The sequence below is a fragment of the Leptospira adleri genome, from assembly GCF_002811985.1.
Lineage (GTDB): Bacteria > Spirochaetota > Leptospiria > Leptospirales > Leptospiraceae > Leptospira > Leptospira adleri.
In genome coordinates this window covers 1-57,671 of sequence record NZ_NPDU01000015.1, presented here as the reverse complement: position 1 = coordinate 57,671, position 57,671 = coordinate 1, and the positions used below count along the sequence as shown (strand labels likewise).

Below are 57,671 nucleotides of genomic sequence, written 5' to 3'. Positions count from 1 at the left end.
CGCTTCCGATCGAATCTTAGTCGTCGAACTCGTTGTCCCCGGAATTCTGGCCGGATTTTTGTTCGTCAAAAAGGAAACGTCCGATCGAGGGTGGAAACGTTTCTTTCCGGAAAGTTCCCGGATTCTTCTCGTTGCTGGAATCGCGGGTTTGATCCTTCACGCGATTCTAAGATCGTTTTTGCATATCGAAAAATCCGGAAAAATTTCTGCGTTAGTCGCATTTGCTCAGTTTCAAAAGGACGGTATCCGTTTTTTTGCGGAAGCTCGAAACTGGATCGGGACCGGATTCAGAGACGGTTTCCCGGCTCCCGCGATCTTATTTCTTTTTCTTTTGATCGCTCTTCTTTTTAGCCTCGTAAGAATCCGCAAAAGCAAAACTACTTCGTTTTTATTCTTCTTTTTCGCGATTCTTACGACCGCTCCGATCGCAAGCGGATCCTATATCGACGAATACAGCCTGCGTTATGCGGCACCTGCTTTGATTCTCGCGCCGTTCTTTTTGATCTCAATCGCGGGTTTTCCGAAAAGAAATCTGACGCTCGCGATCTTTCTTCTATTTCTTTTACTCTGGAAAATCGCCGATAAATCCCCCGAAGGACTCGAAAACCGGCTGATCCGGCTCGCCCAGTGGGTACCACAGGAATCGATTTGTCTGGATGAAATCGCCGAAAAAGAGCCTATCGGCCTTGCGATCGCCGATTTTTGGACGTCCAAAAAAATTCTCGTCTTTTCGAAGAAAAAAATTCCCGCCCTCCACGTCGCCTACGGAACATTAGAAGGTTCTCATACGATTTCCAACCGTGATTGGTATCTAAAAGACTACGATGGAACCGTTGCGGTATTTAAGAAGGGGTTGGAGGCACCTCGGATCTTGGAAGTGTACGGAACTCCTTACTCAAAAGAAAACTGCGGAGAGGTTTCCGTCTTTCTCTACAGGGACCTTGGAAAAATCCGAGACGCGCTTAGACGTCCGTTTCAAAAAACGAAATAAAGAAACGGCTTTGTTTCCACGGTGAGAACAACGCCGATCACAAAACCGAACGCACTCAAAAAAGCGAAAAGAGACCAGTGAAGATTCTCCCGAAATCTGGAGAACGCGCCGGAAGATTCTTCCTTTTTTCCGATCCAAGTCGCAAAAGCCAAAACGAAGAATACGCTCAAAAATTGAGACTGCATCGTGTAGGTCGGTTCGATTCCGTTCGAGAAGCTGAAGAGTTTTTTCAAAATTCCGAGCGAAGTTTCCAGACTGCGGGAACGGAAAAAAATCCAGATCAGGCAAACCGAAAGAATTACAAAAATCTGATATACCAAGCCTGCAACCTTTCGAGCGAAGGAAGAATCCGTCCAAGGAAAATGCAGACGATCCCGCACAAATCGTTCCAGAACCAAAAACGCTCCGTGGAGAAAACCCCAGATCACAAAATTCCAACTCGGCCCGTGCCAAAGACCGCCGAGGATCATCGTGATCCAAAGATTCCGATACGTAAACAAACCGCCGATTCGATTTCCGCCGAGAGGAATGTAGAGATATTCCCGCAGCCAACCCGAAAGAGAAATATGCCAACGCCTCCAAAAATCCGAAAAACTCTTCGCGGTATAAGGAAGGCGAAAGTTATCCGGCAAACGAACTCCCAACAGAAGCGCCGAACCGATCGCTATGTCCGAATAACCCGAGAAATCGCAATAGATCTGCACGGAATAGGAAAGAACTCCCATCCAAACAAAAAGACTCGAAACATCGTCCGGATATTGATAAGCGAAATCGGAAATCACGGAAATCCGATCCGCGATCACCGCCTTTTTTACAAACCCTACAAGGATCAGCCAAATTCCTTCCCGAAGAGGAATTTTATCCCAACTAAAAAGGGAGCGAAGAGCCGGCAAAAGAATTCTCGCGGAAACGATCGGACCCGCGACCAACTGCGGGAAAAAGGAAAGAAAGAGGGCGTAGTGAAGAAAATTTTTCTCCGAAGGAATTTCTTTTCGATAAACGTCGATCGAATAACTCAAGGACTGAAACGTATAAAACGAAATCCCGACCGGCAAAACTACTCGTAACACGGGTTCGGAAACTTCCCAACCCAAAGATAAAAGAAGAATCCGGAACGAATCCGTAAAGAAGTGAAAGTATTTAAAAAACCCAAGAACCGATAAATTCCCGAGGAGAGAGATGCCGAGAAGAATCTTCCGATTTCTAAGATTTTCCTGCGAATCCAAGGCAAGGCCCACGGAATAATCGAGAATCGTCGTAAAAAGGATTAGAAAACCGAAACGATAGTCCCAAGAAAGATAAAAAAGATAACTCATAAAGAGCAAAAAAAAGAGAACTAAAGAGTTTCGCTTCGGATAAAGCGCGGCCAGAATCCAACGGACACACCAAACGATTGCAAAAAAAAGAAAGTACTGTGGAGTCGTAAAATTCATTGAAAGAGATTGTGCGTCCGAATCCAGGATTCGTATAAAACGGAAATCCTCCAGTCGTTTTTCAATTCAACGCGGGTTCCGGGGAGAAAAGAATCTGAAAGATCTATCAAACGAAATCATCCAATCGATTCAAAAGGCAATTTCGGAAATTCCGGAATCGATGTCCGAAGACCTTCGATTCGAAGTGGAGATGTTTTTATCCAAAGTAAAACTTTTAGGATGGAAAGAATCCAACGCGCAGACCGACATGGATCGTCTTGAAATCCGGCAAAATTTATTTTTCATCCTCAGAGAAGACATGGTGTATTCTCTTCAAAAAATTCTTTCAGGATCTTACTTTGTAAACGATTCCTTTCCCGATCTCAGCCCGATCCACAGGGAAATTCTCGCGATTCTTAAGGAATTGGGCAATTTTCATCATCCTCATCCGGGACGCGACTATTCCAGGATTTCACTTTTGGAATCTTGGTTCCAAGGTCTTTCCAAAACATGGACGTTCAATCTGCAAAGGGTGGTCGATACGTTTCAGATCTATCGCTGGAAACTGTATTCTTTCGCCCAGGAAAGGCCGTTTACGTATCAAAATCCGGGACAGGTCATTCAAAGAATTTTGTCTCCTGAAAGCTCGGGCTTAAACTTCGCTCAGATTTACGAAGCGGAGGTTCTATTGCGGAAGAATTTTCAGTTTTTTCTTCTGCGAAAAATCGGAGCCGAAAACCGACTCAAATATCTGATTTCCGCGGAAATTCTCGGAGTAGAATCCGACTCGCTCATACAAACGCTGCACAACGTGATATCAAGCCGTTTTGAGCAACTGCTCGATATCCGGCAGTTAGAACACGAACACACACTCAAGGAAAAGCTCGACCTCGAAAAAGAATTCCGACAAGCCGAAAAGATACAGAAAAAATCACTCCGCGCCGACCTCCCAGGTCCGGATGAAAAAGTAAGAATCGAAATTCTCTACAAACCGGTCCTCCCTGTCGGCGGGGACTTTTACACCGTCCGCCGGATTTCCGGCACCGAATACGGAATTTTTATCGCCGATATTTCAGGCCACGGAATCGGAGCGGCACTTTTTTTTAACACTCTCAAGTCCAGTTTCGAAAAGAATTCCGCTTATTGGGAAAGACCCGGAAAACTTCTGAGAAAGGTCAACGACGAAGTCTATGGGAAACTCAACGATAACTTCATCACCGGAATCTATATTTATCTCAATGTGAAGAAAAAAATCCTCAAATACGCCAATGCTGGTCATAATAAAGGGATTATTTTTAATCATAAAGAGGATCGAAACAAGTTACGATTCCTTTCTCCAGGAGGAAAGGTTCTCGGCATCTTCCCAAAAATGGACTACAAAGAGCGGGAATTTAAACTCAAGGAAGAAGATAGAATTGCAATTTTTACAGACGGAATCCCGGAAACCCACGGCCCAAACCAAATCATGCTCGGAGATCGCGAGTTTTACCGCTGGCTAATCGCAAAAAAAAGGAAGAAAGAGAAAACCACCCTCAGGCGGTTATCGAAAGGATCGAAAGAGACTTAAACTCTTTCCGCGGAGACCCAAGAGCGGAAGATGATATTTGCTTAATTTTAATCGATATCTTATAGTGCTGATTATTTTTAATCTATTTTAATAATAGAATAACCATCTATTATTTAATTAAACTGTCCATTTATTTTTAACGCCACAATTTGGGCAGTTTGCAGTAATTTCCGCCTTTACTCGACGCCCTTTTGGAGTTTCGATTTTTCCGATCGCCACGAACTCAAAATCAACGCCTTCTGGGACATAATGTCCCGCCCCGTACCTTGCAGAGCCTTCAATCATGTAGGAGCAGGCATGACAACGGACCCTTAATTTAATCACTTCGGCCATAAAGTCTTTCTATTTTCAAGAAAACCCTCTTGAACGTAAAACACTTTTCCTGACACCCTTGCATTAGCAGGAATTTTTCCTACACATGACAGAATGGCTCCTTTTATAAGCATTTTTGCTCGAGGATTCAATACAATAGAAGCTCTCAGTTTTCTTTGCATGGGATCCCCCGGTCGCTTTTTATGCCAAGGTTCACCCGCGAACTGCCCGCAACTGGGCACACGGCCCTTTTATGCAAAGGCGATTTGCTTCTGCCAAATACTGCCTGCGATTGCGGAGCGACATTTTTGCCACCAACGGCGCAGCAGGGAATCACTTTGCTGGATTCCGGGACCGAATCCGCCTCCCTTCATCGCAATATCTACTTTCATCTATTTAAGATTAGCGCCTCTTGCAATGCCCAAAAATAAGCAATTGTCTTTATGTGACATAGTTAGCCTCGGCATGCCTTCTTTGCCCTCGAGTTCTTGATTCTTTATTCGCCGTTTATCGGGCTTTTTAAGATTCTCTTTCAAAATGACCAAATTTCAGCACGTCGGATGTCCGGCACTTCTACAATCGCCCTAGTTTGGGCGACGTTCTATCAAAATCGGCCCTCGGCGCAGAATTTGGTCCGAAAATGCCGAAGCGCCGGCATTTAAAAATTGAGATTTCCGCCCTGTGCGCAGCACAGGGAAATTTTATCGTTTTGCGGCTTTTTTGGGAGTTGCTTTTTTTGCAGGAGATTTTACGGACTCGCTGGACAATCCGTTCTGCTTTTCGGAAGATTTTGAATGGGCCGGGGTGTCAAAATTCGTGTCGATCCCCTGTTTTCGATTTCTCTTTACCATATATACAAAATGTCTTATGTACTGACCATAGGGTTCCGGTAAGGTTTTCGGGTCGAAATCGGTTGGATTGTCCAAAAGAGACTTTACTACGACTTGGCTTAGGTCTTCCTTGCTGGTCATCATAATCGTCTCAAGACGTTTGCAGATTTCGTAATCGTTCACTTCGAGAGACATCTTTTTCATTGCGTTGAGCAATTTCTGAAAAGAAGACCGTTTCACTTTGGAAGCCATAGACAAAGATTTTCAACCTCGGGCTGAAAAACAAACAAATTTAGATTTTATCCGACCGGAGAATCCAAGACCGGTTTTTCGAGAAAAACAACGATCGATTTCCAATCATTCTTATTCTTATTCTTATTCTTATGAGAAGATTCAGAGCGACCGTCCCATTGGATTTGCAGAGAGATATCTTTTCTTGATTTGAAAAGTAGGAACTCCCACGAAATTTCTCCTGAAACGAGAAGCCTTTGTTCTTCATCAGTTACAGGATAAGAATTCGAATTCTTTCCAGCTTTCCAAAAGGAGAACCCGGTAATAGGCAAATCCCCTATTCTTCTTCGTCCTTTGACAATCTCCGCGGAAGGAGCGATATCCGCTCGAGAATCCGACACGATTCTATTTTCGAAATTCGCAAGATACGAATTCGGTTTTCCAATCGAATCCTCGGATTGAAAATCCACAAAACCACCCGACCTCCAATCGAATCCTAAGATCGTTTCCGCGAGAAAATCCGCTTCTGAAGAACAAAAATTCTTATCCGCTCTGAAATAGACAAAAAGAGGACAGTTGAGATCCGACAAAGGAGAAACCCCGATTTGTTCCCAAGGCTTATTTTGGAAATTCGGAGAAGAAGAATTTTTGATAATTCCCTGAAACCGAGCGAGATTGGAATCAGAAGTTTCGCTCGAAATCGAAAGTGAAAAAATAGAATTCAGTTTAGAATCGGCCGGAAGAGAAATGGAAAAACAATTTTTCCCAACGAAACTTTCGGCTCTTAGATGAGATTCCGAAGAGATAGACGGAACTGAATTTTGGATTTTACTTTGTGAAGGATTTTCTTTTTGAGAAAGGCGGAGCCGACTTTGTTTTGAAAAAGGAAAATCGTCCTCGTCCAGTTGAAAGGTCCCGGCCAACGGAACTGACAAAACACGATCCACTTCCAACTGATGAACTCCGGCCTCGGAGACTTTAGCGATCTCATTTTCTTCGGCGGACAGAGCTCCCGCTGCACCGAGCGAGACCGACCCGATAAGCAAGATTTGTGCCAGAATTTTTAATTGAGATCGAAAAAACATAGCAATTTTCTTTAATTTGCCTGTTTTTCAGGAAAAAGGAAGCCTTTTTTCACCTTTTTCAGAGTTTTTTTAAGATTTTTTGTTCAGGCGCTCTTTCGAAAAAACCGCTTCACCCTGAGTTTCCATTCCCAGAGAATGATCCCTTTTTCTTCCTCTTCTGCTCGGTCTTGTTCTTTTTCCAAAAGTGCATAACACATACTCGCAATCTCGGGACCGAAATTTTTCTCAAGCTCGATCTCAAACTCGCGGACCTTCATCTCTAAAATCAATTCCGCCAAACGAAAACCTTCGTCCAGACTTTGCAATTTCAGTTTCACTTGTTTGAGTTCTTCTTTTTCAAACTCGTTGCGAATCATGACCGAAAAAAAAGTGCGGATAAACGAGACTTCTTCCGGCTTTAATTGAAAATCCAAAAGAAGCTGCTTCACCTTTTCCAGATCCATCCTTCTCAAATGAATCCGAGCCAAAAAAACCGGGTTCCCGGAATGAATATTGAGATTTCCGGAATCCATGATGTCCGCGGCGCGCACCCGGTTGAAATCGACGATTCCGGATTCTTTTCCTTTTGCAACTTCCGCGGGGGCCGCTTCCGCCGCTTTGTGAAGTGCAACTTTTTTGCGAACGATCAACATATTGAGAGCCGGAAATCGGATCTTCAACGTAATCAGATCTTGTCTGGGATAAGATTCGTCCAAAACGAGGTGGTGCATTTCCACGCCTTCGTCCCGGGATCGAATTAGATCTTCGTTATTTTGGAAATGATAAACCACAACCGGAAGGACGTCGCAGTCGCTTCCCGAATTTAAAAAAATGGTTCGAACCTCGTTTCCGGAATTCGCGTGCTGATAAGGAATTACGAGCTTCCCCTGCTTCACGTTTACAAAACTCAATTCTCCCAAACGAAAGTGAGCCAGATTGAATTCCGACCCTAGAAAAACCACGCGGGGAACAGCGACCACAATCGAACTGTTTTTGGCTCCTCGAGGAACTTCCGGACCTTTTTGGGTAAAAACCACGTAGGTCATTTTCGCCAAACGGACTTTGACTAAAAATCCACCCGGGGTTTTCCGCTCTTCGTATAAAGAATCAAGATCCACTTTTTAACCTATCTCCAACTGTTTCAGTTTGTATTGTAAGGAACCTCTGGAAATCCCAAGGGCCTTAGCCATCCGAATCTGATTCCCGCCGAATAATTTATGTGCGAGAAGAATCTTTTGCCTTTCTACGGCCTCGACCGCCCGGCGGAGATCCAAATCCTCCGAATCCGGAATTGTCAAAATTCTATCCTTACGCTCTCTTTTTTCCAGAATTCCGATCTCGGAACCAGAGGAGCTTAAAATAGATTCTTCCAAAAGATTGCGCAAGCCGGAAAGATTCTTACTGAAATCCATCCTCAGAATTTTCCCAAGATTCTCCTCCGAAAGACGAAGGTCCTCTCGACCCAAAGATTCTTTGAGTTCCTCTAAGAGAAACCGAACCAGAGATTCTTTTTGCGAAGAATTTAGATCCGCAAATTCGGGAACTGAAATCGTCCTTTGCAGAAGAAATTCTCGAAATGGTCTGAAAATTTCGTTGGGTTCCGACCCGCTCGTCTCCGTAAAAATGAGACGAAACGGACTCGATTCTCCAGAAAGAATTTTGAAGAAGAATTTCTGTTGGACCGAAGTAAATTTCTGCGCGCCTTCGATCAAAATCGTACCGGAATTTGTCATCCGAGACCATTCTTCAAAAGACTTTTCGAGCTTGGAAATTTGCTCGGGTAAAAAACCCAAAACCAGAATTCCTTTTTCCGGGCTCAAGGTTCGATGAATCCACTTTCCAAGGGTCTTTTTTCCGACCCCGGAAGACCCCAAAATTCGAACCCAAGAACTCCTCTTCAGCCAATCCGGAATGGTCGTGACGGCGCAAATTTCCGCCAAAAATTCTCCAAGATTTTCTTTTCTAGAAAATTCAGGACGAGGAACGGAAGAAGACGAAACTTTCAGAACCGAAAGATCCGAGAGAGAATTTTCAGAAATTTTTCGCGCGACCAAACCCCAAAGAGCCAGAAGCGCGTCCGAGGGTTTTTCCAGAAACTCGGCCAGAAAAAAGCCGTCCAAAAAAGAATCCCCTCGAATTCCCACGACCAAACAACCGGCCGCCCGAGAATCAAAGAGTTCGTGATCCTTGGAGGAAAACCAAAGAGGGAAATTTTCTCGGTTTAAGATCTCCAAATTCCCAGTAGAACGAGATAAAAAAGAATAAAAAAAACCTTCATCGTCATAACCTACGGCGGAAACTTCTTCCAAAGTTTTACCTTGATCAAAGCTAAAAGTAAGAACTCCGCAAAGCGCGCCGGAAAGCCGAATCCAATCTTCAAATGCCTTTGAGAATTCTTCTTTTTTATGCAAAGAGGGAGAATTCTCAGAAAACAAAAGATTAGAAAGGGAAGGATGCACAAAGGGAATATGTTTAAAATTAAGCATCCTGTCAACTAAGTACAGAAGCAATGTCGGACGTCCGACAAAGGCGATCCGATATCGCTTTTTCCAGGAAAAAAGACCTAATTTAAGATAAATGATTGAAGATAAAAAACCTTAGCTCCATCTGGAATCGGAGCTGTAAGAGAAGATTGATTTCCTCATTTTCAAGAAAACTCGACTTCAAAAAAAGGCAACCTCCAAGAACCGGTTGTGTAAAAAAGAGCACTGGATCCGAAATCGGACCCCACTTTTTTAAATCACGAAAACGCAGAAATTTTCAAAAATCAAAATTCTTATCATCCAAAATCCGGTCTTGATAAGGATTCGATGTCGGATGTCCGACAATAGAATATAAGGTAGAATCATGATAGTAGTATCCATTGCAAACCAGAAAGGCGGAGAAGGAAAAACGACCACTTCCCTCAATTTGGCCATGGGGCTCGCGAGAAGAGGAAAAAAAACTTTGCTCGTCGACATCGATCCTCAGGCAAACTCGACTGGCATTTTTATCAACCCGGAGACGCTGGATAAATCCATGCACGGAGTTTTTAACTCCCGCATGAATATCAAAGAAATCATGGTAGATACCAAACTTCCGAATCTTTTTTTAGCGCCTTCAAAAACCAATCTTGCGGAAGTCGAAACTCTCTCGGGAAGTTCGGTCGACGCTCCCTACATTCTGAGGGACGCCCTGCAAGGATTGGAAGGGTTTGATTTTTGTGTCATCGACTGCCCTCCCAGTCTTTCGATCTTTACGATCAATGCGCTCGTCGGTTCAAACTACGTGATCATTCCGCTTCAGGCTGAGAAGTTTTCGGTAGATGGAATTGTCGGTTTGCAACAGACGATCACGAGCATCAAAAAAAGAATCAACCCCAATCTCGAAATCCTGGGTGCGCTTATCACCCAACTCAAACCACAAACGCTTTTGACAAAAACCATCGTTCCAGTGCTGACAAAATATTTCCGAATTTTTGAAACGAGCATTTCCGACGGAGTAGCGGTCGGAGAATCTCATCTCGCAAAAAAATCGGTATTTGAATACAACAAGTCGAGCAAGCAAGCGCAAGAATACGAAGGTTTTATTGAGGAGTTTTTGAATGAGCTCAAAAAGTAAAAGATTAGGTTCTCTCGCCGACGTATTTCAGGCCGAGAAGTTAGAAGGAACGATTCGAAAAATACGGCTGGATAAAATTCTTCCTTCCGAAAACCAACCGAGGCAGGACAGAAAGAAAGGAGTCGAAGATCTGGCGAGAAGTTTGGACAAAGACGGACTCTTGCAACCGATCATAGTGACGAAACAAAATCCGGAAGACGAACACTACAGAATTGTCGCCGGAGAAAGAAGATATCACGCAGCCAAACAACTCAACTGGACCGAGGTCGAATGCAAGATCTTAGATCGGGACGAAAAAGAAACCTTTCGACTTGCCATCATTGAAAATCTCCAAAGAGAAAACCTTTCCCCTTATGAAGAAGTGGAAGCGATGTCCCATCTGAAAACCAGCTTTCAATATACGGACCAAGAACTCGCGACCCTTTTTGGAAAAAGCAGAAGTTATATGACGGAGCTTTTAGGAATTTCGGATCTCAACAAGGACGAACTCAGATCCTGCAAAGAAGCCGGAATTGAAAGTAAGAATCTGTTGATCCAAGCCGTGTCCGCGTCCAGAAAAGGAACGTTCCCTGAATTCTTAAATTTATTTTTAACCGGGGCGCTGAAAACCGTAAAAGACGCAAAATCTTTTAACCGGGAAGAAGACGGCCTATTCTCCTCAAAACCGAGCGCTGCGGCAAATTCCAAAAATCCGGCTTCAAAATCCTCAGAATACAAAATCACAAAAAAACCGGGAATCATCCAGATCAGCTCCGAAAACGACGAGCTCTTGGGTGAAATTCTCAAATTAATTAAAAAAGAAATCCGCAAAAAATTCGAGTCCGACTAAGACGCCAATGTCGCTTAATAAAATTGTTAAGCGACATTAAAATAAGTACATACAGGTACTTAGCAAAAAGAATTTCCTAAAAACAGCCGAAAACGGGTCAATGAGATTGACAAAGCCGCGACAATGGGTTTAATGTGACATAATATAGTAAACGGAAATATAGTACGAAGCCCGATTCTAAAGGATTCAGGCCGAAGGCGTATTTATTTTGGATCCGGACAAAAAAATTCCCCTGGATAACCAGGGGCCGGATTTTCCCGAAGGAATGTTGTTGGATGAGACATAAGTATCATTATGTCCAATAATGTCAACTCCCTTCGGAACTTTTGCTTAAAATTAATGTACTTTCCCGAAAAGGAGGGTCCCGAAGGAAAATGGGCGAACATTATCCCTATATCAAATTTTTCGCCGATATCATTGATTCCGGCGTCTGGGCCGGCTTATCCTCTGCGGCAAAGACGCTGTATTTGGTGCTGCTTAAATTTAGCAACCAGCATTTCAAACCGGTATGGCCGAGCACAGAAATGCTCTTAAAGCTAACGGGCTTCAAAACAAAAAAATCCATCATCCAAGGAAAGAGAGACCTGATCCAAGCCGGACTTCTCCAAGTCACGCCCGGAACGGGACATACGAGTTCGCGGTATTATTTTTGTTTCAACTATGCCGGGTCCAAGATTCCACCTCAGGGGTATAATTCTGGATACCTTGGAGGTGGAGAATCGGAAATCTTTGAGGGGTCAAAAAAGGGATCCCAGGGGTCTGCGGAAGGAGCCCCAAACCATATCAATATAACCATAACCAACAATCAAAATCAAGAACCAGGAAAGAAGAATACGCCATTGAGTTTGTCATTGTTGGAAGAAAAATACGGGACCTCGATCTTGTCAGAAGCGCTTGGGATTGCAAAACTCAGAGGGATGGAAGGAAACTTGCGCTATGTTCAAGGAATTTGTAAGAATCTAATGGGAACCGAAAACGTCGCACCCATGCCTGAATTTAATCAGCCTCCGAGCGGGATGAGCGAAAAAGAGGCGACTTGGAAAGGATTCTTAACTTGGTCGAGGGAAAGGCTTACCCGGTCCAGCATAGAAATTTTGGAACAAATTCGTGTAGAGCCGGATGGACGAACCATTTGTGTCTTGGATAGCGTTCCCGAGTCCCTCCGAATGATCATTGCAAAGTACTTCACAGAGGAAATCCGTCCTCCGATATTGGTTATATTTTCCGCAAAAACCGAAGAAAACCGAACTATTTCCTCTAAATATTAAAAAAGAGAACCAGGACAAATCTTGAATGAACTCTGAATCGATTCGAATCAGCCACCCCGGCCCTTTGAAAATCCGGGAAATTAAATCTTCCGGAACTTACGATTTAAAAGAAGGAAAACTTTTACGTTACAATGAAACAAAGGATTCTCCCGGAATATCTTCCCTCACCCTGCTCCTGGATGGAATTTCCAGTTTAAATCAGATCAGACTGCATTCTAATCCGCAGGAAATTAACTTTTTTCCGGATACGTTTCGTTTTGAAATTTCTATGGATGGAATCGTCTGGGAACCGATTCTTCAAGAGACCGGATTTCGGCGTTTAAATCAAAAGGTAGGACAGTGGAACTTTTCCCTCGTCCAAGCAAAATTCTTAAAATTGATCAGCCAGGTTTCCGAGAAGGACGGATCCGGGAAATACAAGGTTTCCCTCGGGCAGTTGGAAGTCGGAATTTCCGGAATCGTAAAGATAGGAGTCAGCTCCGAACAAGACCGTTTTTGGGTGAAAGAAAATCTCATCGATCAAAGGCCCGACTACGGATGGGCATCGAAAGAATCTCCGAAACCCGGAGAAGAATTTTTTCTTACCGACCTCGGCTCGATCAGCCGCGTCAACGAACTTCGACTTCTTACTTCCAAAACGGAGCCGGTTTGTTTTCCGGAAAGATTTACCGTGTATTACAGCGAGGATGATCTTTCTTGGAATCAGTTGTTGGAGGAGAATCAATTCTTATCCGAGCCGGGGGTTTGGTATCAATGGAGATTCCTTCCGACGAACGTGCGTTATCTGAAGCTGGTTGCCCGCCAGAATGAAAAAAAAGGCCAAGAACTTTATCAGACCAAAATTGTTGAATTGGAACTCTATGCGACACCTCATCTGAGCGATCTTACGAACAAGCCGACGTCGGAACCGCTTCCCTACGCGACGGTTCTTCGTTCCGGTTTGGTGCGCCTTGCGGTCGACGGCGAAAATTCCGAAGGGGTCGCCGTTCAATCGAACGACAGAAGGTTGAGAGATTCTTCGACTGAATATAAAGGGATCGTAGAACTCGCGGGAGACGGAGAGGACAAAGAAGGCGTTGTGGTTCAAGGGAATGATAAACGGCTTAAACACGCGACCGAACTCGCACACGGGTTAGTACGTCTTGCAACCAATGGCGAAAATCGGGCGGAAAGAGTTGTCCAAGGAAACGACGACCGTTTAAAAGCGGCGACGGTTTCTAGTTTGGGGATTGTAGAGTTGGCGGAGAATGGAGAAACGAAAGACGGAGTCGTTGTCCAAGGAAACGACGATCGTCTGAAGATCGCGACTACTAAAAAATACGGTTTGGCGATTCTTTCCGAGCCGGGAGCTTCGGAACCGGGAAAAGCCGTGACCGCAGACGATCCTAGGATTCGAAAAGCAAACACGGAGTTTCCGGGGATTGTTCGTTTTGCAAAAAGCGGAGAAGGTTCTTCCGAGGCGGCGGTCCAAGGAGATGACAAACGCCTAAAAATCGCCACCACGGAATCTTACGGGATCGTTCAACTCGCGCAATCCGGAGAATCGAAAGAAGGCGTCGTCGTCCAAGGAAATGATAAGCGACTTCGAAGCGCGACCACTTCGTATCCGGGAATCGTAGAGATTGCAACTCTCGGGAATAACGCTCCCGGAAAAGTCGTTTCCTCAGACGATCCGAGATTGTCCGATAAAAGAGATCCTAAGCCTCACGTTCACGATTACGCGCCGCTCGATCACGACTTCAGTTCTCATACGGGATTCTTAAAAGTAAAAGGAGCGACGGAAGCCGCTTATACGAACATCGCGCCTCCTCCAGAAAATCACGCTCCTGTTTACGCAAGAAACGACAGCGAAAAAGGCGCGGGGATCGTCGGGTCCGCGCGCAATACGGGTTTGATCGGATACGGAGAAAGGTTCGGAGTTCGAGGAGATTCCTCTTCGGGCGACCAAGAATCGGCGGGAGTGATCGGTCTCGCCAAACGAGGGTTTGGCGGAATCTTCCATTCGAGATCGGGCGTTGCTTTGTTTGCCAACGGAAAGGGAATTTCTTCCCTGGGAGAGACCGGATCCGGAAAAGCGTTTCTTGCGGAAGGAGAATCCGAATTTTCCGGAAGTGTTCGAATTTCGACGGGTAAGAACTCCGATTGTATCGCGAGATTCTTTCCGGTGAATCCATCCGACGTGATCGGAGAAGGCGATATTTTGGCGATGGGAGAGGACGGTCGTTTGCAAAAGGCAAAGACGGCTAACGCGACGAATGCGATCGGAGTCGCCGTAAAATCGGCGGCCCTACTCTTCGGAGATTCCGTTCCTGCGGACGGTTCTCATTGGCTCGTCGCAGTGTCGGGTGTCGTTACGGTAAACGCGGACGCTTCTTCTTATCCGATCCAGCCGGGGAGTTTGCTCGTTACCGGTTTAACCGGCGGACACGCTGTTCGAATTTCGGCGGAGTCTCTTCGGCCGGGTTCTCTTTTCGGAAAAGCGTTGACTCCGCTTCGTTCCGGGAGAGGTCAGATCCAAATTCTTCTTTGCTTTCAATGACGGGACTCTATGAAAAAAATATCTGAAATTTACGGCTCCAAGAAGGAGCCTGTGTATTCGTTTGAATTCCTCCCTCCGAAAACTCCGGAAGGGGACGTAAAGTTGATGGAGACCGTAAAAGAGTTGTCTCAAGTAAATCCGGACTTTGTCACCGTTACTTACGGCGCCGGCGGTTCTACGAGAGATAAAACGGTTCAAATCGTTACAGAAATTTCAAAGAATTATTCCTTTCCTACGGCTTCTCACTTTACGTGCGTGGGAGCCGATCGAGATCAGATTCGGGAAATTCTGAAAGGAATCCGTTCCAAGGGAATCGTTAACTTGATGGCCCTTCGGGGAGATCCTCCCAGGGGCGAAGGCGAATTTAAAAAAACTCCGGGCGGTTTTGAAAACGCGACGGAACTCATCTCCTTTATTCGTTCCGAGAAGTTGGATTTTTGTATCGGCGGGGGTTGTTATCCCGAAAAACATCCGAACGCAAAATCTTTGGAAGAAGACGTCCGACATCTCAAGTTGAAAGTGGACGCGGGAACCGACTTCCTGGTTTCCCAACTTTTTTTTATGAATTCTACGTTTGAGAATTTTCTCAACTTAGTGAGGAAGGTCGGAATTCGGGTTCCCGTAATTCCTGGAATTATGCCGATCACTTCCTTTTCTCAGATTGAAAGATTTAGGACGTTGGCCGGTTGTGAATTTCCCTCTTCTTTGATCGAGGATTTGCAAGAAGTCGAACATCGTCCGGAAGAATTTTACAGAAGAAGTTTGAACTTCACCGTGAAACAGTGCAGGGAACTTTTGGAAATGGGCGTGCCCGGGATTCATCTTTACACTCTCAATCAAACGCACGCGAGTTATGATATCGTGCGGGAGTTGAAAGGGTAAAAAAGAAGGAGTTCCTACTTTTTAAGGATCGGGAAAGTCGCTTTTTTTGTCGGAGTTCCGACGCAAGAAGAAAGAATGGGATTTTTCTTTACGAGATTGGATTTCTGTGATAGAGAAAATTTCCCGAGTTTTCCCACCAGCCCGCCTCCTCCACCCAACCAGGGTGGGGCCCGCGACTTTTACGGAGGACTTGTCGGAGTTACGACAAATTTATCCTTCACAGGGCCGCTTGGGTTTGGAGTGAAGAAGCGAGGTTCACGGTCTTGTTTTCGGAACTTCGAAATCGCCAAAAAAAGAGGAAGCTGCTCTTTTTGATATCTTAGAACAAACTTCCCTCTTTTCCTCCGGGCAAGAAGCCTGCATCGACCCCTCTCCGATAGAGTTCCAAAATCGCTTCTCTTCCTTCGGTTCCAAGAGAACGAGTGAACTCGTTCACATACAATGCGATATGGGCATCTACGACTTCTCTCGTTGTGTCTTGGGAATGTTTTAGAATGTATTCGTAAGTTTTTTCTCTGTTTTGATAGCCGAGATCCAGGCTTTTTTTGAGCGCGTCGTCGAAGTCCGATTTTAATCCGGGGTCCAGGTCCCTTCGGATTGCGATTGCGCCTAACGGGATGTGTTTTCCGGTCGATTCTTCCCACCATTCTCCCAGGTCTTGAAGTTTTACGAGGCCTTGTCTTTCGTAGGTGAAACGTTCTTCGTGGATCAAAACTCCAAAGTCGGCTTCTCCGGAAAGAAGGAGAGGGATGATCTTGTCGTAACGTACCGCCTCGGCTTGAAAATCATTCTTGAGGAATAATTTCAAAAGAAGATTCGCCGTCGTGAATTCTCCGGGGATGAGAATTTTTTTTCCTTTCGCAGACCCGAGATTCTTTCCCTTTTTGAAAACCAAAAGGGGGCCGCAGTTCCGACCTAAGGCCGATCCGGAATCGAGAATCGAATACCGATCCATCACTGAAAAATAAGCTGCAAAGGAAAGTTTTGTGGTTTGATACTTTCCTGAAAACGCGGAGCGGTTTAATTCTTCGACGTCGTGGAGCTCTTCTCGGATTTGGAATTGATCGGAAGTTTTTCCGTGCACGAGGTGGTAAAATAAAAACGTATCGTTTGGGCAGGGGGAATATGCTAAGCTGAGTTCCATCTTCTTTCTTCTTTTTAGATTCCCACTCTTTGAGTTTTGTCGGAAAAAGAAAGCTCTTCCTTTTTTTGGAGGATGTTTGAGGCAGGATTTCCAATGAGAATGGAAGGTTCTTCCGTGAAAAAGCGGAAGTTCTCCCTTTCGGAAAAGGGGGCGTTTCTTTTTTGTCGGAGTTCCGACGCGATTTTTGAGAATCGAAATTTAGTTGTGGATTCGTTTTTTTGTGCTAAAGGAGGTTTTCCCGAGTTTTCCCACCAGCCCGCCTCCTCCACCCAACCAGGGTGGGGCCCGCGATTTTTACGGAGGACTTGTAGGTCCTACGAAAGGTTGAGGCGTACAAGAAGAATCTCCAGCAACGCCCTTGAATCAGAGAATTTCTTACTTCCATTCTGATTCTTTCTCGCAAAAAAGAATGGGGCTCCTGGATCGACGGAACTTTTGATTCTTCCTGGATTTCGTGTGCAATTTCAGATACAAAAAACTCCTTCTCTAAAATCTCCCTCTCGATTTCCTGAAACAAAACATGTCTTTCGATCCTTCTCAGATTCATACGATCGCCGTCGACTTGGACGGAACTCTTCTCAACTCCAAGAGTAAAATTTCTCCCCTCACCCACTCCGTTCTTCAGAAAGCGATCGACCAAGGAAAGAATCTTGTGATCGCGACTGGGAGAAGATTTTTCTCCACGTTCTCTTTTGCGAAAGAATTTCGAGGAGAAGTTCACGTCGTCTCCAACAACGGACAAATCTTACGACATTCTCCGAGCGCGCAGAGAATCGCGGAGAGTTATCTCGAACCGAAGCTCGTCTATGATATCCTTCTTCTTGGAAAAGAATTTCACACTCCTCCGATTCTTCACGTCGATCGGTTTGAGGACGGCGTCGACATGTTCACGGAAGTTCCGATCACGAGCGAAATCTATCACAACTATTCGGGAGGGGACTTGTCCCGCACCCGTTCCGTGGGAGATTTCCTTTCTCTCGAATTAGATAAGATTCTTGTAATATGTTTTTTGGCTCTTCAGAAGGAAGATCTGGATTCCCTAGTCCGAAAGATTTCATCTTTGCCGAATGCTTCCGATCTTCGTTGTATTCTTACAAAAATTCCGGGAGTTTCTTATTGTGTGGAGATCATCAACGTTTCCGTTTCTAAATGGTCCGGGATTTCGCGTTTTCTTTCTTTGAAAGGTTTGGATGGGGACGGGGTCGTCTCTTTTGGAGACGAAAGGAACGATCTTGAGATGCTCCTTCACAGCGGGGTCGGTTTTGCGATGAAAAACGCAGTTCCCGAAATCAAAAATTCGGCGAAGCACGTTACGCGATACAGCAATGAAGAGGACGGAGTCGCTCTTGCTTTAGTGGAGAATCGGATCGTTTCCTTTTGAGGAATTTTTCACATCGCAGGATTTGCAAGCCTGTGTATAACATCCGAAATCTTCGTCCTTAGATTGAGAAGTTTTTCCGGTGAATTCTTGAATTACGGAGAGAAGAGGAAAGAACAACCGAACTGCGGTCAAGCTCACGATTCCGTAAACGATCCAATCTTGAGTTTGAATATCGAGTTGCATATATGACCAAGTTGAAAATCAGTCTCAATAAAGTCAAACGAAAGTTTTTCCGATCGGTGACACTTCTTTGACAATCAAACAAGGAAAACTGGTATAGTTCATTTAACGCTATGTGGTCCACACTTCGAGTTTATCATTCTACTCAAAAAGACAGAGAGATGATTGAGATTCCGGATTCTTTTTCCTGGATGACTTGCATGCGCACGATCTGGATCACCGATAGCAGAATTCACGGCGGACCTTCTTTTCTTCCTCCCACTTTGGAAACTTATTCCGGATACGAAGGTTATCGTTTTCTTTTGGAAGTCATCTCCGGTCTTCATTCCAGGCTCTTGGGTGAAACGGAAGTTCTCGCTCAGTTCCGGGATAAATTTAAGAATTCTTCTCTCCCCTCTTCCGCATTCGGAGAATATTTAGCGAGGCTTCGCGATAGTCTCATTCAAGATTCAAGAACCATTCGTTCCGGTTATCTTCAAAACATCGGCGAACAATCGTACGGCGGACTCGCGAATAAGTATCTAAAAGACGCATCTCAAATAACTCTTCTCGGAACGGGACAACTTTCCGAAAAAATTCTTCCTTGGATGAAGAATCGAAACGTAACTCTCGTGGGAAGAAACGAAGCTCGTTTGGAAGAACTTTCGGGAACGTTCGAAGTGAACTCGAAATTGTTAAGCGACTGGAACCCTGATTCTTCCGCGATCGTGATCGCCGCTCCTCTGGATCTTACGCCTTATCTCGATCGGATTCTTCCCGGAACCTTGCTTGTGGATTTCAGAGAAGTTCCTCTCGAAAAAAAACTTCCGGATACGATTCAATCCGTTTCTTTCGCGGCGATGTTGGATTCTCTTCGTGAAACCGAGGAAAGAGCCCTTCAGATCCGTGAAAGAATTCAACCCGCGTTAGACGAAATTGTGGAAGAGCGGGAGCTGGAAGCGCAACAATTCATTTTCGGCTGGGAAGATCTTACTTGTCCCGCGTTCTGAAGATCGGATCCCGCAAAAGCGCTCTCGCAAGACTTCAAACCTACCTTGTACTCGGCGCCCTCCGGAAAAAATTTCCGGATCTGGAAGTGGAACTCTATTTCAGAGAAGCCTCCGGAGATCAGGATTTGCAAACCCCTCTCTGGAAGATGGGAACCCGCGGGGTTTTCACTCAAGACTTAACAAAAGAACTCGTCGACAAAAAGGTGGATCTTGTCGTCCATTCTTGGAAGGACCTGGACTTGGAAGGGCATCCGGGGACGACGATCTTGGGAGTTTTGGATCGTGCGGATCAAAGGGACGTTCTTCTTTGGAAAAAATCCTCTCTTGCAAAACGTTCTCCGGAAGAATTGAGGATTCAGACTTCTTCTCCGAGAAGGGAATACAATCTCAAAAAATTTCTTCCGAAATCGCTTCCTTCCCGTTATAAAAATTCGAATCTTGTTTTTATCCCCGTGCGCGGAAACATTCAGACGAGAGTTCGCAAATGGAAAGAATCGGACGCTGACGGGCTCGTTGTCGCAAAGGCCGCGCTTGATCGTCTTTTGTCCGCGGATTTTCTCAATTCTGACGAATTAGAATATCAAGAAATACGAAAGTTCTTAAAAGAAGCGCTGGAAGAATCCGTCTTTCAGATCTTTCCTCTTTCCCTAAATCCTTCCGCTCCCGCACAAGGCGCCGTCGCCGCGGAAGTTCGGGCCGACGACGAATGGGCTCTAAAGATTCTAAAAGCCCTTGGTAATTCGGACGTGGTCGAAGCGGTCGAAGAGGAAAGGAATATTCTCCGCAAATTCGGCGGAGGCTGTCATCAAAAGATCGGAGTTTCGATTTTAAAGCGACCTTACGGTAAGATCTTGTATCAAAGAGGGCTAACGGACGCGGGCGAAGTCCTCGAGATCGAAGAGCAATTTTTTTCTTTCTCCGCTCCTTCGGCGGAATCCGCGGAGAAAGCCTACCCGGTTCCGGGAGAGGCGATCAAACAGAAAAGAACCCCTCTTCCATCTAACAAAGGTTATGTGCTTGCCGCGGACGGAAAAAAGGAAGATCACCTTCTTCCGGAAGAATTGATCCGGAAGGATTGGCTCGTAACTCGGGGGAACGCCTATCCGAATTTGGATTCTTCTTTGGAACACAAAGGTCTTGTCTGGACGAGCGGTCTTAAAACTTGGCATCAACTCGCGGAGCGGGACGTCTGGGTTCACGGTTCTCTGGATGCGCTGGGCGAAGAGGAATTGCCGAAGGGTGTGCTTTTCGGAAAAAATTTGAATTTTGTAAAATGTACTCATATCGGTTCCACCGAAATTTCATCCGGTTTGGAAAGAGTTCTTACGTATCAAACGACTCCTCTCGAAGATCATCCGGATCTTTCCGATAAAACCCATTTTTTTTGGATGAGCGCCTCTCAATTCGACAAGGCTCTCTCTTTGTTCCCTCAGATAAAAGACCGTTATCACGCTTGTGGTCCCGGAATTACTTTCTCGCATATCCGAAAAGTTCTGGGAGAATCCGCAAACATTTCTATCTTTATACACTACGAGTCCTGGCTTGCGAGTCTTGGGCTACAGGAATTCAAAGGAACGGAACTTGGAAACCAAACAAAGAAGAATTCGGCTTAACGCTTCCCTCAGAGATCTCGCCTCTTCGGAAAGTCTAAATTACAAAAAACTAATACAACCTCTTTTCATCGTCGAAGGTCTAAAGGAAAAGGAAAAGATGGATTCTCTTCCGGGCGTGTTTCGAGATACGGAGACGAGCGTTTTGAAACAGGTCGAATCCGATCTGAAATCCGGAGTCTCGCACTTTATTCTTTTTTTGGTTCCGGAACTCAAATCGAACACTGAAATCCCTAAATCTTTTTACGAACGAGTTATTTCATCTCTTAAGAAAGAATTTCCGGAATCTTTTCTTTGGATCGACACTTGTATGTGTTCGCTCACGACTCACGGTCACTGCGGTCTTCTTCACAAGGACGGAAACATCGACAATCCTTCTTCCGTAAAACACCTTTCGAATATCGCCCTCGCCTACGCGTTGTCAGGCGCCGATGGAATCGCTCCGAGCGACATGATGGACGGAAGAGTGGGAAGTCATCGAAAGATCTTGGACGAGAACGGATTCTCCCATGTTCCAGTGATGAGTTATTCCACGAAGTTTAAGAGTAATTTTTACGGGCCGTTTCGGGCGGCGGCGGATTCGGCTCCGGGACACGGAGATCGTTCCTCTTACCAGATCGACGTTCGAAATCGGGAAGATTCGATTCTTTCTTCGATTCGAGACAAGGAAGAAGGCGCGGATTTTCTGATGGTAAAACCGGGAATGACTTCGATCGATCTCATAGGGACGATCCGGGAGAGAACGGGACTTCCCACCGGTGCGTATCAAGTGAGCGGAGAATACGCCTCGATTCACTATTTGGCACAGAACGGATTTTGCGATTTCGATTCTGCGTTACGCGAAACCTGGCAAATTTTTTCGAGGGCCGGTTCTTCGTATCTGATCACTTACGCCGCGAGAAGAGGAAAGGAGATTTTTCAATGAGCCAACATCAAACGTCTTTGTCCGAAAGTTCATGGAAAGGGGAAACCTCGGAAGAACTTTTTGAAAGAGCGAAGAAGGTTTCTCCGGGAGGGGTTCATTCTCCGGTGAGATCGTTTCGGTCCGTGGGCGGAACTCCGGTCTTCTTTGCATCCGCTAACGGAGCCACGTTAACCGACATCGAAGGAAGGGAATACATCGACTATTGTCTGAGCTTCGGTCCTCTGATTCTCGGGCACAGGGATCCGGATGTGGAGGAAGTGGTTCGTGAAACGACGGGCCTCGCCTGGAGTTTCGGAGCCGCAGAGCCTTACTCCCTCGAACTCGCGGAATTTATCTCGAGCCGAATCCCTTGGGCTGAAAAGGTCCGTTTTGTGAATTCGGGAACGGAGGCGGTCATGAGCGCGTTACGCGTCACTCGCGCCGCGACCGGAAGAGAAAAAATTCTCAAGTTCGACGGATGTTATCACGGTCATCTCGACGCTCTCCTCGTAAAAGCGGGCTCGGGCCTTGCGGGAGAATCCTCTTCGGACAGCGCCGGAATCTCCGCTTACGCGATCGCAAACACTTTGGTTCTTCCTCTTAACGACGAAAAAAACGTAGAAGCCTTGTTCGCGAAAGAGGGAAAAGACATCGCGGCTCTGATCATCGAGCCCTTACCCGCCAACTACGGACTTCTGATTCAAAGAAAAGAATTTCTCCTAAAGATCGTGGAGATCGCAAGAAAACACGGCACGTTAGTCGTCTTTGACGAGGTCATCTCGGGTTTTAGAACCGGGTTTCAGGGGATGGCGGGTCTTCTCGGAATCAATCCCGATCTCGTAACGTACGGAAAGATCATCGGCGGAGGTTTTCCGGTCGGTTGTTACGCGGGACGCAAGGATCTTATGGATCTCGTAGCGCCTGCAGGCCCCGTCTATCAGGCTGGAACCTTGAGCGCGAGTCCGTTCGGAATGAGAGCCGGATTGGCGACTCTTCAAAAGGCGCAGAGAGAGAACGTATATTCGATCCTTGAAACAAGAACCAAGTTCTTTGCAGAGGAGATGAAAAATATTCTCAATCGGAGCGGCCTGGGGGAATGGGACGCGGTTTCCCATTCTTCTTTGTTTTGGTTTCATAAAAAAACGGCGGAGCCGATCCGAACGATCGATCGGATTCCAGAAGGACACAAGGAAGGATTTGCGAAAGTATTTCACGCTTTGCTGAAGAACGGAATTTATCTCGCGCCTTCCGGTTACGAAGTCGGCTTTCTTTCCTTCGCACATACGGACGAGGTGATTGCAAAAACTTTGGAAACGGCCACAAAAGCTCTGAAAAATCTCTGATGTCCTCTGTCTGGAAAAACACGAGAATTATTTTTGCGGTCGTTTGGCTTCTTGTCACATTTTCTCTCGGGGTTTGGTGGTTTCTTCTCGGTTTAAGGCTTACGAATATGATCGCCGAACTCAGCGCGAAACTGGACGGAACCGCGGGCGCGGAGAATCTTCTGATCCTGGAAAGACAGAGCCGAATGATCAAAATGGAAGGTCATTTTTTTCTCGCAATGCTCGTGTTAGGCGGGAGCACGCTCATTTGGCTTTCTTATAAGGACGCCTTGCGAAATAAGCTGATCCACGATTTTTTTTCCACGGTGACTCACGAGATGAAAACTCCTCTCGCGAGTTTGCGTCTTCAGGCGGAAAGTCTTCAGGAAGAATTGCCAAATCCGAACGAAAACAAACTCATCTCCCGATTACTTATGGATTCGGTTCGTATCGAATCTCAGATGAACCGCGCGATGTATCTCGCGAGTCTGACTAGATCGGAAATTCTATATATAGAAAAAACGAATCTAAAGGAAGTGCTCGATTCCATGCGCGAAGATTTTCCGAACTTAAAGATCGACGTGAGTAGAATGGAAAACTTCGACGTCGCCGCGGATCGGAAGGCTCTCGAAAGTATTTTTAAAAATCTCGCGGAGAACGCGATCAAACACGGAAAGGCGACCGTTCTTGAAATCGTCTCCAAAAAAAGAAAGCCCGGAGAAATCTGGATCACCGTGATCGACAACGGCCTCGGCTTCGACGGAAAATATAAAACGCTCGGAATCCCTTTCAACCGGCATACGAGCACGAGCGGGACCGGAATCGGTCTTTACATCATAAAAAAATTGATGAGGAAGATGAAAGGAAGAATGGAGATCGTTCCGGCGCCTTCCGGGTTTAGAGTGGACCTGATTCTTCCCGAGGCGATCTCATGAAAGCCAAACTCTTGTTAGTCGAGGACGACCGTTCTCTCGGAGAAACCCTGCAAGAAAGACTTCAGAAGGAAGGTTACGAGGTTCTCTGGACGGTCTCAGCCGTTTCCGCGAAAAAACTCGCGAAGGAAGAGAAGCCGCATTTGATTCTTCTGGACGTAAGGCTTCCGGACGGAGACGGCTTTACGCTCGCGGAGGAGTTGAAGGAAACAAAGGATTGTCCTCCGTTTTTATTTTTAACCGCGCAAGCCGGCGCTCCCGAAAGGCTGCGGGGTTTCGAGCTGGGCGCGGAAGAATTTATACCGAAGCCGTTTCATCTCAAGGAGCTTCTGATCCGCGTTAAACACGTATTAGAATCTCATAAACATTCCATAGAAGAATCCAAATTTCTATATAAGGATTATGTTTTGGATTTTCAAGGGTTTCAGGTCAAAAAAGGAACGGAAGAATTTCCGCTTTCAAAAAGGGACTGCGCCCTGCTCCACTTTTTAGTAAGCGAACGGGATCGCACCGTAAGCCGCGCCGAAATTTTGGACAAACTCTGGGGAGAGGAAAGTTTCCCTACAAATAGAACGATAGACAACTCGATCGTACGACTCAGGCAAGCCTTCGGAGAAGACGGAGAAAGTGTGATTCGTTCGGTGAGAGGAGTCGGTTATCAATGGACTGGAGATATTAAGAATGTCGAATGAACGCTACTCGAACGCGTTGCAAGGGATCGCACAAAAAATTCCCCCCGTATGGATGATGAGACAGGCGGGACGTTATCACAAACACTATCAGGCTTTACGGCAAAAACATTCTTTCGAAGAACTCTGTAAAATTCCGGAGCTCGCAGCCGAAGTCGCCTTCGGGCCGGTGAGCGAATTCGATTTCGACGTCGCGATTCTTTTTTCCGATATTCTTTTCCCGTTGGAAGCGATGGGAATGGGTTTGAAATATACGGACTCGGGGCCGGAGCTTGGATTTGCAGTTCGATCAATCGAGGATTTTGCGAAGCTGAAGACGGTGGAAGATTCGATTTCTTTTATGCACTTTCAAAGGGACGCGATGAAATTTACTCGAGAAAGAATTCCGAAAGAAAAGTCTCTCATCGGTTTTGTGGGCGGCCCTTGGACCTTGTTCACTTACGCGGTCGCGGGCAAACACGAAGGCAACCTTTCGCTTCCGAAGACATTGACGAATGTCAGGAAAGAATTTATGGAACGGATCGTCCAATTCTTAAAGGAGAATATCGCCTTGCAGTTGGAAGGCGGAGCGGACGCGATTATGATCTTCGATACCGCGGGCGGGGATCTTTCACCGGCGCTTTTCGAGGAGATCGTCGTTCCCGGCGTAAAAAGTATCGCCGACGCGTTTCCTGGAAAGGTCGGATATTACAGCAGGGGAACCGCTTTTCCGCATTTCAGGAGCGTTCAGAAAATTTCATCGCTCGTCGGTTACGGGTTCGATCATCGGTGGGATCTCGGAGACGTTTTTAAAACCGAAAAAAGGATGATCCAAGGGAACTTCGATCAGGCTTTGTTGTTTATGGAAAGGGAAGAATTTAAGAAAACTCTAATGCAGTATTTGAAGCCGTTCCAAAAGTTGTCTCCGCAGGAAAGGATCGGTTGGGTCTGCGGACTCGGACACGGAGTGATGCCGAAAACGCCCGAAGACAACGTAAAAACATTCGTAGAAACAGTGAGAGAAACATTCCGATGACAGCAGCAAAAGATTTGATCGCAAAATACGACATACCCGCTCCGAGATATACGAGTTATCCAACGGTGCCGTATTGGTCCGAAAATCCGACCACGGAAGAATGGCTCGACAAGGTGAGGAATCGGCTGAGTCCGGAGGATTCTTCGCTATCCTTGTATCTTCATATCCCCTTTTGTGAAACGTTATGCTCCTTTTGCGGCTGCAACACTTCGATCACTAAAAATCACGCGGTGGAAGATCCGTATATCCATTCTCTGCTTTCTGAGTTTGAAAACTATCTCGCCGCGGTTCCTGAAATAGGACAAAGGGAGTTGAAAGAACTCCATCTCGGGGGAGGAAGTCCCACGTATTTGTCCGAGAAGAACATCGAATTTTTGCTGGATTCTATATTAAAAAAAATGAATGTTTCTTCCAGGCCGGATTTTTCGCTCGAAGTGGATCCGAGAAGGACGAGGGAGACGCAGCTCAAAGTTCTTCACAATTTCGGTTTTAGAAGAATCAGTCTCGGCGTTCAGGATTTTGATCCTGAAGTACAAAGACTCATCAATCGGACTCAGCCTTTCGAGATGACCGAGAGGATCACCGACGTTTCCCGAGCTCTTGGATACAATTCCGTGAACTTCGATCTGATCTACGGATTGCCGAAACAAACTCTGGACAGCATGAAACGAACCGTTGAAAAAACGCTCGAGCTTCGTCCCGATCGAATCGCATTCTATAGTTATGCTCACGTTCCCTGGATCAAAGCCGCACAAAGACTTTTTACCGAAGCCGATCTTCCTTCCGGACCGGAAAAAAGGGAACTCTACGAGGTCTCAAGAGAGATGTTTCTGCAATCCGGTTATCTTGAAATCGGGATGGATCATTTCGCTTTGGAAACGGATTCACTCTCGACGGCGGCGAAAAACGGGACTTTGCACCGAAATTTTATGGGATACACCACAAAAACGACGGAAATGCTTTTGGGACTCGGAGTTTCTGCAATTTCCGACAGTTGGGATTGTTTTCATCAGAATGAGAAGATCGTAAAAAAATATCAGAAGCACATTCAAGAAAGTAAGTTCGCCACACTCAGGGGACATAAGCTCGATGAGGAAGATCTTGTTCAAAGAGCGCTGATCTTACAGCTTTCGACCACGGGTAAGGTTCGGGTGCCGGATCAAATTTTGCAGGATGTGCGACTGTATTTGGCTTCGATGGAAGACGATAATCTTATTAGATGGGAGGAAAATCTCCTGTCTTTGACCGAAAAGGGCTGGCCTTTTCTTAGAAACGCTTGCACGGGGTTGGATCTGAGGCTTCGAAGAAAAAGCCCGGAATCCAGGGTTTTTTCAAGAGCCATCTAAGAATCGCTCGAATTTCGGTCAAAAAGTCGTCCAATAAATTATTGATAAGGAAGGACGATTCGTTCTTACTAGAAGTTCGAGTCGGTTTTATCGGGGAAGGCCCGTTTTGATGCAATTATTGAAAAAAACATTTTTGTTCCTCAGTCCATTGTTCCTGCTTCCCTTATCTCTTTTAGCGGAGACGGTGCTTTTGCACGAAGGCGGATCTTTTCGAGGAAAGGTAATCACACAAAATCAGAAGTCGATCACTCTTCAAACGAAGGAAGGGAAACGAGTCGTCGCTAAAAAAGAAATTCTGAAAGTGCTCTATAAGGATATCGACGAAGAAGAGGAAGAACGAATCCGAGACGCCGAGATCAAAAGATTAGAAGAAGAGAAACTTACCAAACAAAGAAACTTAGATCTCAAAAAACAGCAGGAAGAGGAAGAACGTCTCCGCAAGGAAAGGGAGGCCGTCGAGAAGAATCAGCAGCCCGTAGCTCCGACGCCTCCTCCGAAACCTTCCGTCTCGAGAGCGGGATCGCTCGGAAGATCCGCCGTGCTTCCAGGTTGGGGGCAATGGGCAAGCGGAAGAAAATTTGCCGCGATTATCTACCCTACCCTCTTTTTGGCCGCCGGTTACGCGGTATATGAGAATAATCGAAAATACCACGTGGCAAGAAAAGATTACGAAAGTTACGGGAATCCGTATTCGAAAGATGCGATCGCTTTGTCGATGTTAGGCGTCGCGAATCCGACTTTGCCTCCGGTGATAACGGACCCTTTGACTCTTTACGTTTATAACGAATCTTCAAGCAATCAGTATCAAAACAGAAGAGAAGCAGTCGACAAAGCCTACAGGAATCTCCAAGCCAGCATAGGCGTGTTAGCCGGAATTTATCTTATCAACTTGGCGGACGCGTTTATCTTCGGTGGCGCCGTTTCGTCCTCGGTCGGGATTTCGGACGGTTCCAGTAAGGGTTTGATGTTCGATTTTAATCCGATGGCTAACTCCGGTACTACGGTCGGAGGGACTTCGTCCGCTTCCTGGGAATCTAAATACACTTTCGGTTATAGATATAACTTTTAGTTCCATTCTTCCTTAAGAGTTGAAGCCGGCTATACGGCAAAGTTTCCTTAAATCCGAAGATTGCTGATTTACAATCTTTGGATTCTTATAAAAATAGATCCGTGGCATCGCAACAACCGGATCATATCATCATTGGAGCCGGGTTTACCGGACTTCTTCATGCGACCCTTTCTGTTCAGAAAGGAGAATCTGTTCTTATCTATGAAAAAAGAAACCGTTCCGGCGGCTTGATTCAATCCGTCCAGACTCCGTTTGGACTCGTTGAGACCGCGGCAAACGGGATTCTAAACTCTTATCGTTTGGAAGAATTGGCTTCAATCCTCGGTTTAGAGATCTTGCCCACGCAAAAAATCTCCAAAAAAAGGTATATCTGGAAGGACGGGGCTCCCAAAAGAGTTCCGCTTTCTTTCTTCGGCGCCTTGCGCGCGTTATACGGAATGTTTAGAATTCCCTCCGGATTTCAAAGGGACGAATCCGTCCACCACTGGGGGATGCGAGTCTTAGGCGAGGACGCGCTTAAGAGCGTGATTGAGCCCGGTCTTTCCGGAGTTTACGCGGGGGATCTAAAGGCGATGTCCGCCGAACTCGTTTTAGGAAGATTTGTTCATTCAGACGAGTCTCTTTGGAAGAATCTTAAAAAGATAATGGAGAAAAAGAAATCGGAGCCTAAGGTTCCGAAACCACGCAAGGGAACCGTAAGTTTTCGCGGCGGTCTCGGGGAATTGTTAAGCGCAATGGAGGCAAAAGTAAAATCTTCTTCGGATTCCAAGTTTATCTATTCCGAAGAAGCGCCTTCTCTTGCCGCTCTGAAAAAAAAATATCCGAGGACAAGGATTACCCTCGCCTGCGGTTTGGAATCCGCTCTGAAAATTCTTTCCGCGAGCGATCCGATTTTTAAAAGATATGAAAAAGTCTGCAGAACCTTGGGTGTTGTGACCGCGACTCGATTCGGAAAAGAGCCGCTTCTCGGTCAAAAAACGGGCTTCGGAATTCTTTTTCCTCCCGGTTCCGGGTTTCGAGCCAGAGGTGTACTTTTAAATTCTTCGATTTTTCCGGGAAGGGTTTCGAAGGGAATTTATTCAGAGACCTATATCTTCGGAGGCGCATTGGACGCCGAAATTTCCAAACTAAAAGAGAACGAAATCGTTTCTATTTTGGAAGAAGATAGAAAAAAGATCACCGATCAAAAGGACGAACCGATCAATCACTACGTTACGATTTGGAAATCGGCTCTTCCCGTTTACGATTCCGCTCTTCTTGAATTCAATAGAGAATTGGATCGTAGTCTGCCGCATGGAGTTTATGCCGAAGGAAACTTTAGATACGGGATCGGGCTCAGTTCTATTTTGGAACGCGCGTGGAATATTATGCGACCTTGATGCTACTGCCGAAGAACTGGCGTTCGATTTGTAATGAAAAAATTTGTCGCCAAAAACTTAAGAGTTTGTTCTAAAACTTGTCTGGATCTTCAAAAATCTGTCGTAACTCCGGCATCTCGCCGTAAAAGTCGCGGGCCCCACCCTGATTTTGGGTGGTGGGGTGGGAGGCGGAAAACTCCGGGAGACTTTTCTCTATCAGAAAATCATACTTTACGCAAGCAAAAAGCGTTCCATAGGAACTCCTACAAAAATTTTTCTCGGGATCCTTGGTACAAATAACTTTCCAATTTGCTGGCGAGGCGAGACAAAATACGGAAGATCGAAAAAACCGTTTTTGTAAAATTCGAACCTCTTTTGTGTGAGCTCCTACAATTTACAGTTTGTCCGGATCCGAAGAAGATTTTGAATCCTTCCTTATTTCCAAAAAAGTGTGAGTTCCTACTTTTTAGGTTTCACGGCAAACTCTAAATATGAAATTAAAAAGTGAATTAGCTAAAGCCGGTTTGGAGTTGCGGATAGAATTGATTCTAAGTCGGATCTGTTGGATTCAAAAAAAAGATTTCCGTCGATTTTCAACCCGGCGGTGTAAGCGAAAGCCCATTCTCAATCAAATTTAAAAGCGATTTCGAATTTGTAATTTGGTCTAATTCGAAAAGAACACAGGTTTTTCGGTGTTTGAAGTTATATGTCAATTTACGAAAGAGCCTGAGAACGGTTTCTAAGTCCGCTCGCGGGGGATCCGTTCAAAATTCTCCAGAGTTTCAAAAAGTCCCTATCGGTTCAGCGATCTTGCGCGTTTGAAAGAATGCATTCCTTTGTTTTGATGTTAGGCTTGTGACCGCCGAGGGTTTTACAGAGACATTCTTTTTTGGCTGCGCGGGTCGATTCTAAACTGATCTTCGCCATCGCTTCTATAAACTTTGGATAAATGCCCGGCGCCGGAATCCGGTAGTAATCCGAAATTCCATTCTTGTGCGCGATCTCTTTGAGTTGTTCTCCGATTTCTTCGAGGGTTTCGAGGTGGTCGCTCACAAAGCTGATCGGATAAACCGCGATTCTTTTGATTCCCTTTCTGCCGAGCTCTTCGAGTTTCGTGATCGTATTCGGTTCCGTCCACTTGGAAGGCCCTACTCTACTCTGAAAAGAAATATGACATTCGCCTTGAAATCCTTTTTCTCTGAGGAGCGAAGTTAAATTTTTTACGTTGGTTTCGATTTCCTCTTTGTATTTGTCTCCCTTTTGGATCAGCCGCAGAGGAATTCCGTGAGCGCTGAAAACGAGGTCAATGTTCTGCCAGTCCGAAATTTTTTGAAAAGAATCCGAATGTAAAAAAATACTTTTATCGAGGCTTCCTTGAAAGAATTCCAAAATCAGATCGCGAATCGATTCGAGATAGAGTTGCGAAGAATGAAACGGAGGAACCCAGCCTTCGTAACCTACCGGGCAGGTATGAGTGGTTTTTTCTATCAGCTTCGCGGTGCTTAGGACGGTGGATCTTGAAAAATGGGGAAACAGTGGAAGTAGAATATTATTTTTCGACGGGGTAAGAGTTTGTTTGTCGAGTTCGCGTATATCGGGATAACCGCAGGCCATGGTGATCTCTCCGTCCCATTCTTCTCCCGTTAGTTTTGTAAGGACTTTTGCGATTTCTTTTGCCTGTTTTTCGGTTTCGGATACGAGAGGAGATCCCCCTCCAAAACCCATGGATCTGTAGGTGACCGCGACCTTAGGCGCCCTTTTGACCGCGATGTATCTCGCGAGTCGGATTCGGAGGAACTCAGGTATCGGCAGATCGAATACGAGAGGATCTTCAAAGAGGTCTATTAAGAATTTTTCGATTTCCGATGTGTCGCGGGGACCACCCAAGTTGATTAGGAGAATTTTATTTTTCAATCCAGTTTCCAATTCTTATTAATATAAATATCCGGTGATGGCGAGTTCTATGTTCCATTCCTTTAGGTTCATATAATTCTTATATTGACCTAGGTTTTGGGAAAGAATGTCGTTATAGCTTAGACCTCCCTTGGTCACAAAATGACCGTCTCCGAAAAGTCTGTGTTCGTTGAGTTTTAAAAAAATCAGATAATTTCCGAAAAGCCGTCCTGCGCTGAGATTGAAATCGATTCCAAAACCCGAAACGTCCCCGATAAAGTTGAGCGCCCGTTGATAGTGAAAATCCCTGAAATGCCCGCTCCAAAAAATCCCGGAAAAGGAAGTTTCGAAAAACCAGCCAGCGTTCGAGTAGCGATATCCAAGTCCCAGCGGAAATTCGTATGTGGAATAAGAGAGGCTCAGTCCGAGTCCGATTCGATTTAAAAAGATCGGGCTGGAATCAAAAAACTGAAATACGTCGTAGAGAACGTATTTCATAAAAGTATATTGAAACCCGCCGGTGAGAAACAATCCTCTCCCTTCTTTTCTTGCGTCCGGGTCCGAATCTCCGAAGTATCTTCTGAAAATCAACGAATGGCGATCCTGTTTCATGGAAAGTCTTCCCTTCCCGTCCGCAAAATTTTTCGATCCTATAAAGGTGTAAGGTGTGTCGTAGAATGAGAATTCCCTCGTTGAAATTTTAGTCCCTCGTTCTATCGTGGGGTCGCCTAAGAAAAAGTCTTCGTCTCTCCCCTCCCCCGCGTTTACGTATCTGCCGGTCGTCTTTCCGACGTAATCCGCTTCCCATTTTTTCCAGCGCAGAGTAAATCCCAGTCCGCCGTAGTTAAAATCTCTTTGATATGTGATTCTTGAGCCTCCCTTTAATCCGGAAAGGTTCGCGTATTTCGTTCCCGTTTCAAATATATTGTCTCCGCCGTTTCTTCCGGCGATCAATGTAAATGAAGATTGTTTGATCAGCTTTTTCAAAAAAGATTCTTCTGCCGGGATCGGTTTTTCTCTTTCTTGGATGGACCTCGGGGGTTGGACGTCTGCTATCGTTTCGTTCTGAGCGGAAATAAAAGTAATGGAAGGATAAAGGATAAGAGCAAGAAAGAAGAATGTTCTAAATGATCGTTTTTTTATATTCATAATTCTGTTTTATCGAGGCCGGCGAGGCTCGGGGGTGAAACCATTTCACCCCCGATTGCTTTCGATCCGGGAATCAAGGCAGAATAACCGCCCTACCCTGCTCACGCAATTCAGTTTTTTAACCGTTGTGAATCTATGAGACATAGTATTGATTTGACAAAGGGCGACTGTTCGGGCGATTCTGATATCAAGCTTCCAAGTATGAGTTCCAAAAATCTTACACTACGCCAGATTCTAGACGAGTATGAAATCTCTTCCGAGGAAGAGTTTTTGTCCAAGGCCAAGGAATGGAAGATTCCTTCCTCCGGAAAAGGGAAGTATGATCGGGGAGTGATCGAAAAATACTTTCAGAAGTCGGATCAATCGGTTTACGAATCCGTAATCATCGCCGTTTCCAATCAAAAAGGCGGAGAAGGGAAAACGACGGTTTCGGTTTGTCTCGCGGAAGCTCTTTCTAAAAACGCTCCCGTTCTGCTCGTCGACTGGGACGCCCAGGCAAATATAACGCAGTTATTTTTCGGGTCCGTGGAAAAATCCGTTTTTCACGCGCTCGGTTATCGGGGAGAAGAACCCGTTGCGGTTCGAGATTTAATCGTAAAGCTCGCCGACGGTTTGCACTTGCTTCCTTCCTCGATTCATCTCGCCAACTTTACGACCCCTTACGAAAGGGACGATTTCGAACTTTTAAAAGACGCTCTCAAACCGGTACGTTCCGCTTATAAGTATATCATCATAGATTGCCCTCCGTCCCTCGGCTTGATTCTTGAAAACGCGCTGATCGCGGCGGATCACGTTTTAATTCCGATTCAGACGAGGGCGTTCAGCGTCCAAGGATTGAAAGATCTTCATTCTACGATTTTGAAAATAAAAAAGAAGGCAAATCCTTCCCTCAATCTTTTGGGTGCGGTTCTCAATCAATACGAGGACGCGAGAGCCCTTGCTGGACTCGCGGATGCGATACGAAAATATTTCGGAGTATTTGATACGGTGATCTACAGAAGAGAATCGATTCCGCAGGCACAGGCTAAAAAAAAGCTTTTGGGAGAATATGACGGCAAGGCGATGCAGATGTTTTCCTTCCTTGCAGACGAATTGATAAAGAGGATTTCAAATGGCTAAACGTTCTGACTTCGCGGGGATGGATCTGCTCACCGCGTTCGGTGAAAAAGAGACTTCGAAGACCGAAATCCAACTTTCAGATATAGTTCCAAATCCGGTCCAGCCGAGGGTTTTTGGAAAAGAAGAAGTTTCGGATTTGGTCGAATCCATGAAACGTCTCGGATTGATCGAGCCGATCGTTGTAAGGAAAGCGGGCAAAAAATATCAGATCGTAGCCGGGGAAAGAAGATTTCAGGCGGCCAAAATTTTAAAATGGAATTCGATCCCCGCCGTCGAAACCGCCGCCTCGGAAGATAAGTGTTTTGAAATGGCTCTCGCCGAAAACGAAAAACGGAAAAGTCTAAATCCTTGGGAAGTCGGCCGCGCGATCCAATATCTGCGGAAGGAAAAACGTAAAACCGCGGAGGAAGTTTCCAAGGTTCTAGGTTTTACGGAAAGATACGTAAAACAACTCAGTTCGATAGCGCGTTTGGATCAGAAGTCGGTTGCGGACCTTATTAAATCCGGGAAGGACGCCTCCGTAAAAAATCTGGAAGACCTTCTGAAACAAAAAGAAGGACGAGGGGGTGAAATGATTTCACCCCGGAAAACCGCGCAGACAAAGGTGATTTTGCAGCTCGGAAAATTGACTTCTCAACAGAGAGAAAAATTTTTAAAAGAACTTTCATCCCTGAAAAAGAAATACGGACTCAAGGACTAATCGTTTTTCCCGGCTTTCTTTTGCGTCTTTTTCGGGAGTTCCTTCCCGGCGTGTTTTGTTCCTCGCCGCGTTTTAGAAAAATGTCTTGAAGCCGCGCTCTAAAATCGTTCTAAGGTTATAATTAAGTAATTTTTCGGTTTTAAAATTTTTGGGACAGGGCCGCGATCTACGGAATTGTCCCGGGAAAATTCTTATCGAAACGTTTTTATACCGGAGAAAACATGAAAATTGCCATCATATCGGCGTCGCATAGAAAAATCTCACAATCCGCAAAAGTAGCCGAGTGGATGAAGGCGCGCCTCCTGACTTTCGGCCATCTGGTTTGGACGTTGGACCTTGGAAATCATAAACTTCCGGTTTGGGACGATTCATTTTGGGACGGCGGCGAAGAATGGGATCGGATCTGGAAGCCGATCGAATCCGAATTGGAACAAGCGGACGCTCTCGTGTTTGTAACTCCGGAATACTCAGGAATGGCTTCCCCCGGACTCAAAAATTTTCTTCTCTATTGCAGTAACAAAATCATCGGCCACAAGCCTGTGTTGATCTCGGCGGTCTCGTCGGGCCGAGGCGGAAGTTATCCAGTCGCCGAACTTAGGATGAGCAGTTACAAGAACACGAAGGTCTGTTATATACCCGAACACATCATCGTGAGAGACGCAGAAAAGGTTTTAAACGGATCCGATTCCACGAGCCAAGAAGATTCTTATATCCGTGATCGGATCGACTTTGCGCTGAAAATTCTAGTAAGCTACGGAGAAGCCTTAAAAACGGTTCGAGCTTCCGGGGTCACAGTAAAAAAAGAATTCTCCAACGGAATGTGACGATGTCGCTTTAACTTTTGTCTTTTTTGGAGAAGGTCTTTATCGTAAGTTCCAAAACTTTGTTGACCGTAAGCCAAGACAAAAGAGGAAGAAGGACGTTGATTGCGGCCGTTACCGGGATCAAAACCCAGGAAAAAACGATTCCCCAGTGAAAAGGATTTATCGCGTGCATAAGATGGATCAGAATCGGATGTAATAGAAAAATTCCCATACTATTCTTTCCGATAAACGCAAAACCGTGGATCAGGATTTTATGTCTCTTCTCTCCCTGCGCTCTTTGCGCCCAGAAAAATAGAACTAAAAACATTCCGAGCGGGTAGAAAAGCAAATGATTGGAAGAATCGAATTTCCAGAGGAATCCCGCGATCAATAATACCGTTAGATAGATCGAAATTCCGATACAAAGGATAGTTTTCAGGGAATAGGGGAGGGGGCTCGACTTTTCCCCGGAAAGATTCAAAAAACTTTCGGGCTGTTTAAACCACTTTCCGGCTAACATTCCAAAGGTGAAGAAGAACACAAATCCGGTGAAAAGAATCGGCTCGATCGTTCGAATGATTCCTTCCGGAAATAGAAAAAATACGTGATTGGAAACCAGGTTGACGAGCAGAGCCAAAAGAAAGGCCGAAAGGATCGTCTTGTTCGTGTTCAGTTTTGTTTGGATCTTAGAGAACAAGGGAAAGATAAGATAGAATGAAAAAAGAAGAGGGACGAAATAATAGGGCGCACACCACGTCCCGAGTAACAGACCGTAAACAAAGGATTCCAATCCCGGGAATGTTCCGAGTTTGACGTATGCCGCGAGCAGGCTTACGAAGAAATATGGAAGGATCAGTGAAAGGATCTTCGATTTCCAGTAGTCTCTAAAGTTTGTATATTTCAAAAAAATTCCGGAAGAAAGTATAAACGCCGGAACGCTGAATCTTGCGAGATTGGAAAGAGCGAGAGTCGCGATCGAAGCGCTTTCATTCGGTCCGAAGTATTGAAAGTAAGAATTTACGTGGATAAAAACGATTCCGGTGATCGCAAGTCCCCGGATAAAATCGATCGATTCGCTTCTTCCTCCTCCGGTCTCGTCTTTACGAGGCGAAGAAAATAGAATTCGAGAGGCTCGATCGGAAAAAAAGAAGAATGCGAACAGAAGAATCAGGCCGAATAGATCCATAAAAAGCTGAAGATGAGAATTCATAAAAGAGTGTACATTTCCCGGGTGAAATTTATATTCATCTGTCAATATGCGATTTTTTGGTAAAGAATCTAATTTGTTAGGTCGGTTTAAAAAATGAATAAGGTGCAGATCCCCGCCGGCGGAATTATCTTTCGCGAAAGCGAACTGAATAACGCGATGTATGTGATTCTGAACGGATCGGTTGAAATATTTTTTACGCGTAAGAATGTAGTACAACGTCTCGCTATCATGAAAAAAGGGGATTTTTTCGGAGAGATGGCTCTCTTTCGATCCTTGCCTAGGAGCGCGACTGCGAAGGCGATCGTGGATAGCGAACTCGCGGTGATCGAAAGCAAACAGCAACTCGAAAAATTCTTATTAAACAATCCGGACTTTTCGGCGAAGATGGTTCGGATCCTCGCGGATCGTCTTGCGAATACCAATTCGATTTTGATTTCGAAATTGGACGAGTATGCTTCCGGAGAATTGGAATTCGGAAATTCCGAGGACTGATTTAGTTTTCCCGGGAATGGATTAAGATTCTATCCTTTCCCGATTTTTTTGCCTTGTAGAGAGCGGCGTCCGCATTCTTAAAAAGTTCGTTCGTATCTTTTCCGTCTTCGCCGAATCTGCAAATTCCTCCGGAGACGGTGACGGCCAATCCATACTGACTCATCGAGGCTTCCAAGAGGTAGTTTCGAAATCGGTTGGCCGCTACGAGCGCGTTTTCTTTCGGAGTTTCCGGAAGAATCACCGCAAATTCTTCTCCGCCGATTCTGCAGCAGATGTCCTCTTGTCGAAAAGAGAAGAGCAACGTACCCGCGATCAATCTTAGAATGTCGTCTCCGAATCCGTGTCCGTAAGTATCGTTGATGATCTTAAAATTGTCCACGTCCAGGATCAGAAGACAAAAATCCCTTTGATAACGCGAACTCCGGTTGATCTCTTTGTTTAGAATAATATTGAAGTATCTTCGATTGTAAATCCCGCTCGTCTCGTCGATGACCGTGTTCAAAATGATCTCCTCGAAGGAATACAACTCTACGATTTTGGGATTCTCTATGATTCTATTTTTGCTAAAGATATAATCGAGCATGGAGACGATGAAGTTTACGTTTCTTCCCAAGGAAGAACTCATGCTTTCGCCGTGGTTATAGATTTCTTCCCAGAGTTCTCTTGCTTCCGGTTCTTGGATTTCCAAATGAGAGATGATCCTGAAAAAATCGGAATAGAAGAAAGGGTTGTTCGATGCGAGTTCGGCGATTCTGGTTTTGAATTCGGCCAAGCCGGATTCTTGATCGTGCAAAAGAGAGATTACTTTGGTTTTGAGATCGGGTCCGATATTGCGAATGGCTTTGAGTTGTTCGTTCATCTTGATGAGTTCGAGCCTGGCCATCCCCGCGGTGTTTTCTTGGGCTTGGAGAGTTTTTTCCGCTTCTAAAAGTTCGCTTTCGCTGAGTCTGGAAATTCTTTCGTAGAGTTCCACCAAACCTTTGAGCCGGATGATTTCTTCTTGCTGGTTCAGGTCCATGCACCTCACCGCCTTTTTTTTTCGCATTCGCCCCCGAAGAGGCTCTTTTTACAAATTTATTGCTTCGAGGTTTTGGCGGTAAACTAAATAAACGGAGTATTCTCGAAAATTAATGTTTGAAGCGAGTTATAAGATAACAGGAAGTTGTTCCTATGAAAAATGTTCTCATCACCGGAGCGAGTTCCGGAATCGGAAAAGAATTAGCCAGGATCTATGCGGAAGCGGGAGCTAACGTCGCTCTGACTGCGAGAAGAAAGGATTCTCTCAAAAAGATCGCAGACGATTTGAAGGCAAAGGGCGCGAAGGGTAAGATCGTATTCGCTTCTTTGGATGTAGCCGATTACGAAGAAAACTTCAAGGTGATACCTAAGCTCGTGAAAGAATTGGGCGGATTGGATCTGATCGTCTTGAACGCGGGGATCTCCACCAGTTCCTCGTTTGGCGGGAGGAGTTTTGAAGCGGATCGAAAGGTGATAGAAACCAATCTGATCGGCGCCATGGCCGGCGTGGAAGCGGCTCTTCCGATCTTTCAAAAGCAAAAATCGGGACAAATCGTGGGAATCTCCTCCGTGGCTTCGTTTCGAGGTCTTCCCGGTTCCGCGAGTTATTCCTCTTCGAAGGCTGGGCTTTCGACTTATATGGAAGCTCTTCGAGGAGAAGTCAAACGTTACGGGATTCTTGTCACAGTGATTCATCCCGGTTTTATCGATACTCCGATCAACAATCAGATGAAGTCCCGTCCATTTGTGGTCTCGGTCGAGAAGGGCGCGCAAAAAATTTATAAAAGAATTGAAAACAAAGTTTTATCGGCTACAGTTCCTTGGTTCCCTTGGGCGTTCTTGGGTTTTTTAATGAGAAGTTTGCCAGAGTTTTTATGGTCGAAGATCAATCCGAAGTAGATTTACCTTTTGAAAAACCGGTCATACAAAGCGGAAATCCGATTCGGGTTTTGTTTGTATGTCTCGGAAATATCTGCCGTTCCCCCGCCGCGGAAGGCGCATTCTTAGATTTGATTCAAAAGAAGAGTTTAGAATCCGCTTTCCTCGTCGACTCCTGCGGAACATCCCGCTTTCATCTCGGAGAACTTCCGGATCCGAGAACGAGACAAGCCGCGCGAAAACGCGGGATCGAACTGACTCACAGAGCGCGGCAGTTTCGAAGGGAAGACTTCAAAGAATTCGATCACATTCTTGCGATGGATAAATCGAACCAGAAAGATCTGCTCTACTTGGCTTCGACCGAGGAAGAAAGAAAAAAAGTGCAACTCTTCCGATTCTTCCAAAAGGATTCCAAAAAAGATTCGGAAGTTCCCGATCCGTTTTACGGAACTCTAAAGGACTTTGACGAAGTGCAAAATATTGTCTCGGAAACCGCAGAAGACTTTCTGGAATTTCTCCTCTCTAAAAAGCTGGATTTGAAAGCCTAATATCCGGGAGGAAAAAATCTCTCTATGAGTAAATCCGGAAAGAAGAAAGTAGTCATCATCGGCGCGGGGTTCGGCGGTCTTCAAGCCGTCAAAAAACTCTCTCAAAATTCGGACCTCGATATCACGGTCATCGATAAAAAAAATCATCACCTCTTTCAACCGCTTCTCTATCAGGTCGCTACGGCGGTTTTGAGTCCGGCGGATATCGCGATTCCGACTCGTTCTCTCGTAGGAGAAAGCAAGAATGTGACCGTGGTTTTGGGGGAAGCGACCAAAATCGACGTCGAGAAAAAGACGGTCTACTATCAAAACACTTCAACAAATTATGATTATCTAATATTATCGGCGGGCGCGAAATCCAGTTATTTCGGAAACGATCAATGGGCGCAATATACGATCGGGCTTAAAAATCTAAAGGACGCCCTGAAAATCCGTCATAAACTTCTGATCTCCTTTGAAAAGGCCGAACTTTCGGGGGATCCCGAGATCGCAAAATCGCTTTTGAACTACGTGATCATCGGAGGAGGCCCGACCGGCGTTGAACTCGCGGGCTCCATCGCGGAACTTTCCCACCAGATCATTCGGGACGAATTTCATTCCATTGATCCCGCGCTTTCAAAGATCACTCTCATCGAGGCCGCTCCGAGGCTTCTGATGGCGTTCTCTCCTTCTCTCGGAGAATTTGCAAAGAAAAGATTGGAGAAGAGGGGAGTCGAAGTCCTTACCGGGACTAGGGTTCAGAACATCGATCAAAAAGGGGTTCACCTGGAAGGAAAGACGATTCATTCCGAAACCGTGATCTGGGCGGCCGGAGTTCAGGCGAACTCGATCGCAGCCACGTTAGGCGCTCCTTTGGATCGTTCCGGAAGAGTCATGGTCGACGAGTTCTGCAACATAGAAGGCCATCCCGAAGTTTTTGTGATCGGCGATATCGCCAATTATACGAAGGGACTGGAGCGTCCGCTTCCCGGAGTTTCTCCGGTCGCGATGCAGCAGGGAAGATACGTGGCGGCTCTGATCAAAAACGATCTTAAGAATAAAAAGAGAAAGTCCTTTCGCTATATCGATAAGGGATCGATGGCAACGATCGGAAGGACGGATGCGGTCGCCGAAGTCGGTTTTTTAAAGATGAAAGGTTTTTTCGGATGGCTTGCCTGGTTGTTCGTTCACTTATTTTATCAGGTGGGATTTAAGAATAAGATTACGATTTTGATCACTTGGGTTTGGTCTTACATCGCTTTCAGCGCCGAAGCGAGAGTGATCCAAGACGAAGTAAGCGCGGACAAGGATTAGAACCGGATCCTTCCGGAATAGAATACGCGTTTGCCGATCGAAAGCGCGCATTTTTAAGACGGCGGTCTATCGTATTTTCATATTCTGCGATTTTATGAAGGCAAAACGAAGACGACTTCGAAATGGAAAGCTGCTTCTCGTAAAACGTTCGTGCGAAGAATTTGGATGGGTTCTGGATGAAAATTAGACAATGGATCTCGATCGTTTTCCTGTTTGCCTGCTTTCTTTTGGTTTCTTTTTATTTTTTAAAGAACGTTGAATACAAACCGAAAGACCCATTGGAGCTTGCAAATCGCTTTTTGAATTTGCTGATCACAAAGAACCTCGAAGAGGCTTATTCTTTTACTAACGAAAATGCAATCGTTGGAACCTCCTTCGAAGGATTTCAAAAGAAGGTGGATAAGGAAATAGGGAAGGGAGACTTGAGTCGCTGCGATCTCTCGATCTCCGATTATTATCCCAAACAATCCTATGGGAACCGACTTCGCAGGCTTTGGAATCGAAGTCCCACCGAGGTAGATCAATTCAATATCGAATACGATCCATGCGGAATTCCGTTTCGAATTTCTTTGCGTCTCAACCGAAACGGAGAATGGAAGGTCGTAAATTTTCAATCCCACGCGGAATGAATGATCCGAAAGAAAAATATAATATTCCAAATGTGTTTACTGAAAGCTAGTTTCTAAAAAACCCGATTCGATTTTTGGATCGATTCAACTAACAACCCAACATCGAATAACGCGGATTCGCGTATCAATCGATCTCTTATCTTTCGTCCTATAAGACATCGATTCCGGTCGAGGTTATAGAAATGCGAGGATCAGTAGAAGTCAAAATTCAGGGAATGAAATACGTTCCGCAGAATTTTAAACCGTTTTTCGTTTGAATAAAAGAAAAACCCTTTTGAGTGACCTCGGAACCGAAAAGAGGTTTGTGAACGGTCACGAGCACTTCATAACCTTCCCGGTTTTGCGATTTTCGATCCGAAAAGATGCAAGATCCGTCGTCGGTTTCCTGATTTTTATATCGAGGAGAAATGCTGAATCGATCCGGATCTTTTAGCGCTTTTTTAGTTTCTTTATCGAAGACATTCGAATGATTGTTTTGCAGAAATCGATCGATGGGAATATACGAAAGTTCTTCCGGATCGGAATAATAACTTTTATACCAGGCGATCGGATTCAAATCGGCGGAATCCTTGCTCGAAGATTCTTTTTCGTTGAGAATGCAGTCCATACAGTGGATCCGTTTTGTTGAGAGATTTTTAAACGCAACGAGGTCGTTTCGTTCCACCGAACTTGCGAACGCCATCCAAGTTTTCTCCATCTCTGAATCCGATCCGATCGTATCCGAAGCGGCTTCTTTTTGATTTTTATCTTCGAAGGAATCTTCTTTACAAAAGGTAAAGACGAGAAACAGGAAGAATAGGGGCAAACAAAGGATCACTAACGTTCTATTTTGATACATACGTTCCATTCGAAAATATAACTCTATAACGAATGATTGGCGAGGTATTTGCCGAGATTCTTCTCGGGTTTCGAGAGCGGCCATTCTTCGGGAAAAACTCTTGCAATTCGTATTAAAAAAAGAACCGATCGGACCTTGCCTTTTTTAGGTTAGGCGCAACGGAATCTTCTCTTTTCTCGTTGAAAAAATCCTTGAACCCTTTCTTCTCGCGGACAAAATGCTCTGGAATGAATCCGGATTATTGGAAAGGCAAGACCGTCGTCGTGACCGGAGGTTCATCCGGAATCGGAGAAGCGATTCTATCTATTCTTTCAAAGATCGATTGTACCTTGATCAATCTTTCCAGGACGCAGCCCGAACTTCTAAAACAAAAGGGCGGATTCCCCGCAGAGTTGCTTCACATTCCCACGGACTTGAGTTCGGAAAAAGATATCGATAAGGCGATTAAAAAAATCTCCAAAGAATACAGAGGGATCGACGTTCTTTTTGCGAACGCGGGAGTCACGACACATTCGCGTTTCGACGGAACAAGAATCGAAACGTTTCGCAAAACCTTCGATATCAATTTTTTCGGACCTATTTATCTCATTCAAAGATTGCTTCCGCAGATCAAACTCAATCTGGGAACAGTGATCGCTACTTCGACGGTGAGCGGCCTTTACGGAATTCCGGGAAGAAGCGCGTATTCCTCCTCTAAGTCCGCTTTGCACGCGGCGCTCGAAGCCGCGAGAATCGAACTCTCCGAACAAGGACTTTCCTTTATCATCTTTTGTCCTCCTTATACAAAAACAAAACTGAGAGCGAGGGGTTTGGACGGAGATGGAAAACCTCTGAGCGAAGGTTATTACCCGAGTAAAAAAATCAAAACGCCGGAAGAAGTCGCCTTACGGATGTTAAATGCTGTGGAAGATCCCGAATCGAGACTGGTCATCATGGACAGCTCCGGATTCTTCTTGAAATGGCTTAGAAACATAGCGCCGGCGTTTTTAGAAAGAACTCTATTCAAAAAACTTTATAAAGATTTTCACTAGTAGGAAAGCATGGAAACGAGAAGTGTTGTTAAAGAATTTCAGTTCGACTATCCTCTGATGAGAGTGTGGAACGCGGTGACGGTCAACGAAGAATTGATCCACTGGCTTGCCGACAAGGTGACGGGACGTCCGAAAGAAGGAGCGAACTTCGCTTGGACTTGGAGACTCGGAATGGAAGGCGACCTCACGACAAATGGGATTTATAAAAAGATAGTTCCTTTGAAAGAATTGATATTGCTTTGGCAGGATCATCCTGCGGGAGACATCGAGTTGAAACTGGAATTCCAATCTTTGAGTGAAAATTCTTCGAAACTCATCGTAACGAATTCGGGTTATCCTATGGGTGATAAGTATGACGTATGGATCGAAGCGGCCTCTGAGGGATGGGAAGAAGAAGGAAAACATTTGAGAGAATACTTGAAAAAATCTTGAGCGGACAAGGCCTCTAAAAAAGATGGTAAAAGGAACCTATAGGAAAGGTGATTTTACCTGTGGAACTACCCGATTTAGAAAGTTACTTTCAAACACTCACAGATCTCACTGATACCATAGCGGTCGTCAATTCTCCATACGAATCGGACTTTGACCATGATATCGGACAGTTAGAACAGTATTTCTCTGATATTGCTTCTCGACCCTGGGAAACTTCGGAAAGGGATTACTTCAATCTTTTCTCGAGTCACTTTACGTTTCACGCAAAGATCGTGGAAGAAATCATTCATGAAGCCAGACGAGTCCTTATGCCCGAGAGAAGAATCTTTGTGAAACGTCTTGTCGCTTATCATAAGCACGCAGAAGAATGGTTTTCGGAACTTCAAAGGAAACGAAAACAGTTCTCTCAGAAAGATATGGTGACTGCCTGATTTCATTTGACAGCTACCCGCTTCTCTAAGAATCTGAGCCGGTGTCTTCACCGGCTCTTTTCATATTAACACGTTCTCCCGGGAGAATCTCTTGAAGTCCAAGCCTTTCCTCTGGTATCCAGTCTTACTTTTTTTCGCAATCTTTCTCTTCGATAAACTTTTCTTCCTCGATACCGTAAGAGATTACGTAAAACAGGAATTCACTTACATCTACTATGACGTTAAAAAAGAACTTCTAAAAGAGATCGTTTCCAAATACGGAACCGACGGGGAATACGAAAAGAATTCTTCCAAAAAGAAAAAGCTCATGATTCTTATGGGATCTTCCCGGATGCTCTATTTTCAGAATTCGGATCTTGAAGCCTTTTATCCGGACTGGGACATCTACAACCTTTCCTCCGCGGTCACAACTCCCGCGTATTATCTTTATTTTTTGGAAGGGCTTGTAAAGGGAGGAGTTAAGCCGGATCTCGTTGTGATCGAGACCGACCCGTTTCAATTTAATAAGAACAGCACTACATTCAAAAAGTCGAATTTAGCAAACAGCTTCGATCCGATTTTTATTCTTAAATACTCTTGGACGTTGGGAAAGGAAAACGTTAACTATTTCTTCGGGAATTATCTTTTCGGCGTAAGCTATAACAAGCCGTATATCGGCAACGTCGTTAAACGTTTGAAGAACGAGAACTTCGAGATCGGCGAGATGCTCAAGTCGATGACGATCGCCACTCTCAAAAACGACAAAGGGAATTCTATTTCTCCCGCCGGCGCTTTTGTCGAAAAAGACTTCGGCAAAATTCAGGAATCTGCGGTGAAAACCGTCGGTTGGATTTATCCTTCCTACGCACCTTCGGAAATGCAGTACGAGTTCTATCAAAAAATTCTTAACTTATTGAACGAACGTCGCTGGAGATCCTTGTTCGTGAAGCCGGGTTCTTCGATTCCGATGGAAAAAGTTTTAAACGAACTGAATATTCCCGAACCTTGGTTCGAGATCGTTCGACCGATGCATGAAAAGGCGGGGATCCCTCTGATCGATATGAGTAAGGATTCTTATTACGCTTGTAATACTTTTGCGGATAGCGGTCATATTTCTCTGGATTGTTATCGTCCCTTCATCCGTTTTATTCTTCTTCACTACTACCTGGATCCGAAGTAATTTTCCGGAATTTCTTGACTTTTGAATTCGTTTCCTTAACGTTTGGGAAAAGTTTTTAAACTCATAAGGAATATCATGAAACAATTCTGTTTGTCTCTGCTTGCGGTTCTTGCCGTTTCCTGTTCTACGATTCCGGGCGTGGAAAATAAAGGAAAGGATCAGGAAATTCAAATTCTTCCGCCTAACATTCGTGTGGAAAAATACAAAGACACATTCAATATGAAAGCGGAAGGTCCGGTCGTTACGGATTGTTCCGGCAAACCTTGTACTCCGGAACAACTGGACGGTTTAAAACCGGATCAGATCAAGAAGTTTAAGAAGAACGGAGCTTGGAAAGAATACCAAGAGAAGGAAGATTCAGCGACCAAGAAAAAAATCAGCGTTCTGATTCGTACCGGAGAATACAAAGACGATAAGAGAGAAGGCTCTTGGAAAACTTTGTATGAAACCGGAGAAGTTCTCAGAGACACTCCTTACGTCGCCGGTTTGAAAGAAGGCGAAGAAAAAAAATTCAAAAGAGACGGAGTGCAAACCGAGAGCACGCTTTACAAAGCGGATAAGAAGAACGGTCCTTATTGGAAAAAAAATAACGAAGGCCTGATGGACGAAGAGGGCGCTTATAAGGACGATCAGAAAGACGGGGTCTGGACCGAATACTACGCGGAATCCGGTCAAAACGGAGCGAAGAAAAAAGTCTCCACTTATTCCAACGGCCTAAAACAAGGCCCGGAAACTTCTTATCATAAGGACGGAAATACGGTTCAGAGCGAAGGTTCTTATAAAGACGATCTGAAAACCGGAACTTGGAAAACCTATTACGATAACGGTTCGATTCAGATGGAAGGAGGTTATAAACCGAAGCCGGCTCCCGCGGATGAAAAGGAAAAAGATCCGAAGGAAAAGAAAGCGCTTCGTTCCGGCTACTGGAAAGAATATTATAAAAATGGAAATATCTTTGCGGAAGGTCAGAGAGAACATACTCGGAAAGGAGTTTGGAAGTTCAACTGGAGCAACGGAAGTCCGGCTTACAAAGGCGAGATGATGAACGAATTTATGATGTCTTCCGCCGAAGCCTATAACAAAGAAGGACAGTTGATAGGAAAAGGGAAACTTCAATTTTCCATCATGAACATAGACGAGGCGACTAACGAGCTAAAGGCGAGCTATAGACCCGATATTCCGTTCACCTATTACAAGAACGGGGCAAAACAATTCGAGATTTTGAGCGAGTCCAAGGCGATCGAATACGACGAAAGCGGTGCGAAGCTCGGAGAAGGTCCTATCATGCCGGGAACCAATAAGAAGAACGGTTGTTGGTCGGTAGGTTCCGGTAAGACGTATTATATCAACGGAAACGAAAACAAAAGAATGGGAGAAATGCAGGGCTGTAAATGAGTCCAATTCTTTTTTGATCTGAATTCTTTGGTCCGACAAATCGAATCTGCTGAAAAAAGATGGACGAACGCTTGAATTCCGTCTTTGGAAACGTTTTTGATTCTTTCGAGTTGATTTGGTGGAGCCTTGGTTCCGTTTTCGAGGAGAGAAGTCGTTCGGATTCTTTTCATCGGAAATAACTCAGGGACAGGAAAGACGATACGAAGAATGAAAAAAGCAGAAGGAGAGCCTTCTGCTTTTTTGTTTTCGGGGGTGAATGCTTTTTCGAATTCTCCGATAATATCGTATGAGCATTGACACGAATCCTCGTTTCTTTTGGAAACGCGACCTTACGATTTTTATTCCGACTGCAATTTTATTTTTTATTCTCGGTTTTATATTGCGAAGCTGCGGATCAGAAATTCATCGATCGGCAAAGGTGACATACAACGGTTCTTTTACGCAAGGGACCTTGGTGTTTTTGGATCAGAATAAACTAAGATTGAAAGACCCAGATCAAGAGATCTCGATGGAGACAGTCGAAAAAATAGAATTCTTTCCGGAAGAAACTCCTGCAACTTCCGCGGAACTTTCGGCGAACGATAAACTTTTTGTAGGGACGTATCAACTCAACGTCGGACCTCATAAGGGACTTCTTCAACTTTTCGGCGGGAAGAACGGCCGTCTTTACGGGAATCTAAAATTCTCCAATTGGGGAAAGGGCAAGTGGGAATCAATCGGAGCCCCTTTTATAAAAGGAAATCAGATTCAATTTGTAAGATCTTGTTCCGGCGTGAGATGTTCCGAGATCGGGAGTAACGTTCCGTTTTCGCAAAAATACGTCGGGGTCTTGGAAGGTCGTTCCATTTCCGGAACGTACCGGGGGAACAACAGCTCCGGAAACTGGGACGCGAAGAGATAATATTTTCCAGGGGCTCCGCCGTCGTAGTTCCGACCTGAGCCGAAAAACAATCGCGCACCCCACCCTGAATTTGGGCGGTGGAGGCGGGTCCGCGGGAAAAAAAGGGAGACTTTTCTCTATCACAGAAAAACCATTCTCGCAAGAGAGATATTCAACCAATCCTTTGTCGGAACTCCGACAAACCTCTAAGAATTTTCTTGACTTCCGCGTTCCGACTTTCTTCGGAAATCTCTCGGACGATCCATTCCCATTCTTTCCCGGATAGGAGTGTTGTTTTTTCAGGCCGGCAGGATTCTAAACAAATCCAAACCGCAAGGGATCTGTCTTGCGTCACACGAACTCGTAATAAGGGAATTCGCTTGAAGCAGATCCTACATTCTCCAATTCTTACATTATGGAAAAAGATCTTCTATCTGGAGAAGACGTCGAGTTTGCCAGGATCACCCTGGAGACTCTAAAGAAAGAATTAAGTAAAGAAATTACCGGCCAAGACGACGTGATCCGCAACGTCCTCGTTTGTCTCGCTTGCCAAGGGCACGTTCTCTTGGAAGGAATGCCGGGGCTTGCAAAAACTCTGCTCGCGAGATCTCTCGCTTCCGCTTTGGATTTGGATTTTAAAAGAATTCAATTTACTCCCGATCTTTTGCCGGCGGACCTTGTGGGAACCGTTGTCTTTAATCCTAAGACGACCGAGTTTGAAACGAGAAAAGGTCCGGTCTTCACGGGAGTTTTACTCGCAGACGAGATCAATCGCGCTCCCGCTAAAGTGCAATCTGCTCTTCTGGAAAGTATGGAAGAGAAGACCATCACCATCGGAGATAAAACCTATAAACTCGATCGACCTTTTCTGGTAATCGCGACTCAAAACCCGATCGATCAGGACGGAACCTATCCTCTCCCGGAAGCGCAGATGGACCGATTTTTTATGAAGGTCAACGTCGGCTATCCGGCGTTAGACGAAGAAATCGCCATCCTAGATCAGCACGGACGTTTGAATACGGAGAACGGAAAGATCAAAAAAGTGGTTTCTTCGAAGGAAATTCTGAGACTTTCCTCTCTTCTGGACAACGTTTTTATCGAGGAGAAAATCAAGTCTTATATCGTTCGTCTCGTGCGAAACACAAGACCGGAAGAAAGAACGATCCCGGAGCTGATCCCTTATGTCCGTCACGGCGCGTCTCCGAGAGCGTCTTTGAGTATATTAAAAAGTTCTAAAGCAAACGCTCTGCTCAACGGAAGAACGTATGTGATCCCCGAGGACGTCAGAGTATCGCTCGTGGAAATACTAAGACATAGAATTCTTCTCACCTTCGAAGCAATTTCGGAAGAATTGAACGTAGAATCCCTGATCAACACCGTTGTCGAGGCGACTCCGGTTCCATAAATCTTTATGATTCGTAAGGAATTTTTATCCATTCTTTCGAGCCTCGAATTGGGCCGCAGAACCCGTTCCTTTCGCGAGAAAGCCGGAAATGCGGAAAGTTCGAAACGCGGCAGGGGACTCGATTTTAAGGACGTTCGTCTTTATAGTTTCGGAGACGACACTCGTCTTATCGACTGGAACGTCACTTCCCGTTTCGGAGAACTTTATGTTCGGGAATTCTACGAAGAAAAAGAAAGGCAGGCGATTCTTTTTTACGACGTCTCGAGTTCCATGGAATTCGGTTCGGGAGAATTTTCACGTTCCGAAAACGCGTTTCAAGTTTTAGCGCTTCTTTCCCTTCTCTATGTTCAAAAAGGGAATCGTGTGAAAATCGTTCTTTTTAGCGACCGGGTAGAATGGGAAACAGACTTTCTCCGATCCCGAGACGAACTCCTTCCGACACTCCAAAAAATATCCAACAAGGATTTGGTCGAAAGAATCTCCGATCCCCTTCTTCCGTTTCGATATCTGAAAAATCGGATCCATAGACACGCGGAAGTATATTTGTTAAGCGACTTCATCGGAATCGGAACTCTCAAAAAATATTCGAGTCTGAAAAAACTCTACTCTCTCCACGCAGTTCGATTTCGGGATCCCATAGAAATGGAACCTCCGAAATCCATGCTTTCCTTTTTTTACACGAGAGATCCCGAGGAAAAAAATGGGGGGCTTTTTGCGAGGACTCTCGCGCCGGAATACGAGACAAAAGCGTTACGTTCTTTTTTCCAGGGCTCCTTATTGGATCTGACCGGCTTGGGGCCGGACTTTAAGAATATAATCCGGTATTTTTCAAAATGAAAAAAAGGATTCAAATATTCGTATATTCTTGGATTATAATATTTGGTTCTTCACTGTTGGGGGAAACGGTTGAAACCCTCTCTCCGGAAAAGGTTGTGATCGCGCAAAAGGTTCGTTATGAACTCAAGTGGACTCCCGGAGAAATCAAAGAAATCATAGCCCCGCAAGTGGGAATCCATTTTGCGGAAGGAGTTCCCGATCTTCCCTGGTTCGAAGTTCTTCTTTCCGAAAAAAAGGACACAAGGATCGCGCTCGAGATTTCCTTTTACGCGACGGGCGAATTTCCGATCCCGGTTTCCTGGACTCTCTCGAACGGAGAACGGGAGTCTTCTCAAAAAAAAGTTATAGTAGAATCCGTCCTCGCCGATTCGGATACGGGACCTTCGGACATCATTCCCCCTTTGACTTTTTCAGGATCTTATCTGGGAAGACTTCTCGTTTTCCTGGCGCTTTTCGGAATTCTTCTCGCGTTTGGAATCTATGCTTATCGATTGTATGCGAGGCAATCCTCTCCGTTGGACGCGATCATACAAGCGACCCCCCGACTGGAAAGAATGGAGGTTTATGAAATCCGTCTGAGAGAACTTTTAAAAAAAGATCCGATTTCTGCCCGCGAGTTCGCGAGACTTTTATCCGGTTATATCCGGGAAAAGGCGGCCAGTCTTTCCGGCAAAAAAACCTCCGCGTTTACCGAAGCGCAACTCTTCCGATTCTTATACGATCAGTTTCCCTTTGAAGAGAAAGAGCTTCAGTCTTGGAGAAAATTTTTGACCGAAAAAAAATTCAGACCGGGAGAAATCTTTCTCACAAAAGAGGACGCTGACGACAAGTTTTCGCACTGGAAAGAGGCTTGGGATAAATCATGAATTTTGAATATCCTTACGCGCTTCTATTCCTCGCTCCGATCTGGATCTGGACTTTAATATATTATAAAAGAGGAATGTATCTTCAGAGAATGGAGATCCGACTTCCGGGAAGGAGACTGGGTTCTTTTTCGAAATTGGAGACGTTCGGAATTCTTCTTCCGGTCCTCCGCCCGATCGCAATCAGCTTTCTCGTGGTCGCCCTCGCCGGGCCTGGAAAGAAAGTCACCTTTCTTCCGGATGAAAAAGAAGGAGTGGATATCATGATCGCTCTCGACGTTTCGGGATCGATGTCGAGAAGCCGCGATTTTCTTCCGGAAACGAGACTGGGAGTTTCTAAAAAACTGCTTCGCCGCTTTATCGAAAAACGGCGGAATGATCGGCTCGGGCTTGTGGTCTTTGCGGGAGCCGCTTATCTACAAGCGCCTCTCACCGGTGATCGGGAATCTTTAAACGAAATTTTGGGAACGATCGAGGAAGAAACCGTGGCGGAGCAAGGCACTGCGATCGGAGACGCAATCATTCTCTCCACGTATCGTCTTCGAGCTTCCCGCGCTCGCTCGAAAGTCATCGTTTTGATAACCGACGGAGTTTCCAATACCGGTAAGATCGATCCTGTGACGGCGACCGATCTCGCCGAACATATCGGAGCCAAAATTTATTCGATAGGAATCGGAAAGGAGGACAGTTCTTACGAGATCAATTTCGAAATCTTACAGGAGCTTTCGGCGAACACCGGAGGCCAGTTCTTTCGCGCCGAAGATCCCGAAGAAATGAAAGAAGTGCTCGCTTCGATCGATTCATTGGAAAAAGATCCGCTCGCGGCTCCTCCGAAAGAAGTTCGGGAAACAGAATACGAACTCTGGCTCTATCGCGCGCTCGCGGTTTTACTCTTAGACTTGATTTTACGATCTTTCGTGTTCCGGTATTACGTATGAGCTACGAGTTCTCCGCTTATCTCAAAAGCATCTTCTATGCGGTCCTCGCTCTTTGGTCTATATATTCGAGTATTAGAATATATTTAATTTATAAAATATCCGATTGGAAAATCCGGTATCCCGGTCTGGAGCGGACTTCCTCGTTTCCGAAGGCAGGAATCGTTGCGGGAAGAATTCTGCTTTTATTTGTGACTTTGATCTGCATCTTCTTCTCGGGATGGAAAACGGATTATAAGGACGAAAAAAAGGAGGAATCGTTTCGAGGAGTGGACATACTCTTTCTCGTGGACGTCAGCCTTTCGATGCAGGCGATCGACAACGTCCCGACCCGGCTCGCAAAGTTCAAGGAAATCCTTTTGAGAATGTTGCCTTCATTAAACGGAAATCGTTTCGGAATGATCGTCTTTGCTGCGAGTCCGTTTTTATACTGCCCCATGACTTCGGACATAGCCGCGTTTTCAGATTATGTCAGAGGATTGGACGTGGATATGGTCGGAGATCGGGGGACGGATCTAAAGAAGGCCTTTCAAAAAGCGGAAGATCTGTTAAACTCTGAAAAAGTGTTTCGCAATCGAATTCTTATTTTGGTAACGGACGGGGAAGATCAGAACGATCCGGAGCTCGTTTCCTTCCCCGCGAATTTTCAGATCTGGGCGGCCGGAACCGAAACCGGAGGTCCGATCGCATACAACGACGAAGAGTCGGGACTGAGCGGATATCTTTTGAGGGACGGGACCTTGAGCCCGAACGCGAATATTCCCGGAGTAATCCGGTCGAAGATGAACCCCGCTTTTTTGAGGGAACTTGCCGGTAAAAATAACGGAGCCTTGTATTCTTTGGAAACAAATCCGCCCGACGCGGAGTCTTTTCAGAAGGAGATCCGTTCTTTAGAGGAAAATCTTTATTCGCGTAGAAAGGATCTGAAACGCGCGGAAGGTTCCGCGAAATATCTCCTTGTCGCGATTCTTTGTATGCTTTTGGACTGGATCTTTGTGGAAACGTTTTTATTCTCCCGAAAAAAAGGGGCGGTGGCGGCGTGAAACAGTTTAGTATATTAGAATATTCTATATTTTTGATTCTTCTTTTGTTTTCCGTCCCCGCGGGCGCGGTGGAATTGGATCCGGGCGGCAATCGGATCGGCGAAGCTCTGGAGCACTACAATCAGGGAGAATACCCGGATTCTTTGCGTAAATATCAGGAAGCTGAATCCTATTTTCCGGAAGATCCGCGTTTGGAGTTCAATCGCGGGGCCGTTGAGTTCAAAGCCGGAAACTTGGACAAGGCCATCCGTCATTTCGAAAAGTCGGCGGCTTCGTCCTCGCCGGAAGTACAATGGAGATCCCGTTTTAATTTAGGAAACAGTTATATGCGCGCCGGCGATCGAAAGAAGGCCGCGGAAGAATACATCAAGGCTCTCAAACTCAATCCGGAGCTCAAGGAGGCGAGAAAAAATCTCGAATATCTGAGACAAAATCCTCCTCCTCAAAATTCTCAGAATCCGGCTCCCAATTCCTCCAATCCCAATCAAAAGAATTCTCCTTCGCAAAAAGGAAATCAACCTCAGAATAGAAACGATTCTTCCTCAAACGGAGACGTCGTCGGAGAATCTCCTCGGGATAAAAAAGGAAAGTTAACCGAAGAGGAAGCGAAACGGATTCTGGATTCCTTGGATCTCAATCAGATCCGAAGAAAGAGCCGTAAGAGCCGCGACAGAGAGGTTTTTTGGTGAAAAGAATCCTATCGGTTTTACTTTTTTTAGGAACGTTCGCGCTCGGTGCGGAAGAAACCAAATTCTACGTTACGCGAAACATGTTTCATCTGGGCGAGGAGTCGTACGCGGTTTTCGAAATGGATCTCAATTCCAAATATACGATTCCTCAGAATTCGTTTTCAAACGGAGATATCACCGTCTTTTACTCGGGCGTTGAAGAGAATACTACGATCATCAACTTCCAGGTTTTTCGCAAAAGACTTTTGAAGTTTAGAATCAAGGCCGCCAAACAAGGAGTTTTTCCCCTTCCTAATCTGAGCATCGAAGTCAACGGTAAGACGTTTACGCCCGGCGCGGTTCAGGTCCAGGTTCTTGCGAGAACACAAACCGCGAGAAGTCGCGGGGGAACTTTCTTCGATCGCTTCTTTCAGTTCGAAGGAGAAGATCTTCCCGAGAACGCTGATCTTCGCGTATTATTTCAGACGAGTAAAAAACAAGCCTGGATCGGAGAACCGATCATCGGATATTTCACGCTCTATTATCGAGACGTACGAAAGCCTTACTTCGACCGCAACCCCGCGGACTCGATTCAGTTTCCTTATTTTAGAAGCGAGGTTTTGTCGGGCGTCGCCGTAAAAATTCCGGAACAGATTTTATACGAGGGAAACGTCTACGACGTCGCGGTTTATAACAAGGAAATCTATTCTCTCATTCCTCTTCGTCCCGGCGATTTTTATCTCGGCAAAACCACGTTCTCTCTGGAAGGACAACTGCAATCCTACTTTAACGTAAAGACTGTTTCCACGATTCCGAATCAGATCACGGTTCGCCCTCTTCCCAAATACGAAGGAAATTTCAGCGGAGGAGTGGGCAAGTTTAAGACTCAGATAAGAATCAAAAACGATTCCTCCGAAATAGCCGTGGGCGATACCCTTTATTTGACTGTGATCGTAGAAGGGGAAGGAAATCTTTCTTCGGTTTCGGATCCGTTCTCCTCCGCTTGCCGCGGAGGGAAAAATTGTTTTCCCCAGGCCACGTTGTATGACACACATCGATCTTGGAAATTCACGGAGTTGGAAAACTCGGGTTACGGATTTTATTCCATAGCGAGATTCGAATACGGAATTCCGATGACAAAAAAAGGAATTTGGAAGGAAGAATCCAAAGTTTTTATCTACTTCGATCCGGATTCCGGATCTTATAAAAACGCGATTTTAGAATTTCCATCCGTTGAAGTCCGCGCGGAGTCCGAGAGAAAAAAAAATCAGATCGATGAGAAGTCGGTCGAACGGGCTTCTTTCGTTTCCTTAAATCATATTCTATTCTTATCCATAGGTTTTTTAATTTTGTTTTCGGTTTTCTTTTCCGTTTGGATTCGATCGAAAAAAACGGAGAACACGTTTCGATTCTTTGATTGGATTCCCGGTGCGATCAGAATCGCCGGCGGACCAATATTAAAAGAACTTGACTTGCTGGTAGGGAGTAAAAGAGGCTTGGTATTAAAGCAATCTCTGCTGTCAAAGGGGATCTCTGAACCGGACGCTTCCTTTCTGGCAAACATTTCCCGGACGGAATCCAACTTTGTCGAAATCTTCCATCGATTGAACTCGGGTGGAAAAAAAGATTTGCTTCGAATCGCACAAACGATCGTTAAAAAATTAAAGGAGGAAACTTAAGTGAGCGAAGAAATCAAAGGAAGAATTTCCGTAGAAACGGAGAACATATTTCCGATCATTAAGAAATGGTTGTATTCGGAAAAGGACATATTCATTCGAGAACTCGTGTCCAACGCAAGCGACGCGATCACTAAGTTAAGAAAAATTTCCCTTTCCGAAGAATTCGAAGGCGGCACCGATTACAGAATCGACCTCGACTTCGATCAGGAGAAAAGAATTCTTACGATCGAAGACAACGGAATCGGAATGAGTTCCGACGAGGTTCAGAAATACATCAATCAAATCGCATTCTCCAGCGCCGAAGAATTTGTCAAAAAATTTCAAGGAGAAGGGGGCAAACCCGAAATCATAGGTCATTTCGGTTTGGGATTTTATTCCTGCTTTATGGTTTCGACCAAGGTTGTGATAGAAACCAAGTCCTACAAAAAAGGATCCGCGGGGGTTCTCTGGGAAAGCGAATCCGGAACGGAGTTTTCTCTGCGCTCGTCCGATAAGACGACACGCGGAACCAAAATCACTCTTCATCTCGACGGAGATTCGGGAGAATATCTGGATCAGTGGAAGTTGAAGGAACTCATCCGTAAATACTGCGATTTTCTTCCCGTTTCCATCTATGTAAAGACCGAACAAGCAAACAAACAAACTCCTCTTTGGTCCGAAACTCCCGCGTCCGTGACAAAGGAAAAATACGACGAATTTTACAACTATCTTTTTCCTTTTTCGGGGGAACCTCTCTTTCACGTACATCTCAACGTAGACTATCCTTTCCGATTGCAGGGAATATTATACTTTCCTAAATTAAAACACGAACTCGACGTAAACCAATCCGGAATCAAACTCTACTGCAACCACGTTTTCGTGAGCGACGATGCGAACGAATTGGTCCCGAAGTTCTTGACCGTTCTCAAGGGAACGATCGACATTCCCGATCTTCCGCTTAACGTTTCGAGATCCTATCTTCAGAGCGATCCGCTCGTGAAAAAGATTTCCGCGCATATCGTAAAAAAAATCGCGGATCGGCTTCACGAGGAATTCAAAAAGAACGAGGAAGAATTTAAGAAGAATTGGGAAGAGATTTCCATTTTCGTAAAATACGGAATGCTCACCGACGATAAGTTCTACGAAGCCGCAAAGGATCTTGTGTTCTTCAAAACCTCGAACGGGGACGTCGTTCGCCTCGACGAATACTGGGCCAAAAATAAGGAGAAGAACGGAGGGAAGGTATTTTACGCGAACGAAGCCGAAACTTCTTCCGTTTATATGGATCTTCTCAAGTCTCAGGGACTCGAAGCGATTCTTGTGGATTCCAGAATCGATTCTCACTTTGTTCAGTTTATCGAATCTAAGAATTCCGAAATGAAGTTTCAGAGGGTCGACTCCGAGCTCGCGGACGGAGTCGTGGATCAGGAAAACGCTTCCGCCTTGGTCGACTCCGAAAATAAAACCGAAGCCGATCGCGTGAAGGAATGTTTTGAGCAGACTCTCAAACGAGACGGACTTGAAATCAAGGCCGAACCTCTCAAAGCAGAAGGAGTTCCCGCGGTCGTCCTTCTTCCGGAACACCTGCGCCGTTTGAGTGAAATGAATCTTATGGGCGGTCAGAAGCCGACGGATCTTCTGAAAAACCATACGCTTGTTCTAAACACTCGTTCCGGTTTGGTCAAAAACATCCTTGCGCTTTCGAAAGGACCTAACCCCGAAAAGGCGGCGAAGCTGATTCGTACCGTATACGATATGGCTCTTCTTTCTTCCAAAATTTTCGGAGAAGCCGAGTTTGCGGAGTATCTCAAACGTACCACGGAGACTTTGGAGGATTTGAGCGCCTCTTAAAAACCCGGAAAAAAAGCTTGGAATTCCGAAGTCGGTCCGATACATATAATGTGCGTTTTATGGACCGATTTCGGAAACAAATTCTCCTCTTCCTGCTGATTCTTTCGGGAATCCTCTCCGCCGAAGAACCTGTAGCTCCAACCTCGCAGCCGATTTCCAGAGCTCCGGAAGAAAACGGGGACGCCCATAAAAACGCCGCGTCGCTCGATAAGGAATACTACGAATACTATTTCCGCACGATTCCGGACGTAGATTCTTTGGAAAAGGCGAAGTTGGAATACAACCTCATCCGTTCCTTTAAGCTGGAGCTCAGAAGAAGAGAGCCGGCGACCCCGCCCGAATATTTAAAACAAATCAAGGCCGCCGGAGTCCGTTACGAACGCGTTCAGCCGGATTCGATTTGGATGCGCGGCATCAAAAATCAAATGCAACACATTAGATTTCAAGAATATATGTATATCGTAATATACGATAAATATTTTTGCTATATTTCCTACGAGATGAATCCCGCGCGTTACGTGATGGAGCCGTATCAGGTACAGTTGATCTTTAAAAAAGAGAATCCGTTCTTTATCAAGCTGCCCGACCCTTAAAAATCCAGTAATAGATCGCCGTTAAGATCAGAATTCCGGAAAAGCCGAGCCCGATCAGGGCGAAAATCTCCAAAAAGTCGAAGTCGTTGATAAAGAGGGAATTCTTTTTGATTCTCGCCAAAACCCGGACTTTACCGAAGGTCTCGAATGTTTTTCTCCGAATCTCGATGCTGTCTCCGGCGAGAACAAACACCTCGATCAAGTCTATCAAAGCCTAAGAGAACCCGGCTCGACCGTTTTCGGAACGTTAACGGAATCGGTTCGGGTGGAAAAGTCCGGCAAACGGGCCTATCTCGTTTCGTATCGGGTTCCGGACGAATCCGGGAAACTTCACGAGATCACGGAACAGGTCGACGAAAATCTTTATCAAAGACTTCGAGTCGGAGACAGCATCGAGATTCGGAGAAAAACATTCGAGACCTTCGGTAAAGTCCGGGTTTTGGCGAGAATCAAAAA

53 protein-coding genes and 3 pseudogenes (1 of these 56 running past the window's edge) are annotated in these 57,671 nt (G+C 45.4%); 42 read left to right on the top strand and 14 right to left on the bottom strand.

The window, feature by feature from the left end; translation table 11 throughout:
- Window positions 1-991 carry the 3' portion of a hypothetical protein gene (locus CH376_RS07805; protein ID WP_100786110.1) on the top strand. It extends 551 nt beyond the left edge of the window, so the window shows 991 of its 1,542 coding nt (coding positions 552-1,542); its start codon lies off the left edge, out of view; it ends in the stop codon at window positions 989-991.
- Here CH376_RS07805 and CH376_RS07800 read toward each other — a convergent pair.
- The gene (locus CH376_RS07800) at window positions 976-2,424 is read right to left on the bottom strand and encodes an MBOAT family O-acyltransferase (RefSeq protein WP_100786109.1); all 1,449 of its coding nucleotides are present in this window, start codon (window positions 2,422-2,424) and stop codon (window positions 976-978) included. The two genes, CH376_RS07805 and CH376_RS07800, sit on opposite strands and share 16 nt — an antisense overlap.
- A 160-nt stretch (window positions 2,425-2,584) precedes the next feature.
- Between CH376_RS07800 and CH376_RS07795 the strand changes: the two genes are divergently transcribed.
- Window positions 2,585-3,970: a PP2C family protein-serine/threonine phosphatase gene (locus CH376_RS07795; RefSeq protein WP_100786108.1), complete on the top strand. Its 1,386-nt coding sequence runs from the start codon at window positions 2,585-2,587 to the stop codon at window positions 3,968-3,970.
- Window positions 3,971-4,087: 117 nt separating this feature from the next.
- On the opposite strand, the gene CH376_RS07790 is transcribed toward CH376_RS07795, so the two are convergent.
- From CH376_RS07790 to CH376_RS07770, 5 genes are all read right to left on the bottom strand, one after another.
- Window positions 4,088-4,303: a hypothetical protein gene (locus tag CH376_RS07790; RefSeq protein WP_100786107.1), complete on the bottom strand. Its 216-nt coding sequence runs from the start codon at window positions 4,301-4,303 to the stop codon at window positions 4,088-4,090.
- 680 nt (window positions 4,304-4,983) lie between these two features.
- On the bottom strand, window positions 4,984-5,364 hold the full coding sequence (locus CH376_RS07785) for a phosphatidylinositol phospholipase (protein ID WP_100786105.1): 381 nt from the start codon (window positions 5,362-5,364) through the stop codon (window positions 4,984-4,986).
- A 47-nt stretch (window positions 5,365-5,411) separates the two neighbouring features.
- Window positions 5,412-6,428, bottom strand: coding sequence for a hypothetical protein (locus CH376_RS07780; protein WP_100786104.1), 1,017 nt, complete (start codon window positions 6,426-6,428; stop codon window positions 5,412-5,414).
- An 83-nt stretch (window positions 6,429-6,511) separates the two neighbouring features.
- Complete coding sequence (locus tag CH376_RS07775; RefSeq protein WP_100786103.1) at window positions 6,512-7,525, bottom strand: hypothetical protein; 1,014 nt, start codon at window positions 7,523-7,525, stop codon at window positions 6,512-6,514.
- 3 nt (window positions 7,526-7,528) lie between these two features.
- The gene (locus CH376_RS07770) at window positions 7,529-8,893 is read right to left on the bottom strand and encodes a helix-turn-helix domain-containing protein (protein WP_100786102.1); all 1,365 of its coding nucleotides are present in this window, start codon (window positions 8,891-8,893) and stop codon (window positions 7,529-7,531) included.
- Window positions 8,894-9,254: 361 nt separating this feature from the next.
- On the opposite strand from CH376_RS07770, the gene CH376_RS07765 reads away from it, so the two are divergent.
- The 5 genes from CH376_RS07765 to metF all read left to right on the top strand — a co-directional run bounded on the left by CH376_RS07765 (window position 9,255) and on the right by metF (window position 15,525).
- A complete protein-coding gene (locus CH376_RS07765; RefSeq protein WP_100786101.1) occupies window positions 9,255-10,007 on the top strand; it encodes a ParA family protein in 753 nt (250 codons plus the stop codon).
- A complete protein-coding gene (locus CH376_RS07760; RefSeq protein WP_100786100.1) occupies window positions 9,991-10,836 on the top strand; it encodes a ParB/RepB/Spo0J family partition protein in 846 nt (281 codons plus the stop codon). The genes CH376_RS07765 and CH376_RS07760 overlap by 17 nt, the downstream gene beginning before the upstream one ends.
- A 374-nt stretch (window positions 10,837-11,210) precedes the next feature.
- Entirely contained in the window at window positions 11,211-12,104 is an 894-nt protein-coding gene (locus CH376_RS07755; protein ID WP_100786099.1) for a helix-turn-helix domain-containing protein, read from the top strand.
- A gap of 25 nt (window positions 12,105-12,129) precedes the next feature.
- The gene (locus CH376_RS07750) at window positions 12,130-14,643 is read left to right on the top strand and encodes a discoidin domain-containing protein (protein WP_100786098.1); all 2,514 of its coding nucleotides are present in this window, start codon (window positions 12,130-12,132) and stop codon (window positions 14,641-14,643) included.
- A 9-nt stretch (window positions 14,644-14,652) separates the two neighbouring features.
- The gene (metF, locus tag CH376_RS07745) at window positions 14,653-15,525 is read left to right on the top strand and encodes a methylenetetrahydrofolate reductase [NAD(P)H] (protein ID WP_100786097.1); all 873 of its coding nucleotides are present in this window, start codon (window positions 14,653-14,655) and stop codon (window positions 15,523-15,525) included.
- Between the two features lie 319 nt (window positions 15,526-15,844).
- Here the strand turns inward: metF and CH376_RS07740 are convergent, their stop codons facing one another.
- A complete protein-coding gene (locus CH376_RS07740) occupies window positions 15,845-16,669 on the bottom strand; it encodes a 1,4-dihydroxy-6-naphtoate synthase (RefSeq protein WP_100786096.1) in 825 nt (274 codons plus the stop codon).
- Window positions 16,670-17,189: 520 nt separating this feature from the next.
- On the opposite strand from CH376_RS07740, the gene CH376_RS07730 reads away from it, so the two are divergent.
- Window positions 17,190-18,050 carry an HAD family hydrolase gene (locus CH376_RS07730; protein ID WP_100786094.1) on the top strand — a complete coding sequence of 287 codons (861 nt, stop codon included), beginning with the start codon at window positions 17,190-17,192 and terminating at the stop codon, window positions 18,048-18,050.
- Here CH376_RS07730 and CH376_RS07725 read toward each other — a convergent pair.
- The gene (locus tag CH376_RS07725; protein ID WP_100786093.1) at window positions 18,021-18,233 is read right to left on the bottom strand and encodes a hypothetical protein; all 213 of its coding nucleotides are present in this window, start codon (window positions 18,231-18,233) and stop codon (window positions 18,021-18,023) included. The two genes, CH376_RS07730 and CH376_RS07725, sit on opposite strands and share 30 nt — an antisense overlap.
- 110 nt (window positions 18,234-18,343) lie before the next feature.
- Between CH376_RS07725 and CH376_RS07720 the strand changes: the two genes are divergently transcribed.
- From CH376_RS07720 to hemG, 10 genes are all read left to right on the top strand, one after another.
- The gene (locus CH376_RS07720; RefSeq protein ID WP_100786092.1) at window positions 18,344-19,219 is read left to right on the top strand and encodes a hypothetical protein; all 876 of its coding nucleotides are present in this window, start codon (window positions 18,344-18,346) and stop codon (window positions 19,217-19,219) included.
- On the top strand, window positions 19,204-20,832 hold the full coding sequence (locus CH376_RS07715; protein ID WP_100786091.1) for a type 2 periplasmic-binding domain-containing protein: 1,629 nt from the start codon (window positions 19,204-19,206) through the stop codon (window positions 20,830-20,832). Before CH376_RS07720 ends, CH376_RS07715 begins: the two co-directional genes overlap by 16 nt.
- Entirely contained in the window at window positions 20,801-21,754 is a 954-nt protein-coding gene (gene hemB / locus CH376_RS07710; protein WP_100786090.1) for a porphobilinogen synthase, read from the top strand. The genes CH376_RS07715 and hemB overlap by 32 nt, the downstream gene beginning before the upstream one ends.
- Window positions 21,751-23,076: a glutamate-1-semialdehyde 2,1-aminomutase gene (gene hemL / locus CH376_RS07705; protein WP_100786089.1), complete on the top strand. Its 1,326-nt coding sequence runs from the start codon at window positions 21,751-21,753 to the stop codon at window positions 23,074-23,076. Before hemB ends, hemL begins: the two co-directional genes overlap by 4 nt.
- A complete protein-coding gene (locus tag CH376_RS07700) occupies window positions 23,076-23,990 on the top strand; it encodes a sensor histidine kinase (RefSeq protein ID WP_100786088.1) in 915 nt (304 codons plus the stop codon). The genes hemL and CH376_RS07700 overlap by 1 nt, the downstream gene beginning before the upstream one ends.
- The gene (locus tag CH376_RS07695) at window positions 23,987-24,679 is read left to right on the top strand and encodes a response regulator transcription factor (RefSeq protein ID WP_100786087.1); all 693 of its coding nucleotides are present in this window, start codon (window positions 23,987-23,989) and stop codon (window positions 24,677-24,679) included. The genes CH376_RS07700 and CH376_RS07695 overlap by 4 nt, the downstream gene beginning before the upstream one ends.
- Entirely contained in the window at window positions 24,669-25,691 is a 1,023-nt protein-coding gene (locus CH376_RS07690; protein WP_100786086.1) for a uroporphyrinogen decarboxylase family protein, read from the top strand. The genes CH376_RS07695 and CH376_RS07690 overlap by 11 nt, the downstream gene beginning before the upstream one ends.
- Complete coding sequence (gene hemN, locus CH376_RS07685; RefSeq protein ID WP_100786085.1) at window positions 25,688-27,037, top strand: oxygen-independent coproporphyrinogen III oxidase; 1,350 nt, start codon at window positions 25,688-25,690, stop codon at window positions 27,035-27,037. Before CH376_RS07690 ends, hemN begins: the two co-directional genes overlap by 4 nt.
- Before the next feature lie 109 nt (window positions 27,038-27,146).
- Entirely contained in the window at window positions 27,147-28,106 is a 960-nt protein-coding gene (locus tag CH376_RS07680; RefSeq protein WP_100786084.1) for an LA_0442/LA_0875 N-terminal domain-containing protein, read from the top strand.
- Window positions 28,107-28,207: 101 nt separating this feature from the next.
- Window positions 28,208-29,485, top strand: a complete 1,278-nt coding sequence (hemG, locus tag CH376_RS07675; RefSeq protein ID WP_100786187.1) for a protoporphyrinogen oxidase — start codon at window positions 28,208-28,210, stop codon at window positions 29,483-29,485.
- 780 nt (window positions 29,486-30,265) lie between these two features.
- Here hemG and hemH read toward each other — a convergent pair.
- Together hemH and CH376_RS07660 are read right to left on the bottom strand one after the other, a co-directional pair.
- On the bottom strand, window positions 30,266-31,378 hold the full coding sequence (gene hemH / locus CH376_RS07665) for a ferrochelatase (protein WP_100786082.1): 1,113 nt from the start codon (window positions 31,376-31,378) through the stop codon (window positions 30,266-30,268).
- A gap of 18 nt (window positions 31,379-31,396) precedes the next feature.
- Window positions 31,397-32,506, bottom strand: a complete 1,110-nt coding sequence (locus CH376_RS07660; RefSeq protein WP_100786081.1) for a putative porin — start codon at window positions 32,504-32,506, stop codon at window positions 31,397-31,399.
- A 201-nt stretch (window positions 32,507-32,707) separates the two neighbouring features.
- On the opposite strand from CH376_RS07660, the gene CH376_RS07655 reads away from it, so the two are divergent.
- The 3 genes from CH376_RS07655 (at window position 32,708) to CH376_RS07645 (ending at window position 35,149) form a co-directional block, all read left to right on the top strand.
- Window positions 32,708-33,625, top strand: a complete 918-nt coding sequence (locus tag CH376_RS07655) for a ParA family protein (protein WP_100786186.1) — start codon at window positions 32,708-32,710, stop codon at window positions 33,623-33,625.
- A complete protein-coding gene (locus tag CH376_RS07650) occupies window positions 33,618-34,325 on the top strand; it encodes a ParB/RepB/Spo0J family partition protein (protein WP_100786080.1) in 708 nt (235 codons plus the stop codon). Before CH376_RS07655 ends, CH376_RS07650 begins: the two co-directional genes overlap by 8 nt.
- Before the next feature lie 221 nt (window positions 34,326-34,546).
- On the top strand, window positions 34,547-35,149 hold the full coding sequence (locus CH376_RS07645) for an NADPH-dependent FMN reductase (protein ID WP_100786079.1): 603 nt from the start codon (window positions 34,547-34,549) through the stop codon (window positions 35,147-35,149).
- Between the two features lie 10 nt (window positions 35,150-35,159).
- Here CH376_RS07645 and CH376_RS07640 read toward each other — a convergent pair whose 3' ends face one another.
- Window positions 35,160-36,338 (bottom strand): acyltransferase, encoded by a 1,179-nt coding sequence (locus CH376_RS07640; RefSeq protein WP_100786078.1) that lies wholly within the window; start codon window positions 36,336-36,338, stop codon window positions 35,160-35,162.
- Between the two features lie 93 nt (window positions 36,339-36,431).
- Between CH376_RS07640 and CH376_RS07635 the strand changes: the two genes are divergently transcribed.
- Window positions 36,432-36,830 (top strand): Crp/Fnr family transcriptional regulator, encoded by a 399-nt coding sequence (locus tag CH376_RS07635; protein ID WP_100786077.1) that lies wholly within the window; start codon window positions 36,432-36,434, stop codon window positions 36,828-36,830.
- Window position 36,831: 1 nt separating this feature from the next.
- Here CH376_RS07635 and CH376_RS07630 read toward each other — a convergent pair whose 3' ends face one another.
- A complete protein-coding gene (locus CH376_RS07630) occupies window positions 36,832-37,848 on the bottom strand; it encodes a GGDEF domain-containing protein (RefSeq protein WP_207767181.1) in 1,017 nt (338 codons plus the stop codon).
- A gap of 152 nt (window positions 37,849-38,000) precedes the next feature.
- On the opposite strand from CH376_RS07630, the gene CH376_RS07625 reads away from it, so the two are divergent.
- From CH376_RS07625 to CH376_RS07610, 4 genes are all read left to right on the top strand, one after another.
- Window positions 38,001-38,747, top strand: coding sequence for an SDR family oxidoreductase (locus CH376_RS07625; RefSeq protein ID WP_100786076.1), 747 nt, complete (start codon window positions 38,001-38,003; stop codon window positions 38,745-38,747).
- Window positions 38,723-39,274: a low molecular weight protein-tyrosine-phosphatase gene (locus CH376_RS07620; RefSeq protein WP_100786075.1), complete on the top strand. Its 552-nt coding sequence runs from the start codon at window positions 38,723-38,725 to the stop codon at window positions 39,272-39,274. Before CH376_RS07625 ends, CH376_RS07620 begins: the two co-directional genes overlap by 25 nt.
- A gap of 24 nt (window positions 39,275-39,298) precedes the next feature.
- A complete protein-coding gene (locus tag CH376_RS07615) occupies window positions 39,299-40,567 on the top strand; it encodes an NAD(P)/FAD-dependent oxidoreductase (RefSeq protein ID WP_100786074.1) in 1,269 nt (422 codons plus the stop codon).
- A 176-nt stretch (window positions 40,568-40,743) separates the two neighbouring features.
- The gene (locus CH376_RS07610; protein ID WP_100786073.1) at window positions 40,744-41,196 is read left to right on the top strand and encodes a sugar:proton symporter; all 453 of its coding nucleotides are present in this window, start codon (window positions 40,744-40,746) and stop codon (window positions 41,194-41,196) included.
- Between the two features lie 208 nt (window positions 41,197-41,404).
- Here CH376_RS07610 and CH376_RS07605 read toward each other — a convergent pair whose 3' ends face one another.
- Entirely contained in the window at window positions 41,405-42,034 is a 630-nt protein-coding gene (locus tag CH376_RS07605) for a hypothetical protein (protein ID WP_100786072.1), read from the bottom strand.
- Window positions 42,035-42,197: 163 nt separating this feature from the next.
- On the opposite strand from CH376_RS07605, the pseudogene CH376_RS07600 reads away from it, so the two are divergent.
- The 15 genes and pseudogenes from CH376_RS07600 to CH376_RS07525 all read left to right on the top strand — a co-directional run bounded on the left by CH376_RS07600 (window position 42,198) and on the right by CH376_RS07525 (window position 57,215).
- Window positions 42,198-43,065 (top strand): annotated as a pseudogene (locus CH376_RS07600) (SDR family NAD(P)-dependent oxidoreductase).
- A gap of 9 nt (window positions 43,066-43,074) precedes the next feature.
- A complete protein-coding gene (locus tag CH376_RS07595; RefSeq protein ID WP_100786070.1) occupies window positions 43,075-43,497 on the top strand; it encodes an SRPBCC family protein in 423 nt (140 codons plus the stop codon).
- A gap of 59 nt (window positions 43,498-43,556) precedes the next feature.
- Window positions 43,557-43,928 (top strand): hypothetical protein, encoded by a 372-nt coding sequence (locus CH376_RS07590; protein WP_100786069.1) that lies wholly within the window; start codon window positions 43,557-43,559, stop codon window positions 43,926-43,928.
- 91 nt (window positions 43,929-44,019) lie between these two features.
- Window positions 44,020-45,087 carry a DUF1574 domain-containing protein gene (locus CH376_RS07585; RefSeq protein WP_100786068.1) on the top strand — a complete coding sequence of 356 codons (1,068 nt, stop codon included), beginning with the start codon at window positions 44,020-44,022 and terminating at the stop codon, window positions 45,085-45,087.
- Between the two features lie 75 nt (window positions 45,088-45,162).
- A complete protein-coding gene (locus CH376_RS07580) occupies window positions 45,163-46,482 on the top strand; it encodes an LIC20035 family adhesin (protein ID WP_100786184.1) in 1,320 nt (439 codons plus the stop codon).
- 286 nt (window positions 46,483-46,768) lie between these two features.
- Window positions 46,769-47,383: an LIC20036 family protein gene (locus tag CH376_RS07575; protein ID WP_100786066.1), complete on the top strand. Its 615-nt coding sequence runs from the start codon at window positions 46,769-46,771 to the stop codon at window positions 47,381-47,383.
- A 394-nt stretch (window positions 47,384-47,777) separates the two neighbouring features.
- On the top strand, window positions 47,778-48,767 hold the full coding sequence (locus CH376_RS07565; RefSeq protein ID WP_100786064.1) for an AAA family ATPase: 990 nt from the start codon (window positions 47,778-47,780) through the stop codon (window positions 48,765-48,767).
- Window positions 48,768-48,773: 6 nt separating this feature from the next.
- A complete protein-coding gene (locus CH376_RS07560; RefSeq protein ID WP_100786063.1) occupies window positions 48,774-49,604 on the top strand; it encodes a DUF58 domain-containing protein in 831 nt (276 codons plus the stop codon).
- The gene (locus tag CH376_RS07555) at window positions 49,601-50,470 is read left to right on the top strand and encodes an LB_053 family protein (RefSeq protein ID WP_100786062.1); all 870 of its coding nucleotides are present in this window, start codon (window positions 49,601-49,603) and stop codon (window positions 50,468-50,470) included. The genes CH376_RS07560 and CH376_RS07555 overlap by 4 nt, the downstream gene beginning before the upstream one ends.
- A complete protein-coding gene (gene batA, locus CH376_RS07550) occupies window positions 50,467-51,405 on the top strand; it encodes a VWA domain-containing protein BatA (RefSeq protein WP_100786061.1) in 939 nt (312 codons plus the stop codon). The genes CH376_RS07555 and batA overlap by 4 nt, the downstream gene beginning before the upstream one ends.
- On the top strand, window positions 51,402-52,445 hold the full coding sequence (gene batB, locus CH376_RS07545; RefSeq protein ID WP_100786060.1) for a VWA domain-containing protein BatB: 1,044 nt from the start codon (window positions 51,402-51,404) through the stop codon (window positions 52,443-52,445). The genes batA and batB overlap by 4 nt, the downstream gene beginning before the upstream one ends.
- Window positions 52,442-53,134: a TPR repeat-containing protein BatC gene (batC, locus tag CH376_RS07540; protein WP_100786059.1), complete on the top strand. Its 693-nt coding sequence runs from the start codon at window positions 52,442-52,444 to the stop codon at window positions 53,132-53,134. The genes batB and batC overlap by 4 nt, the downstream gene beginning before the upstream one ends.
- Window positions 53,131-54,792: a BatD family protein gene (locus tag CH376_RS07535; RefSeq protein WP_420843533.1), complete on the top strand. Its 1,662-nt coding sequence runs from the start codon at window positions 53,131-53,133 to the stop codon at window positions 54,790-54,792. The genes batC and CH376_RS07535 overlap by 4 nt, the downstream gene beginning before the upstream one ends.
- Complete coding sequence (gene htpG / locus CH376_RS07530; protein WP_100786057.1) at window positions 54,793-56,622, top strand: molecular chaperone HtpG; 1,830 nt, start codon at window positions 54,793-54,795, stop codon at window positions 56,620-56,622.
- Window positions 56,623-56,639: 17 nt separating this feature from the next.
- Window positions 56,640-57,215, top strand: coding sequence for a hypothetical protein (locus CH376_RS07525; protein ID WP_100786056.1), 576 nt, complete (start codon window positions 56,640-56,642; stop codon window positions 57,213-57,215).
- Here CH376_RS07525 and CH376_RS07520 read toward each other — a convergent pair.
- Window positions 57,196-57,393, bottom strand: a pseudogene (locus CH376_RS07520) (hypothetical protein); the annotation flags it as partial. The gene CH376_RS07525 and the pseudogene CH376_RS07520 overlap by 20 nt on opposite strands.
- Here CH376_RS07520 and CH376_RS07515 point away from each other — a divergent pair.
- A pseudogene (locus tag CH376_RS07515) lies at window positions 57,394-57,671 on the top strand (hypothetical protein); the annotation flags it as partial.

Coding starts and splice junctions, on each gene's coding strand:
- CH376_RS07625 (WP_100786076.1), top strand. CDS start 38,001: ATGAAAAATGTTCTCATCACCGGAGCGAGTTCCGGAATCGGAAAAGAA.
- CH376_RS07700 (WP_100786088.1), top strand. CDS start 23,076: ATGTCCTCTGTCTGGAAAAACACGAGAATTATTTTTGCGGTCGTTTGG.
- CH376_RS07610 (WP_100786073.1), top strand. CDS start 40,744: ATGAAAATTAGACAATGGATCTCGATCGTTTTCCTGTTTGCCTGCTTT.
- CH376_RS07580 (WP_100786184.1), top strand. CDS start 45,163: ATGAAACAATTCTGTTTGTCTCTGCTTGCGGTTCTTGCCGTTTCCTGT.
- CH376_RS07770 (WP_100786102.1), bottom strand. CDS start 8,893: ATGCTTAATTTTAAACATATTCCCTTTGTGCATCCTTCCCTTTCTAAT.
- batB (WP_100786060.1), top strand. CDS start 51,402: ATGAGCTACGAGTTCTCCGCTTATCTCAAAAGCATCTTCTATGCGGTC.
- CH376_RS07720 (WP_100786092.1), top strand. CDS start 18,344: ATGTGGTCCACACTTCGAGTTTATCATTCTACTCAAAAAGACAGAGAG.
- CH376_RS07605 (WP_100786072.1), bottom strand. CDS start 42,034: ATGTATCAAAATAGAACGTTAGTGATCCTTTGTTTGCCCCTATTCTTC.
- CH376_RS07680 (WP_100786084.1), top strand. CDS start 27,147: ATGCAATTATTGAAAAAAACATTTTTGTTCCTCAGTCCATTGTTCCTG.
- CH376_RS07730 (WP_100786094.1), top strand. CDS start 17,190: ATGTCTTTCGATCCTTCTCAGATTCATACGATCGCCGTCGACTTGGAC.
- CH376_RS07630 (WP_207767181.1), bottom strand. CDS start 37,848: ATGGACCTGAACCAGCAAGAAGAAATCATCCGGCTCAAAGGTTTGGTG.
- CH376_RS07635 (WP_100786077.1), top strand. CDS start 36,432: ATGAATAAGGTGCAGATCCCCGCCGGCGGAATTATCTTTCGCGAAAGC.
- CH376_RS07800 (WP_100786109.1), bottom strand. CDS start 2,424: ATGAATTTTACGACTCCACAGTACTTTCTTTTTTTTGCAATCGTTTGG.
- CH376_RS07660 (WP_100786081.1), bottom strand. CDS start 32,506: ATGAATATAAAAAAACGATCATTTAGAACATTCTTCTTTCTTGCTCTT.
- hemL (WP_100786089.1), top strand. CDS start 21,751: ATGAGCCAACATCAAACGTCTTTGTCCGAAAGTTCATGGAAAGGGGAA.
- CH376_RS07575 (WP_100786066.1), top strand. CDS start 46,769: ATGAGCATTGACACGAATCCTCGTTTCTTTTGGAAACGCGACCTTACG.
- CH376_RS07725 (WP_100786093.1), bottom strand. CDS start 18,233: ATGCAACTCGATATTCAAACTCAAGATTGGATCGTTTACGGAATCGTG.
- CH376_RS07785 (WP_100786105.1), bottom strand. CDS start 5,364: ATGGCTTCCAAAGTGAAACGGTCTTCTTTTCAGAAATTGCTCAACGCA.
- hemN (WP_100786085.1), top strand. CDS start 25,688: ATGACAGCAGCAAAAGATTTGATCGCAAAATACGACATACCCGCTCCG.
- CH376_RS07795 (WP_100786108.1), top strand. CDS start 2,585: ATGTCCGAAGACCTTCGATTCGAAGTGGAGATGTTTTTATCCAAAGTA.
- CH376_RS07560 (WP_100786063.1), top strand. CDS start 48,774: ATGATTCGTAAGGAATTTTTATCCATTCTTTCGAGCCTCGAATTGGGC.
- CH376_RS07650 (WP_100786080.1), top strand. CDS start 33,618: ATGGCTAAACGTTCTGACTTCGCGGGGATGGATCTGCTCACCGCGTTC.
- metF (WP_100786097.1), top strand. CDS start 14,653: ATGAAAAAAATATCTGAAATTTACGGCTCCAAGAAGGAGCCTGTGTAT.
- CH376_RS07655 (WP_100786186.1), top strand. CDS start 32,708: ATGAGTTCCAAAAATCTTACACTACGCCAGATTCTAGACGAGTATGAA.
- CH376_RS07595 (WP_100786070.1), top strand. CDS start 43,075: ATGGAAACGAGAAGTGTTGTTAAAGAATTTCAGTTCGACTATCCTCTG.
- CH376_RS07695 (WP_100786087.1), top strand. CDS start 23,987: ATGAAAGCCAAACTCTTGTTAGTCGAGGACGACCGTTCTCTCGGAGAA.
- CH376_RS07740 (WP_100786096.1), bottom strand. CDS start 16,669: ATGGAACTCAGCTTAGCATATTCCCCCTGCCCAAACGATACGTTTTTA.
- CH376_RS07790 (WP_100786107.1), bottom strand. CDS start 4,303: ATGGCCGAAGTGATTAAATTAAGGGTCCGTTGTCATGCCTGCTCCTAC.
- CH376_RS07690 (WP_100786086.1), top strand. CDS start 24,669: ATGTCGAATGAACGCTACTCGAACGCGTTGCAAGGGATCGCACAAAAA.
- CH376_RS07760 (WP_100786100.1), top strand. CDS start 9,991: ATGAGCTCAAAAAGTAAAAGATTAGGTTCTCTCGCCGACGTATTTCAG.
- CH376_RS07555 (WP_100786062.1), top strand. CDS start 49,601: ATGAAAAAAAGGATTCAAATATTCGTATATTCTTGGATTATAATATTT.
- CH376_RS07755 (WP_100786099.1), top strand. CDS start 11,211: ATGGGCGAACATTATCCCTATATCAAATTTTTCGCCGATATCATTGAT.
- CH376_RS07750 (WP_100786098.1), top strand. CDS start 12,130: ATGAACTCTGAATCGATTCGAATCAGCCACCCCGGCCCTTTGAAAATC.
- batA (WP_100786061.1), top strand. CDS start 50,467: ATGAATTTTGAATATCCTTACGCGCTTCTATTCCTCGCTCCGATCTGG.
- CH376_RS07780 (WP_100786104.1), bottom strand. CDS start 6,428: ATGTTTTTTCGATCTCAATTAAAAATTCTGGCACAAATCTTGCTTATC.
- CH376_RS07565 (WP_100786064.1), top strand. CDS start 47,778: ATGGAAAAAGATCTTCTATCTGGAGAAGACGTCGAGTTTGCCAGGATC.
- CH376_RS07615 (WP_100786074.1), top strand. CDS start 39,299: ATGAGTAAATCCGGAAAGAAGAAAGTAGTCATCATCGGCGCGGGGTTC.
- CH376_RS07645 (WP_100786079.1), top strand. CDS start 34,547: ATGAAAATTGCCATCATATCGGCGTCGCATAGAAAAATCTCACAATCC.
- CH376_RS07620 (WP_100786075.1), top strand. CDS start 38,723: ATGGTCGAAGATCAATCCGAAGTAGATTTACCTTTTGAAAAACCGGTC.
- CH376_RS07765 (WP_100786101.1), top strand. CDS start 9,255: ATGATAGTAGTATCCATTGCAAACCAGAAAGGCGGAGAAGGAAAAACG.
- CH376_RS07640 (WP_100786078.1), bottom strand. CDS start 36,338: ATGAATTCTCATCTTCAGCTTTTTATGGATCTATTCGGCCTGATTCTT.